This is a genomic window from Marivita sp. (assembly GCF_020055675.1).
Lineage (GTDB): Bacteria > Pseudomonadota > Alphaproteobacteria > Rhodobacterales > Rhodobacteraceae > Marivita.
Genome location: NZ_JAIPUS010000002.1, coordinates 111,415 through 169,085, shown reverse-complemented (window position 1 = coordinate 169,085; position 57,671 = coordinate 111,415). Strand labels below are relative to the sequence as shown.

The 57,671-nt window shown below is 59.5% G+C and carries 49 protein-coding genes and 1 pseudogene (1 of these 50 running past the window's edge); 27 read left to right on the top strand and 23 right to left on the bottom strand.

Annotated elements, in window-relative coordinates:
- Positions 1-5 precede the first annotated feature (5 nt).
- From LCF59_RS02665 to LCF59_RS02650, 4 genes are read left to right on the top strand one after another with little or no spacing between them, the layout of a single operon-like run.
- Positions 6-1,337 (top strand): TRAP transporter large permease, encoded by a 1,332-nt coding sequence (locus LCF59_RS02665; protein WP_292285310.1) that lies wholly within the window; start codon positions 6-8, stop codon positions 1,335-1,337.
- A gap of 13 nt (positions 1,338-1,350) precedes the next feature.
- Entirely contained in the window at positions 1,351-2,658 is a 1,308-nt protein-coding gene (gene hisD / locus LCF59_RS02660) for a histidinol dehydrogenase (RefSeq protein ID WP_292285308.1), read from the top strand.
- 3 nt (positions 2,659-2,661) lie between these two features.
- Positions 2,662-3,420, top strand: coding sequence for an SDR family oxidoreductase (locus tag LCF59_RS02655; protein ID WP_292285306.1), 759 nt, complete (start codon positions 2,662-2,664; stop codon positions 3,418-3,420).
- Positions 3,417-4,403, top strand: a complete 987-nt coding sequence (locus LCF59_RS02650) for an alcohol dehydrogenase catalytic domain-containing protein (protein ID WP_292285304.1) — start codon at positions 3,417-3,419, stop codon at positions 4,401-4,403. The genes LCF59_RS02655 and LCF59_RS02650 overlap by 4 nt, the downstream gene beginning before the upstream one ends.
- A 463-nt stretch (positions 4,404-4,866) precedes the next feature.
- Here the strand turns inward: LCF59_RS02650 and LCF59_RS02645 are convergent, their stop codons facing one another.
- Complete coding sequence (locus LCF59_RS02645; RefSeq protein WP_292285468.1) at positions 4,867-5,148, bottom strand: hypothetical protein; 282 nt, start codon at positions 5,146-5,148, stop codon at positions 4,867-4,869.
- On the opposite strand from LCF59_RS02645, the gene LCF59_RS02640 reads away from it, so the two are divergent.
- From LCF59_RS02640 to LCF59_RS02630, 3 genes and pseudogenes are all read left to right on the top strand, one after another.
- Positions 5,132-5,371 carry a CDGSH iron-sulfur domain-containing protein gene (locus tag LCF59_RS02640; protein WP_292285458.1) on the top strand — a complete coding sequence of 80 codons (240 nt, stop codon included), beginning with the start codon at positions 5,132-5,134 and terminating at the stop codon, positions 5,369-5,371. The genes LCF59_RS02645 and LCF59_RS02640 overlap by 17 nt on opposite strands.
- 517 nt (positions 5,372-5,888) lie before the next feature.
- Positions 5,889-6,908 (top strand): rod shape-determining protein, encoded by a 1,020-nt coding sequence (locus tag LCF59_RS02635; protein WP_292285302.1) that lies wholly within the window; start codon positions 5,889-5,891, stop codon positions 6,906-6,908.
- Positions 6,909-7,105: 197 nt separating this feature from the next.
- A pseudogene (locus tag LCF59_RS02630) lies at positions 7,106-7,763 on the top strand (DDE-type integrase/transposase/recombinase); the annotation flags it as partial.
- A gap of 137 nt (positions 7,764-7,900) precedes the next feature.
- Here LCF59_RS02630 and LCF59_RS02625 read toward each other — a convergent pair.
- Entirely contained in the window at positions 7,901-8,566 is a 666-nt protein-coding gene (locus LCF59_RS02625) for a DUF2306 domain-containing protein (RefSeq protein ID WP_292285300.1), read from the bottom strand.
- Between the two features lie 164 nt (positions 8,567-8,730).
- Here LCF59_RS02625 and LCF59_RS02620 point away from each other — a divergent pair, with 164 nt between their 5' ends.
- From LCF59_RS02620 to LCF59_RS02600, 5 genes are all read left to right on the top strand, one after another.
- Positions 8,731-10,728, top strand: a complete 1,998-nt coding sequence (locus LCF59_RS02620; RefSeq protein ID WP_292285298.1) for a CocE/NonD family hydrolase — start codon at positions 8,731-8,733, stop codon at positions 10,726-10,728.
- A gap of 130 nt (positions 10,729-10,858) precedes the next feature.
- On the top strand, positions 10,859-12,448 hold the full coding sequence (locus tag LCF59_RS02615) for an ABC transporter substrate-binding protein (protein ID WP_292285296.1): 1,590 nt from the start codon (positions 10,859-10,861) through the stop codon (positions 12,446-12,448).
- A gap of 2 nt (positions 12,449-12,450) precedes the next feature.
- Positions 12,451-13,407, top strand: a complete 957-nt coding sequence (locus LCF59_RS02610; protein ID WP_292285294.1) for an ABC transporter permease — start codon at positions 12,451-12,453, stop codon at positions 13,405-13,407.
- On the top strand, positions 13,407-14,222 hold the full coding sequence (locus LCF59_RS02605; RefSeq protein ID WP_292285457.1) for an ABC transporter permease: 816 nt from the start codon (positions 13,407-13,409) through the stop codon (positions 14,220-14,222). The genes LCF59_RS02610 and LCF59_RS02605 overlap by 1 nt, the downstream gene beginning before the upstream one ends.
- Positions 14,219-15,856, top strand: coding sequence for an ABC transporter ATP-binding protein (locus tag LCF59_RS02600; RefSeq protein WP_292285292.1), 1,638 nt, complete (start codon positions 14,219-14,221; stop codon positions 15,854-15,856). Before LCF59_RS02605 ends, LCF59_RS02600 begins: the two co-directional genes overlap by 4 nt.
- A 164-nt stretch (positions 15,857-16,020) precedes the next feature.
- Here LCF59_RS02600 and LCF59_RS02595 read toward each other — a convergent pair whose 3' ends face one another.
- A complete protein-coding gene (locus LCF59_RS02595) occupies positions 16,021-16,878 on the bottom strand; it encodes a universal stress protein (protein WP_292285290.1) in 858 nt (285 codons plus the stop codon).
- A 12-nt stretch (positions 16,879-16,890) separates the two neighbouring features.
- Positions 16,891-18,381 carry a SulP family inorganic anion transporter gene (locus LCF59_RS02590; protein ID WP_292285288.1) on the bottom strand — a complete coding sequence of 497 codons (1,491 nt, stop codon included), beginning with the start codon at positions 18,379-18,381 and terminating at the stop codon, positions 16,891-16,893.
- 277 nt (positions 18,382-18,658) lie between these two features.
- Here LCF59_RS02590 and LCF59_RS02585 point away from each other — a divergent pair, with 277 nt between their 5' ends.
- Positions 18,659-19,642 (top strand): glutathione S-transferase family protein, encoded by a 984-nt coding sequence (locus LCF59_RS02585; RefSeq protein WP_292285286.1) that lies wholly within the window; start codon positions 18,659-18,661, stop codon positions 19,640-19,642.
- Positions 19,643-19,666: 24 nt separating this feature from the next.
- Here the strand turns inward: LCF59_RS02585 and LCF59_RS02580 are convergent, their stop codons facing one another.
- Entirely contained in the window at positions 19,667-20,029 is a 363-nt protein-coding gene (locus LCF59_RS02580; RefSeq protein ID WP_292285285.1) for a hypothetical protein, read from the bottom strand.
- A gap of 343 nt (positions 20,030-20,372) precedes the next feature.
- Between LCF59_RS02580 and LCF59_RS02575 the strand changes: the two genes are divergently transcribed.
- Both LCF59_RS02575 and LCF59_RS02570 read left to right on the top strand, forming a co-directional pair.
- Positions 20,373-21,176, top strand: a complete 804-nt coding sequence (locus LCF59_RS02575; protein ID WP_367273335.1) for an HAD-IIB family hydrolase — start codon at positions 20,373-20,375, stop codon at positions 21,174-21,176.
- Between the two features lie 12 nt (positions 21,177-21,188).
- Positions 21,189-22,409, top strand: coding sequence for a glycosyl transferase (locus LCF59_RS02570; protein ID WP_292285283.1), 1,221 nt, complete (start codon positions 21,189-21,191; stop codon positions 22,407-22,409).
- Positions 22,410-22,438: 29 nt separating this feature from the next.
- Here the strand turns inward: LCF59_RS02570 and LCF59_RS02565 are convergent, their stop codons facing one another.
- Positions 22,439-24,190, bottom strand: a complete 1,752-nt coding sequence (locus tag LCF59_RS02565; protein ID WP_292285281.1) for an alpha-amylase family glycosyl hydrolase — start codon at positions 24,188-24,190, stop codon at positions 22,439-22,441.
- A gap of 645 nt (positions 24,191-24,835) precedes the next feature.
- On the opposite strand from LCF59_RS02565, the gene LCF59_RS02560 reads away from it, so the two are divergent.
- Together LCF59_RS02560 and LCF59_RS02555 are read left to right on the top strand one after the other, a co-directional pair.
- A complete protein-coding gene (locus LCF59_RS02560; protein WP_292285279.1) occupies positions 24,836-26,005 on the top strand; it encodes a type III PLP-dependent enzyme in 1,170 nt (389 codons plus the stop codon).
- Between the two features lie 130 nt (positions 26,006-26,135).
- Positions 26,136-26,981, top strand: coding sequence for a DUF1989 domain-containing protein (locus LCF59_RS02555; RefSeq protein ID WP_292285277.1), 846 nt, complete (start codon positions 26,136-26,138; stop codon positions 26,979-26,981).
- Between the two features lie 13 nt (positions 26,982-26,994).
- Here the strand turns inward: LCF59_RS02555 and LCF59_RS02550 are convergent, their stop codons facing one another.
- The 5 genes from LCF59_RS02550 to LCF59_RS02530 all read right to left on the bottom strand — a co-directional run bounded on the left by LCF59_RS02550 (position 26,995) and on the right by LCF59_RS02530 (position 31,442).
- Entirely contained in the window at positions 26,995-27,573 is a 579-nt protein-coding gene (locus tag LCF59_RS02550) for a hypothetical protein (protein ID WP_292285275.1), read from the bottom strand.
- Positions 27,574-27,701: 128 nt separating this feature from the next.
- Positions 27,702-28,406, bottom strand: coding sequence for a purine-nucleoside phosphorylase (gene deoD, locus LCF59_RS02545; protein WP_292285274.1), 705 nt, complete (start codon positions 28,404-28,406; stop codon positions 27,702-27,704).
- Between the two features lies 1 nt (position 28,407).
- The gene (locus LCF59_RS02540) at positions 28,408-28,719 is read right to left on the bottom strand and encodes an H-NS histone family protein (RefSeq protein WP_292285272.1); all 312 of its coding nucleotides are present in this window, start codon (positions 28,717-28,719) and stop codon (positions 28,408-28,410) included.
- A gap of 156 nt (positions 28,720-28,875) precedes the next feature.
- Positions 28,876-29,355 carry a hypothetical protein gene (locus LCF59_RS02535; protein ID WP_292285270.1) on the bottom strand — a complete coding sequence of 160 codons (480 nt, stop codon included), beginning with the start codon at positions 29,353-29,355 and terminating at the stop codon, positions 28,876-28,878.
- A gap of 110 nt (positions 29,356-29,465) precedes the next feature.
- Positions 29,466-31,442 (bottom strand): protein meaA, encoded by a 1,977-nt coding sequence (locus LCF59_RS02530; protein WP_292285268.1) that lies wholly within the window; start codon positions 31,440-31,442, stop codon positions 29,466-29,468.
- Between the two features lie 268 nt (positions 31,443-31,710).
- Here LCF59_RS02530 and LCF59_RS02525 point away from each other — a divergent pair, with 268 nt between their 5' ends.
- The 5 genes from LCF59_RS02525 (at position 31,711) to LCF59_RS02505 (ending at position 37,916) form a co-directional block, all read left to right on the top strand.
- Positions 31,711-33,057 carry a 1-acyl-sn-glycerol-3-phosphate acyltransferase gene (locus tag LCF59_RS02525; RefSeq protein ID WP_292285267.1) on the top strand — a complete coding sequence of 449 codons (1,347 nt, stop codon included), beginning with the start codon at positions 31,711-31,713 and terminating at the stop codon, positions 33,055-33,057.
- A gap of 159 nt (positions 33,058-33,216) precedes the next feature.
- Positions 33,217-34,503: a crotonyl-CoA carboxylase/reductase gene (gene ccrA, locus LCF59_RS02520; protein ID WP_292285265.1), complete on the top strand. Its 1,287-nt coding sequence runs from the start codon at positions 33,217-33,219 to the stop codon at positions 34,501-34,503.
- A 354-nt stretch (positions 34,504-34,857) separates the two neighbouring features.
- The gene (locus LCF59_RS02515; protein ID WP_292285263.1) at positions 34,858-35,586 is read left to right on the top strand and encodes a LuxR family transcriptional regulator; all 729 of its coding nucleotides are present in this window, start codon (positions 34,858-34,860) and stop codon (positions 35,584-35,586) included.
- Positions 35,587-35,706: 120 nt separating this feature from the next.
- Complete coding sequence (locus LCF59_RS02510) at positions 35,707-36,345, top strand: acyl-homoserine-lactone synthase (protein ID WP_292285261.1); 639 nt, start codon at positions 35,707-35,709, stop codon at positions 36,343-36,345.
- Positions 36,346-36,383: 38 nt separating this feature from the next.
- Entirely contained in the window at positions 36,384-37,916 is a 1,533-nt protein-coding gene (locus tag LCF59_RS02505; protein ID WP_292285259.1) for an ATP-dependent RecD-like DNA helicase, read from the top strand.
- A 2-nt stretch (positions 37,917-37,918) separates the two neighbouring features.
- Here LCF59_RS02505 and LCF59_RS02500 read toward each other — a convergent pair whose 3' ends face one another.
- Positions 37,919-38,938: an NADP-dependent oxidoreductase gene (locus LCF59_RS02500; protein WP_292285257.1), complete on the bottom strand. Its 1,020-nt coding sequence runs from the start codon at positions 38,936-38,938 to the stop codon at positions 37,919-37,921.
- Positions 38,939-39,028: 90 nt separating this feature from the next.
- Between LCF59_RS02500 and LCF59_RS02495 the strand changes: the two genes are divergently transcribed.
- Positions 39,029-40,660 (top strand): long-chain-fatty-acid--CoA ligase, encoded by a 1,632-nt coding sequence (locus LCF59_RS02495; protein ID WP_292285255.1) that lies wholly within the window; start codon positions 39,029-39,031, stop codon positions 40,658-40,660.
- Here the strand turns inward: LCF59_RS02495 and rpe are convergent.
- From rpe to LCF59_RS02460, 7 genes are read right to left on the bottom strand one after another with little or no spacing between them, the layout of a single operon-like run.
- Positions 40,636-41,364: a ribulose-phosphate 3-epimerase gene (gene rpe / locus LCF59_RS02490; protein ID WP_292285254.1), complete on the bottom strand. Its 729-nt coding sequence runs from the start codon at positions 41,362-41,364 to the stop codon at positions 40,636-40,638. The two genes, LCF59_RS02495 and rpe, sit on opposite strands and share 25 nt — an antisense overlap.
- Positions 41,365-41,388: 24 nt before the next feature.
- Positions 41,389-42,324: a glyoxylate/hydroxypyruvate reductase A gene (locus tag LCF59_RS02485; RefSeq protein WP_292285252.1), complete on the bottom strand. Its 936-nt coding sequence runs from the start codon at positions 42,322-42,324 to the stop codon at positions 41,389-41,391.
- A 3-nt stretch (positions 42,325-42,327) separates the two neighbouring features.
- Positions 42,328-43,467, bottom strand: coding sequence for a rod shape-determining protein RodA (gene rodA, locus LCF59_RS02480; RefSeq protein ID WP_292285250.1), 1,140 nt, complete (start codon positions 43,465-43,467; stop codon positions 42,328-42,330).
- On the bottom strand, positions 43,464-45,407 hold the full coding sequence (gene mrdA / locus LCF59_RS02475) for a penicillin-binding protein 2 (RefSeq protein WP_292285248.1): 1,944 nt from the start codon (positions 45,405-45,407) through the stop codon (positions 43,464-43,466). The genes rodA and mrdA overlap by 4 nt, the downstream gene beginning before the upstream one ends.
- Positions 45,404-45,910: a rod shape-determining protein MreD gene (locus LCF59_RS02470; protein WP_292285246.1), complete on the bottom strand. Its 507-nt coding sequence runs from the start codon at positions 45,908-45,910 to the stop codon at positions 45,404-45,406. Before LCF59_RS02470 ends, mrdA begins: the two co-directional genes overlap by 4 nt.
- Before the next feature lie 29 nt (positions 45,911-45,939).
- On the bottom strand, positions 45,940-46,866 hold the full coding sequence (mreC, locus tag LCF59_RS02465; protein ID WP_292285244.1) for a rod shape-determining protein MreC: 927 nt from the start codon (positions 46,864-46,866) through the stop codon (positions 45,940-45,942).
- 29 nt (positions 46,867-46,895) lie between these two features.
- Entirely contained in the window at positions 46,896-47,942 is a 1,047-nt protein-coding gene (locus LCF59_RS02460; protein WP_292285242.1) for a rod shape-determining protein, read from the bottom strand.
- 333 nt (positions 47,943-48,275) lie between these two features.
- Between LCF59_RS02460 and LCF59_RS02455 the strand changes: the two genes are divergently transcribed.
- Together LCF59_RS02455 and LCF59_RS02450 are read left to right on the top strand one after the other, a co-directional pair.
- Positions 48,276-48,734 (top strand): hypothetical protein, encoded by a 459-nt coding sequence (locus LCF59_RS02455; RefSeq protein ID WP_292285240.1) that lies wholly within the window; start codon positions 48,276-48,278, stop codon positions 48,732-48,734.
- A 110-nt stretch (positions 48,735-48,844) separates the two neighbouring features.
- The gene (locus tag LCF59_RS02450; protein ID WP_292285238.1) at positions 48,845-51,349 is read left to right on the top strand and encodes an FAD-dependent oxidoreductase; all 2,505 of its coding nucleotides are present in this window, start codon (positions 48,845-48,847) and stop codon (positions 51,347-51,349) included.
- Between the two features lie 74 nt (positions 51,350-51,423).
- Here LCF59_RS02450 and LCF59_RS02445 read toward each other — a convergent pair whose 3' ends face one another.
- The 4 genes from LCF59_RS02445 to LCF59_RS02430 all read right to left on the bottom strand — a co-directional run bounded on the left by LCF59_RS02445 (position 51,424) and on the right by LCF59_RS02430 (position 55,913).
- Entirely contained in the window at positions 51,424-51,855 is a 432-nt protein-coding gene (locus LCF59_RS02445; RefSeq protein WP_292285237.1) for an EF-hand domain-containing protein, read from the bottom strand.
- Positions 51,856-51,933: 78 nt separating this feature from the next.
- A complete protein-coding gene (locus tag LCF59_RS02440; protein WP_292285234.1) occupies positions 51,934-52,269 on the bottom strand; it encodes a carboxymuconolactone decarboxylase family protein in 336 nt (111 codons plus the stop codon).
- Between the two features lie 141 nt (positions 52,270-52,410).
- Positions 52,411-54,099, bottom strand: a complete 1,689-nt coding sequence (locus LCF59_RS02435) for an acyl-CoA dehydrogenase family protein (RefSeq protein WP_292285232.1) — start codon at positions 54,097-54,099, stop codon at positions 52,411-52,413.
- Positions 54,100-54,314: 215 nt separating this feature from the next.
- The gene (locus tag LCF59_RS02430) at positions 54,315-55,913 is read right to left on the bottom strand and encodes a phosphoenolpyruvate carboxykinase (RefSeq protein WP_292285230.1); all 1,599 of its coding nucleotides are present in this window, start codon (positions 55,911-55,913) and stop codon (positions 54,315-54,317) included.
- A 340-nt stretch (positions 55,914-56,253) separates the two neighbouring features.
- On the opposite strand from LCF59_RS02430, the gene LCF59_RS02425 reads away from it, so the two are divergent.
- Positions 56,254-56,958 carry a response regulator transcription factor gene (locus LCF59_RS02425; RefSeq protein WP_292285228.1) on the top strand — a complete coding sequence of 235 codons (705 nt, stop codon included), beginning with the start codon at positions 56,254-56,256 and terminating at the stop codon, positions 56,956-56,958.
- 2 nt (positions 56,959-56,960) lie between these two features.
- On the top strand, positions 56,961-57,671 hold the beginning of the coding sequence (locus tag LCF59_RS02420; RefSeq protein ID WP_292285226.1) for a sensor histidine kinase. 1,002 nt of this gene lie beyond the right edge of the window; only the first 711 of its 1,713 coding nucleotides appear in the window; its start codon is at positions 56,961-56,963; its stop codon lies beyond the right edge, outside the window.

Here is a 57,671-nt window from a genome sequence, read left to right as displayed (position 1 = left end):
GGCTCATGCTGTGGCAACAGGTTGGCGCACCGGTACTGGAACTGGGCTGGGATTTCTACGCCTCCGTCATCCTCTTCGTGGTGCTCGTGGCATTGGCCGTGCCTGTCTGGGCCGCCATCGGCGCGGCCACGGTCCTCATGCTCGTCTGGTCTGGGGCGCTGCCGCTCAGCCTTCTGGGTGAAAAGCTCTTCTCCGGGATCGACGCTTTCGCACTGACCGCCGTTCCGCTCTTCATCCTGACAGGCGACGTGCTCGTGCGAACGGGGCTCTCGCGCAAGTTTCTCGATGTGGCCGAGGCGCTGACCTGCTGGGCCAGGGGCGGCTTCGGGGCGGCCACGGTACTGGTGTGCGGCATGTTCGCGGCAATCTCCGGCTCGGATGCGGCTGGGGCCGCCGCCGTGGGCCGCATGACGATCGACCGCCTTGTGGAATCCGGCTATCCGCGCCCCTACGCCTGCGCGCTCGTGGCTGCGGGTGCCTGTACCGGTATCCTCATCCCGCCGTCCATCGCCTACATCATCATCGGCCTCGTGCTGGGTATCGCGGTTTCCACGCTGTTTCTCGCCGCCGTGATCCCGGGCATTCTGATCCTCGTGTCGATCCTTGTGACCAACGTGGTCATGAACCGGCTCAACGCCTGGGAAGGCGGCGGTATCATGACGCCGGCGGAATGGCGGGCCAACCTTTGGCGGACGATCGCATCCGGCTGGTATGCGTTTCTCGTGCCCGGTATCATCTTCTACGGGATTTTCTCGGGCCGGCTGACGCCGACCGAAGCAGGGGCCGTGGCCGTCGTCGTGACCATCGCCATCGGCTTCATCATCGGCACGCTGAAGCTCTCCGACTTCCCTGCCATGCTGGTGGGTTCGGCCAAGGTCAACGGGGTGATCCTGCCGATCATCGCCTTCTCGATCCCGCTGGCCGAGGCGCTGGCCATCATCGGTGTGCCGCAGGGGTTTGTCGGCGTGATGACCTCGATGACCAGCAACGAATACATGCTCATTGCGATCATGGTTCTTATCCTTGTGGCGGCGGGCTGCGTGATGGAGACGACACCGAACATCGTGATCCTCGCGCCGATCCTCTACCCGCTGGCGCAGGAGATCGAGATGAACCAGATTCAGTTCTGCGTCATGATGATCACGGCCCTGGGTGTGGGATTCATCACGCCGCCTCTGGGTCTCAACCTCTTCGTTGTATCGGGCATAACCGGTGAGTCGATCCTCAAGATCGCCTACCGCGCGATCCCGTTCGTCTTCTTCATGTTGATCGTGACGCTGATGATCGCCTATATCCCGGTCTTTTCTACGTCCCTCCTTCCCGATATCTACCGATAGGACGCATAATTCCATGACACGCGAATATCTCAAGAGAGCCTCCCTGACTGCGACAAGCGGTGCCTCCGATGTGAGTGAAACGGTAAAGGGTATACTGGACGACATCGAAGCCGGTGGTGATGCCAAGGCGCTCGAATATGCTGCCAAGTTCGACCAGTACGCGGGCAATGTCATTCTGACACCCGAGGAAATCGCGCATGCCGCCGCGCTGGTGCCCGAGAAGATCAAGCGCGACATCGAATTCAGCCATGCCAATGTCAAGCGGTTTGCCGAGGCACAGAAGGCGACCTTGGCCAATGTGGAGGTCGAAGTCGTGCCCGGGCTGATTGCCGGACAGAAGACAATCCCCGTGGATGCGGCGGGCTGCTACGTGCCCGGCGGGCGCTACAGCCATATCGCGTCGGCCATCATGACAGTGACCACGGCCAAGGTGGCAGGTTGCAGGCACATCGTGGCGTGTTCGCCGCCCCGTCCAGGCGTGGGTATCGCACCGGCGATCGTCTATGCCGCGCATGTCTGCGGCGCCGACAAGATCATGGCGATGGGCGGGGTTCAGGGCGTGGCCGCCATGACCTTCGGCCTGTTCGGCCTGCCAGCCGCCAACATCCTGGTCGGCCCCGGCAACCAGTTCGTGGCCGAGGCCAAGCGCATCCTTTTCGGACGTGTCGGTATCGACATGATCGCGGGACCGACCGACAGCCTGATCCTTGCGGACAAGACGGCCGATCCGATGGTCGTGGCCACGGACCTCGTCGGACAAGCCGAGCATGGCTACAACTCGCCTGTCTGGGTCGTCACGGACCATCGGCCGCTCGCAGAAGAAGTTATGCGTCTTGTTCCCCAGCTCATCGATGACTTGCCCGAGGTGAACCGCGAGAACGCGACAGCCGCGTGGCGTGACTATGCCGAGGTGATCCTGTGCGGCGACCGTGAGGAGATGGCCGCAACCTCCGACGACTACGCGCCCGAGCACCTGACTGTCATGGCCGAGGAACTCGATTGGTGGCTCGATTGCCTGACTTGCTACGGATCGCTCTTTCTGGGCGAGGAGACGACGGTGGCCTTTGGGGACAAGGCGTCGGGTACCAACCACGTGCTGCCCACGTCGCGCGCCGCAACATATACTGGTGGCCTGTCTGTCCACAAGTACATGAAGATCGTGACCTGGCAGCGGTCCACGCCTGATGCGATGAAGCCAGTGGCGCAGGCGACAGCGCGGATTTCGCGGCTGGAGGGCATGGAGGCCCATGCCCGCACGGCAGATATCCGGCTGGCGAAGTACTTCCCCGGCGAGAATTTCGACCTGACGGCGGAAGAATAACCCATGCAGGCCAGCGCGTTGACAGATCTGAGCGGGCATGTCGCCTGTGTCACAGGTGCCAGCTCCGGGCTTGGCCGGCGCGCGGCGCAGGTGCTCAGTCAGGCAGGTGCCTCTGTCGTGGCCGTTGCGCGCCGGCCCGACGCGCTAGCCTCTTTGCGGGATGAGGCGTCGGGTCCCCTCGCGGCGCTCCCCTTCGATCTGGCGGACCGTGCGGGATTGGCTGATCTGGCCGCGCGTGCGGCCGACCCCTTCGGCGCGCCTGACATTCTGGTTCATGCTGCCGGCCTCAACACCCGCGAGACGGCGGATGCTGTCACGCCCGAGGGGTGGGACAGCACGATGAACCTCAACCTTGCCGTGCCCTTCTTCCTGTCTCAGCACATGGTGCCGGCGATGAAGGCCAAGGGGTGGGGGCGGATCGTCAATTTCGCCTCCCTGCAAAGCCACCGCGCCTTTCCTGGAGGGCTGAGTTACGGTGCCTCGAAGGGCGGGATCAGCCAACTCACCCGCGCCATGGCAGAGGCGTGGTCGCGCGACGGGATAAATGTGAACGCCATCGGTCCGGGCTTTTTCCGCACCGAGTTGACCGCCGCCGTGTTCAGCGACCCGGAGCGCGCTGCTCGCAATGCCGCGCAGACCTGCATCGGACGCAATGGAGAGCCCGAGGATATCGACGGGCCGCTGCTGTTTCTCTGTTCCGAGGCCTCTGGCTATGTCACCGGGCAGGTTCTCATGGTCGATGGGGGGTTCACGGCAAAATGAAGGCGCTGATCTATACAGGACCCCAAAAGCTGACCTACCGGGAGGTGCCCGGTCCCGCCGCGTCGGGCGATCACCACTTGATCCGCATCGACAGCGTCGGGATCTGCGGTTCGGACATGCACGCCTATCTGGGCCATGACGACCGGCGGCCTGCGCCGCTGATCCTGGGCCATGAGGGGGCGGGCACGATCGTGGGTGGGCCCCGGGATGGTATGCGCGTGACCATCAACCCGCTGGTGACCTGCGGCGCGTGCCGGTCTTGCCGCGCGGGGCGCGACAATCTCTGCACCACGCGCCAGATCATTTCCATGCCGCCCCGCGAAGGGGCCTTCGCGCAATACGTGGCCATGCCCGAGCGCAACCTGGTGGCCGTCCCCGACGGGATTTCACTGGAACAAGCAGCGCTTGCCGAACCCATCGCAGTGAGCTGGCACGCCGTGCGGCTGGGGCTCGAGGCCGCGCCAGCCGATATGCGGCAGACCGCATTGGTCATCGGGGGCGGTGCCATCGGCGTCGCCGCTGCGATCAGTCTCATCGCGCAGGACGTGGATGACGTGACGCTGGTGGAGCCCAACCCGCTGCGCCGGAGTTATCTCACGATGCACAGTCGCTACCGTGTCTGTGCGCCAGAGGATGTGGAGGGCCAGCTCTTCGACCTTGTGGTTGATGCGGTCGGCCACGATGCGACCCGTGCGGCAGCCTCCGCAGCGGCCGCTCCGGGCGGCGTGATTCTGCACATCGGTCTTGCAGGCGGTTCCGCGGGCTTTGATATCCGGCGCATCACGCTGCAGGAAATCACTGTGATCGGGACCTATACCTACACGGCACAGGATTTTCGCGACGCTGTCGCGGCCATGTTCGATGGCCGTCTGGGCCAACTCGACTGGACCGAGGCGAGGCCCCTGTCCGAGGGCGCACAGGCCTTCGCGGACATCCGCTCAGGGGCGATTGCCGCTCCCAAGATCCTTCTCAAACCAGACTGAACCGGAAAGATTCATGTCGAAACCCGTCCGTCGTCGGATCATTTCCGACGCGTGAGCGATTTTCGGATTGGAGGCTCTGGCCCATGCTCGATCAGGTTCACGCGGTTTCATTCTCCTGGCCCACGCGCCCCGTGAGCATGGCTTTAGGTTTTGTTCAACCCCTTGCCCTGTCGAGGTTTGGTCCCTCTCCGTTGATAGCATAATGCGCAGGAAAGGAGCCGAACGATCGGTACAGGAAGAATAGGAGAATTCCGCAAGGATGCTGTTCGGATCACACAGACCAAGGTCCGAATGCATCAAGTGAAGAAGGCGCTCAGCTAAACGCTAAGGCTGCTTCGTGTCGAATGTCCCGGAAAAAATGAAGGCGACGGACAAAGGGAGGAGATGAGCGCCGCCTTGCAAGTTCTGACAACTTCAGGGGGGAGGAAAGAAGCTGCCGTACCCACTAGATAGGTACGGTTATTTACCGCCACAATAGCCCTTGCTGCAGGACAGCGATGCAGCTGCGGTATTTCTCAGCGCCCAGATGTTTGCGCATCTTGTGTCCGAAGCCATCCAGAAAATATTTCCCTTGTTGATTGCCAAACCCTGTGCAAGCTTGCCGCTTATTCACGACGGCTAACCCGTCGTGCAGCTCCGCTGTCTCCGCGATTTGGGAGGAGAGCGTTGCAGACAGCGGAGCAAACTCTACCTTGTCCAACATAAATCCAGCAAACGAGGGCAGAAACATTACAGCACCGATCATCGTTCAAAAATCACCATACCCTGTCGAGGTTGAAGAGGGCAAAAATTACTTCTGGTGCGCTTGTGGCAAAAGCAGCAAGCAGCCGTTCTGCGACGGGAGCCACAAGGACAGTGGCATTGCTCCTGTCAAGTACACAGCAGATGCCAGCAAGCGCGTGTTCTTCTGCGGATGTAAACACAGCAGCAAGCAGCCGCTATGTGACGGTGCACACAGCAAATTGTAAGCTGCAACTTCCGCGTGGAAATTCATTTGCTGCGCGGCAGCGCTCAAATGATGCAGCCGGTCTATCCTTGAGCGATCCAAACAGACCCCTGTCTGAAAGACAGAAGGGCAGGCACTTATTACGCCAATACCATGTGCCAGTTGTTTCTGGACATAAACAAAGCAGTGGGTTGAAAGACGCGTCGCGCCATCCAGGTCAACACTCTTACATCACCAGACCGGCCAATAAGAGTGTAGGTGCGCGCTTGCTGACTGCAATTGCCGGGCAGCCATATCTCGACCATTCAGCGCTACATCGACGTGAATTCAGAGCAGCCGAGCGAGGTGGTCGGGCTGTTTCCCAATAGAGGCCGTCACAAGGCCAAGTCATTGACAAACTTCAACAGCCGCTTGCCGTTACCGCACGTCAAAGATCGCGCCTCGTGGCAAAGGTGCTCTTTTGTAATTTAGACGTATACTTAAGATAGTTTGCGCAATACTTAAACTGCGGGCACGCTGATGGAAAATAAGGCATTTTCATGTTTTCATATAACATTGGCATTGATCTGGGCACGGCCAATACAGTTATCGTTACAGCAAAAAAGGGTATCATTCTAGATGAGCCGTCTGTTGTTGCTTTTCACGTGTCCAAAGGGGTAAAAACTTTCTTGGCCGTGGGTGAGCATGCAAAGTCGATGCTTGGCAAGGCACCCGAAAGCATTGTTGCAAGCCAGCCATTAAGTGATGGTGTGATCGCAGACTTTGATCACGCTGAAACTATGATTAAAGAATTTTTCAAAAAGGCAATACCACGCAGCAAACACTTCAAACTAAAGGCTGTCGTCTGTGTGCCTTTCGGCGCAACGCCTGTGGAAAAAAGAGCAATACAGCAGGCCGTAAAAGCCGCCGGTGCAAGCTCCGCCGGACTGCTGGAGGAGCCAATGGCCGCAGCTTTAGGCGCGAAACTTCCAGTCTTGGAACCGAAAGGATCAATGATTGTTGATATTGGTGGCGGTACTACAGAGGTTGCAGTTGTAGCTCTTGGTGGAATAGTTGAAGCAAGCTCGATAAAGATTGGTGGCAATCATTTTGACTCTGCCCTGATTCAAAGCGTAAAGAAGAATCTTAGCCTCAAAATAGGTGGAGCAACAGCGGAGAAAATTAAGCTTCAAATTGGCTCCGCCACAGTTCACGATAAAGTCGATTGCGCAGAGCCACTTGTAATTTCCGGCGTTGGAAGCATGGATAGAGTCCCTAGATCAGCGAGCACGAAACAGCAAGACTACTGCACGGCTGTGAGGCCGTTGATCAATAGGATTGAAAGTGGCATCAGGAGCGTCCTGGAAAGAACGCCTCCGGATTTGGCATCTGATGTCTATCAAGATGGCATAACACTCACTGGCGGCGGCAGTCTTTTAAAAGAGTTGGATACGGAACTCACAAGACGTTTGAACATCCAGGTTGTTGTGGCAGAAAATCCAAAATATTGTGTTGCCTACGGTGCTGCTTGCGCCGTCGCAATGGGTAAAAAGTTCACTCACGCCATTGAGTATGACTGACCACCTTGTTCAAGGTCGACTATCTATCAGTCTATCGGATGCAAGCCGGACCCAAATTGCCGAGTCTTTTCATGCAGTCCGTATTCGCGTTGGATTTGAGTATCGTGCGCCTGGTTCCACTCGGTTGGCAAATTGGTCGTTCTTGAGAGGTGGCTCCGGAAATCTGCAAAGCCGGGATAGGTGGATTTTCCGCACAACTGGGGCATCATGCTGCCAGCGAGGAGAAGTCTCTGGTAAGACGACCACGCCGGCATCACAGCCCGGCATTTCAGACGAAAGTAGCGGTAACCGTGATCAAGGGCGAGAGCACGCTGATCGAACTGGCGCAGGATTTTGACGTTCAACAGAACCAGATCAAGCAGTGGCAGGCGAAGCTGCGAAGGGCGAGCCGGAACCGGTGGTCGACGTGAAGACCTTGCAAGCAAAGCTCGGAATTCTGACGCTGGAGAGCGATTTTTTGTCTGCTGCGTTCGACAAGGCGGGGAGGGGCGACGGGTATCACCTGCATCTTATGGCACGCGGGTTTACCTATCTTGCCGCCGTGTTGGACTGGTTCAAACGGCGGGTCCTGGGATGGCGGGTATCGATCACGCTGGAGGCTGACTTTTGCATAGAAGCGATGGAGGAAGCGCTGCCAAACCACCGCAGGCCCGAGGTCTTCAATACGGATCAGGACAGTTCACCTCGACCGACGTCATCAAGGTGTTGGCCGCTCGTGAGATCAGGAACCGCATGGACGGAAAAGACGCTGGGCGCGACAAGGTCTTCATTGAGCGCCTCTGGCGGAGCATCAAACACGCGGAAGTCTACCTGCGGGCCCATGCCAGCGTGTCCAATACCCGAAGCGGTCGCGGCGCAACAAAGGCGGAAAACCACTTGAGAAAAGACCGGCAACCGTTCAGGCACCGCGAACCACCTCCATGGAGAGCCAGCCATTCCCGAGGTGACGCCGTTACCGTTCGGCTCCCGCTCGGGACCGCGCGAACAGGGCATCACGCTGATGAGGGGCGTCGCCGTGCGGACTGCCATCGCAGTACGATCTCGGCGATCAGCAAATAGGGCACGAAAAACGCGACGACCTGGATCTGGTCGAACACCCCGGTGAACGCCTTGTTCGAGGCAATACCGCCGGTTGTCGCGTACCAAATTGCGTAATGCATGCGATAAATCCATGATCCGACCGCCAGCACGACCAAGCGCACGGCCCAGGCGAAATGACGACGCATGTCCTTGGCCAAGGCGTAATAGATTGTGTTGATCGCCGTCCAGATCATGGCGGCCCCGTAAATGGCGAACCACAGGCTCATCCACCAGCCGCCAATGGTGCCGTTCAGCGTGATATAAACGAGCCCGCCAAGCCCTGTCGCAACGGCCAGCACGAAAAGAACATAACCGAATCGCCGGTGTAGCCCTGGCCAGCGGCGACGGACAATCGGCAAGGCCTGAAGCGGGGCGCCAAAGGTCACTACGGCGCCCGCCATCATATGCAATGCGATTCCGGCATTGGCCAGGATGGTATCGTCCTGAAAGACACGCGAAATCTCGCCAGGGGCTTGGGACATCAGGCCGCGCAGGCCAAGATCGCCAGAATAGACAACGAACCAACCCGTGTTCAGGGCCAACAGCAAAAGAAGCAAAGTCGGAAGGTAACGCCGCATGACGCCCTGATAGCGCGTAACCGGTTATCGGCTCAACATGGCAAGTGGAGATACAGAAGGGTCTGGACCAGGCCATAAGTCTCGTGCGGGGGCGGTTGCTGTGGTGATCCGCTTTGGCCAATTGTCCTGTTGACACTGGGGCGCCAGCCCCTGAACATTATGCCATGCGAAAAAATTCTGATCTTGAGGGCCACCTGCGCGAAGTAAGGGACATCGCCGATCTCGGGCTGGACATGTCCGACGGCTGCCGCCTTTCGATCCGCGCCTGGATCCCTGCGGATGCCGAGGCGCGTCCTGTTCCGGCCATTGTCGAGCACCTGCCGTACCGCAAACGCGACGGGACTACGGCCCGTGACGAGATCAGCCATCCGTGGATGGCCGCGCGGGGCTATGCGGTGTTGCGCGTGGACATGCGCGGCAACGGTGACAGTCATGGGCTGATGGAGGACGAATACACCCAGCAGGAACTGGACGATGCTGTCGAGATCATCAACTGGGCCGCAAGCCAGCCCTGGTGCACCGGCAATGTCGGCATGCAGGGGATCAGCTGGGGCGGGTTCAACGGCCTCCAGGTTGCAGCGATGGCCCCCGAGCCGCTCAAGGCGATCATCACGCTCTGCTCTACGGTCGATCGTTTTGCCGATGACATTCATTACAAGGGCGGGTGCCTGCTGAATGAAAATCTCGCTTGGTCCTCGACTATGTGGGCCTATTCCTCGCGGCCGCCAGACCCTGCGTTGAGAGACGATTGGCGCGACCTCTGGATGACACGGCTGGAACACGAGCCGTTTCTCATTTCCACGTGGCTGCGTCACCAGAAGCGGGACGCCTATTGGGAACATGGCTCGATCTGCGAAGACTATCGCGCGATTGAAGCGAAGGTTCTGGCCCTGAGCGGCTGGGCCGATGGCTACAAGAACACCGTTCCGGCGCTGGTCGACAATATCGAGGGTGCCAAAGGCATTCTCGGCCCCTGGGTGCACCTTTACCCGCATATCGCGGTGCCAGAGCCAAGGATCGGTTTCCTGCAGGAGGCCAAGCGCTGGTGGGACCGCTGGCTCAAAGGTGAAGAAACGGGCGTCGAGGAGGATCCGGCGATGCGCATGTACCTGATGGAAGGCCATGCACCGTCGCGGATCAATCAACCAAAGGAGGGCATCTGGATCGCCGACGCGCAAACCGGCGGCGCGATGCGCAGTCTGGCGCTGGGTGCGGGAGGCCGGCTTGGCGGCGCGGCGACCGAGATTTCGGTGCCGGTGGCCAGCGATGCGACCTGCGGGCTGGGCGGCTCGGAATACTATGCCATCGGGCGCGGTCCGGAGCTGAGCGGCGATCAGCGCGTCGATGACCTGCACTCCGCTGTGTGGACGGGTGACACGCTGGAAAGTGCCGTCGATATCGTCGGGCAGCCAAAGCTGACCCTCAGGCTGAGCGCCGATACACAGCAAGGGCAGATCGCTGTGCGGTTGAATCATGTGCACCCGGACGGCCAAAGCACGCGGATCACTTATGGCGTGCTCAACCTCGCGCATCGCGACAGCCACGCGGCCCCCGAGCCGATGGAGCCGGGCCGATTTTATGACGTGGAGGTGGTGCTGGACCAGATCGCCTATCGCGTGCCGCAGGGGCATCGCATCGCCGTCGCGGTCTCGACCGCTTACTGGCCGTTGATCTGGCCCGCACCCGAACGAACCGCACTGACGATCACGCAAGGCGCATTGGACCTGCCCGAGCGGGCTGCCGCGACAGCGGAGGAATGGCGCTTCGAGCCGCCCGATGGCGCAGAAGGCTGGCAGACCGAAGAGCTGCGCAGCCCCGAGAATATCCGCCGCGAGACGCATGATCTTGCGACGGGGGAGGTGACGCTCGTCATCGAGGATGATTTCGGCAAGCGCCGCGATCTGGTGCATGGGCTCGTGAGCGGTGGTGTCAGCCGGGAACGATGGACGATTCGTCCGGACGATCCGCTTTCGGCGCGGGCAGAGACGCATTGGACCCAAGAGACCGAACGGGAGGGGTTGATCCTGCGCACCGAGACATATGCGCAGATGTCGAGCGATGCGCAGGATTTCCATCTCAGTGCACGGATCGAGGCCTATGAGAACGACATATTGGTGTATGAAAGGGACGTCGCCGACAAGATCGCAAGAGACCATCAGTAGGAGCCAATCCCCGATCAGGGAGGAAAACCTTGCCCTGACCGAAGGCATGGGTTTTTATTGACTGGATAATCAAGAAAAATTCCACAGCGCATCCAATACGCTGGAAAAAAACATCAACATGGAGACAGTTATGAAAGATCAACTCGACTATTTGAAGGTCAACGCTGCGTTGGGCCGTATTTCGCGCCGAGAATTCTTCGGCCGCGCGGCAGCGTTGGGTGTAACCGCGGTGGCAGCCAACACGATGCTGGCAGGAGCCGTTCGCGCGGCAGGCCCGCAAAAGGGCGGGACAATCAAAGTCGGTATTCAAGGTGGCGGTTCGGGCGATAGCCTTGATCCGGCGCTGGCCGCCAACGCGACAATGTCGCAAATCGTGCGTATGTGGGGCGAGCCCCTGGTTGAACTGGCCGATGACGGCGGGCTGAATGGCAAAGTGGCCGAGAGCTATTCTTCCTCGCCGGATGCCAAGGTCTGGACCTTCAACATCCGCCCGGACATCACCTTCTCGAACGGCAAGACAGTAACGGCGGACGACGTTCTCGCCACGATTGAACGCCACTCTGGCGAAGACACAAAATCGGGCGCCCTTGGCCTCTTGCGCGGCATCAAGTCCATGAGCGCGCCGGATGCGTCGACATTCGTGCTGGAATTGGACGCTCCCAATGCCGACCTTCCGTACCTCATGTCCGATTATCACCTGATGATCCAACCGAACGGCGGCAAGGACGACCCGACCGCCTGCATTGGCAGCGGTCCTTACACGCTGGCCTCGGCGGATATGGGTGTGCGCCTCGTGTTCGAGAAGAACCCCAACCACTGGGACAGCGCGATCGGCCATGCCTCGACCGTGGAACTCATCATCATCAATGACGACACGGCCCGCGTCGCCGCGCTGCAATCGGGTCAGGTGCATATGGTCAACCGTGTTCCTCCGCGCACGGCGGGTCTGGTCGGTCGCGCCCCGAACATCACGATCAGAAGCAAGTCGGGCCCGGGACACTATGTGTTCATCGCTCATGTCGACACGGCGCCATTCGACAATCAAGACGTCATGATGGCGTTGAAATACGCGATGAACCGCGAGGAAATGGTCGAAAAGATCCTGTCCGGTTATGGAACGGTGGGCAACGATACGCCGATCAACGCGTCCTATCCGCTTTATACCGAACTGGAGCAGCGCGCCTACGATCCGGACAAGGCGGCCTTCCACTGGAAGAAGTCGGGCCAGACGGACCCTGTCCTCCTGCGCACCTCGGACAACGCCTTCCCGGGCGCGCCGGACGCCGCGGCGCTCTTCCAGCAGACCTGTGAAGCGGCCGGCATCCCCGTCGAGATCAAGCGAGAGCCGAACGACGGTTACTGGTCGGAGGTCTGGAACGTCCAGCCCTTCTGCACCAGCTACTGGGGCGGCCGCCCGACGCAGGATCAGATGTTCACCACCGCCTATCTGAGCACGGCGGACTGGAACGACACCCGCTTCAAGAACGAGCAATTCGACCAGCTTCTCTTGGCGGCACGCGCAGAGCTGGACGAGGCCAAGCGAACCCAGATGTATGCCGACATGGGGTCGATGGTGCGCGACGAAGGTGGCCTCATCTGCCCGATGTTCAACGACTTCATCGACGGAATGAGCGACGAGGTCGCCGGATTCCGCGAAGGCACCCCGGGCTTCGAGTTGATGAACTTCTACGCGCCGATCGAAATGTGGGTCACCGCATAATCATGGGTCCTGCACTGAGACTGGTGGTCCAACGCATCGCGTTGGGCCTCCTTTTGCTCTTTCTCGTGTCGATCCTCATCTTCTGGGGCACGCTCATTCTGCCCGGAGATGTGGCGCAAGCCATTCTCGGCCAGTCTGCCACGCCGGAGGCGCTCGCCAATCTGCGCGATGAGCTGGGCGTGAACGATCCACCGCTCACCCGTTATTTCGAATGGCTCGGCGGCGTCTTGACCGGCGATCTGGGCACCGCGCTGACCAACGGCAAGGATATCGCCGAAAGCATCGGCAGCCGTCTCGAGAACACGCTTTTCCTGGCGTTCTGGGCGGCCGTGATCGCCGTTCCACTGGCGATTCTGCTGGGGCTTCTTGCCGTGCGCTACCGCGACCGCTGGCCCGACAAACTGATTTCAGGGGTCACGCTTTCGACGATCTCCATTCCGGAATTTCTCATCGGTTACGTGCTTATGTATTTTGTCGGGGTGAAGCTTGGCTGGGCGCCGACCGTGTCGATGATCCATGACGGCATGAACCTCGGGCAAAAGCTCCACTCAATTGCGCTTCCGGTTGCTGTGCTCACTCTCGTTGTTCTGGCGCACATGATGCGGATGACACGCGCGGCGATCCTCAACGTGATGCAGTCGCCCTATATCGAGACGGCGGATCTCAAGGGGCTGACGAAATTCAACATTATCTGGAAGCACGCGTTTCCCAATTCCATCTCGCCGGTCGTGAATGTCGTTATGCTGAACCTCGCCTATCTCGTTGTGGGTGTCGTTGTCGTCGAGGTGGTCTTTACCTATCCGGGCATGGGCCAGTATCTCGTCGATCACGTCTCGAAACGCGACCTGCCCGTGGTGCAAGCCTGCGGCCTGATCTTTGCGGCGGTCTATATCACACTCAATATGATCGCCGATGTCGTTTCGATCCTGTCGAACCCGAAACTGAGGCACCCGAAATGATCAAGAACATGCCTCTTTCAGCCATGATCGGGCTGTTCTTCGTCTGTCTTTATTTCGCGATGGCGATCTTTGCGCCGTGGCTTGCGCCCTATGGCATGGCAGAAGTCGTGGGCGATGTCTGGGAGCCGTCGAGCGCGGCCCATTGGCTCGGCACCGACAATATCGGGCGCGACCTGCTCACCCGGATGATCTACGGCGGGCAGACCACGATCTATATCGCCACGGCGGCGACCATCCTGTCTTTCACCATGGGCTCCGTTCTGGGCTTCCTGGCGGCGGTTCTGGGCGGCTGGGCCGACCAGCTGCTGAGCCGGTCGGTTGACCTCGTCATGTCTATCCCTTCGCTTATCCTCGCACTGGTGATCCTGTCCGTCATGCCAGTGACCGTGCCGATCCTCATCGTGGTCATGGGGGTTTTGGACAGCACACGGGTCTTCCGCCTAGCCAGGGCGGTGGCCGTCGACATCAACGCGATGGAATTTGTCGAAGCGGCGACGCTTCGGGGGGAGGGACGCGGATGGGTCATCTTCCGCGAGATCCTGCCCAACGCACTCAGCCCGCTTGTTGCGGAAATGGGACTTCGGTTCATCTTTGCGGTGCTGTTCATCTCGACATTGTCGTTCCTGGGGCTGGGCGTGCAGCCGCCCTTGGCCGACTGGGGTGGGATCGTGAAGGAAAACAAGGACGGCATTGTCTACGGGATCGGCGCGGCGCTTTATCCGGCGGTGGCCATCGCCACGCTGGCGATCAGTGTCAATCTCGTTGCTGACTGGATCCTCAACCGGACCACAAGCCTGAAAGGAGGCCGCGGATGAGTGATCCATTTGTGAAAGTCCGCGATCTCAGGATCGGGGCGACCGTCTACCCGCCCGGCGAGAAGCCGCATGACATCGAGATCGTCCACGGGGTTTCGTTCGACCTGGAAAAGGGCAGGGTGCTCGGGCTTATCGGCGAGAGCGGTGCGGGCAAGTCCACGATCGGCCTGGCGACGATGGCCTATGGCCGCGGCGGCGTCAGGATTACCGGCGGCGAGGTCTGGGTCAACGGGCGCGACATAATGCAAAGCAGCCTGGGCGATCTGCGCCGGTTGCGCGGCGGGGAAGTGACCTATGTGAGCCAGTCGGCGGCGGCGAGCTTCAACCCGGCCAAGCGGATCATGGAGCAGGTCACCGAAGCGGCCATCAAGCAGGGCAAGTTTTCCCGGCACGAGGCCGAGCAGCGCGCGGTGTACCTGTTCAAGAAGCTGGGTCTGCCGGATCCCGAACACATCGGCCGGCGCTTTCCGCATCAGGTCTCTGGCGGGCAGCTGCAACGCTGCATGACCGCGCTGGCGCTCTGTCCCGAGCCGGACCTTGTCGTCTTCGACGAGCCGACGACGGCGCTCGATGTGACGACGCAGATCGAAGTGTTGATGGCGATCAAGGAGGCCATCGCGGCAACCGGCGTGGCCGCGCTCTATATCACCCATGACCTTGCCGTGGTGGCACAGGTCAGCGATGACATCATGGTGCTAAAGACGGGTGACATGGTGGAATACGGCACGACCGACCAGATCATCAACAATCCACAGGAAGAGTACACACAGGCGCTGGTCTCCGTGCGCTCGATCGACCACGAGGAAAAGCAGCCGTCGCCGTCGCCTGCGCTCAAGATCGAGAATGTCACGGCGCGCTATCGCGGCACGAATTTTGATGTGCTCAAGAACGTGAATGTGGAGCTGCATCCGGGCCAGACCCTGGCTCTCGTGGGCGAAAGCGGATCCGGAAAATCGACCCTTGCGCGGGTGATCACCGGGCTTTTGCCGCAGCGCGTGGGGCGGATCCATTTCGCTGGGCGCGACCTCGACCCGGTGATGAAGAACCGGTCCAAGGAGGATTTGCGCGAATTGCAGCTTATCTACCAGATGGCCGACACGGCGATGAACCCGCGCCAGACCGTGGGCACGATCATCGGGCGCCCCCTGGAGTTCTATTTCGGTCTGAAGGGCAAGGAAAAGCAAAAGCGCATTCAAGACCTTCTCGATCAGATCGAACTGGGCGAGGGGTTCCAGGACCGTTACCCCGCCGAGCTTTCGGGTGGTCAGAAACAACGTGTGTGCATTGCGCGCGCCCTGGCCGCCAAGCCGAAGATGATCATCTGCGACGAGGTAACGAGCGCGCTCGATCCGCTCGTGGCGGACGGTATTCTCAAGCTCTTGCTGGATCTGCAGAAAATTGAGGATGTCGCGTTTCTCTTCATCACCCATGACCTTGCGACGGTGAAGGCCATCGCCGACAGTGTCGCGGTGATGTACCGTGGCGAGGTCGTGCGCTACGGGACGAAATCGGATGTGCTCAGCCCGCCGTTCGACGACTACACCGATCTTCTGCTCAGCTCCGTGCCGGAGATGAAGCTCGGCTGGCTCGAAGAGGTGATTGCGCACCGCAAGATGGAGAGTGCCGGGAACTGACCGTCTGCCGCGTGCTTCGCAAGTCCGTGTGGGGAGGGCGACACTGCCTCCCCCGGAAAACCAGGGGGTGTCGCGCAAAAGTTGGTCGTGGTTTAACGCGTTCTTGGATGCCTTGTGTCAAGAGATGAGGGCAGGCCGCGTGAGTGGAATTGACTTCGACACCCCTAGCGCATGATCAGCACGGGCACCTTGCAGGAGCGGATCATCTCGGTCGTGGTTGAGCCGATGAGCAGGGAGCGGACGCGGCTGTGGCCATAGGCCCCCATGACCAGCAATTCGTGGGTCTCGTTGGCGGTAATGCGTGCCAGGACCTTCTCCGGCTCTCCAGTCTCGAGGATCGTGTTGGGGTCGAACCCGCCTGCTTTGAGAGTGGCGGCGGCGTTGTCCAGGGATTTGCGCATCTCCGGTGTGTCCTTGCCGGCATAGACAAGGGACACCTTGAGCCCGGAAAAGAGCGGGCTGCGGGCGATGTAGTCCACCGCCTTGAGTGCGGACGGGCCGCCGTCGAAGGCGACGAGTACCGTTTCGATCTGTGTGAAGGCGCGGTTGGCGATGAGCACCGGTTTATGGCTGGCGCGCAGGATGCGTTCGAGGTTGGAGCCCAGGTGGTCCATCGCGTGGCCCGCCGCCTCGCCGCGTTTGCCGATCACGATCATGTCGGCGGTGTCTTCCTTGGCGGTAATCGTTTCGACCAGATCACCCTGGCGCAAGCGCGTTTGAACTGGAATGTCGCCATCCTTCTGGATCAGGGATGTGGCGTCTTCGAGGATCGCCCGCCCGTGTTCATGTGCCAGCTTGGCGCGCGCGGCATCCAGATTGGAAAGCTTTTCAAGCAGCGCGCTGCGGGCGCCGAGGCGGATCGCTCCGGACAGGTCCTGCTGGTCGACGGCGTCGCGTCGGCCCATGACGTGGTAGATCTTGACCGTCCAGTCATTGCGTGCGGCGATCCATGCGGCGTGGTGGCAGACGCTTTCGGAATACGCCGAGCCATCGACGAGGGCGATAAGTGTATTGGTTGTCATGGTCTGCCCTTTCTAGTGGCCAAGAAGTTCATCCATCGCGCCCGGCTTGTCATGGATGGCAAGACGGTCGACGATGGTTTCGGACGCTTCGTTCAGCCCAATCAGTTCGACCTCTGCCCCTTCGCGGCGGAACTTGAGCACAGCCATGTCCAATGCGGCAACCGAGGAAATGTCCCAGATGTGGGCGCGGCTGAGGTCGATGGTTACTTTCTCTGGCGCCTCCTTGAAGTCGAAGGCTGTCATGAAGTCGTCCGAGGAAGCGAAGAAAAGCTGGCCTTCGATGTAGTAGGTGCGGTGGCTGCCCGATGGTGTCATCTCGGTCCGGACGCGGAACAGTTGCGAGATTTTCCAGGCAAAGAAGATACCCGACAGCAGCACGCCCACGAGCACCCCGATAGCGAGGTTATGCGTGTAGACCACGAAGAACACGGTGGCGAACATCACGATCGAGGAAGAGCGTGGATGTTCACGCAGGTTCTTGATCGACGACCACGAGAACGTGCCGATCGACACCATGATCATGATCGCGACGAGCGCCGCCATGGGCACCATCGCGACGATATCGCCGATGACCACCACCATGATCAGCAAGTAGACACCCGCGGCAAAGCTTGACAGCCGTCCGCGGCCGCCGGATTTCACGTTGATGATCGACTGGCCGATCATCGCACAGCCCGCCATGCCGCCGATGAAGCCGGTGGCGGTATTGGCAATGCCCTGGCCGATGCATTCCTGATTGCGGTCGGATGATGTGTCGGTAAGGTCATCAACGATCTGCTGGGTCATCAGACTTTCGAGCAGGCCGACAACGGCAACGGCGACCGCGTAGGGGAAAATGATCTGGAGCGTCTCGAAGGTCAGCGGGATGTCCGGGATCAGGAACACAGGCAGCGTGTCGGGCAAATCGCCCATGTCGCCCACCGTGCGCACATCCCAACCCATGGCGACGGTCAGCGCTGTCAGCACCAAAATCGTGACAAGTGGCGAGGGGATCGCAGTGGTGATCCGGGGAAACAGGTAGATGATCGCCAGCCCGCCCGCGACGAGGGCATAGGTGAGCGGCGGCACCTTTGACGGATCAAGTTCGGGCAGTTGCGCCATGAAAATCAGGATGGCGAGCGCGTTGACGAACCCGGTCATCACCGATTTCGAGACAAACCGCATCACATAGCCGAGCCGCAGGAACCCCGCGCCGATCTGCAAGAGTCCCGCCAGAACGGTGGTTGCCAGCAAGTATTCCAAACCGTGGTCCTTGACCAGCGTGACCATCAGTACCGCAGTCGCGGCCGTGGCCGCGGAGATCATCCCCGGGCGCCCCCCTGTGATCGCGATGATGACCGCGATGGAGAACGAGGCATAGAGCCCGACCTTCGGATCAACGCCGGCGATGATCGAAAATGCGATGGCTTCGGGAATCAGGGCCAAGGCCACGACGAGGCCGGAGAGCAGGTCGCCCCTGATGTTCTGGGTCCATTGGCGTCGGTATTGTGCAACAGAGATCATGAATACGTCTTGCCTATAAGCCGCGTGCGCAAGCCGCGGTCTTTGTGATATGGGTGAAAGGTGGTCGCCTTGTGGGGGCCGACCGTCACGACCGGCCTGTGGCCGCACCCCCTCGAATTTCTGCCGTCTCATAGCGTGCCGAGGTGCAGAAGCCAAGCAGGTCGCCAAGACAGGCCCATTGCATGTGCGCTGAGACGCACCCTCCTGCGCGCTGGGGGGCGTTTCGCGGATCGGCCTGGCAGACTAAATGGAGTTTAACAGGAACAGGGAGCACGAGATGGGATTGTTGGTAGATGGTGTCTGGCAGGACCGCTGGTATGACACCGATAGCACCGGCGGCGCGTTCAAGCGCAGCACATCGAAGTTTCGCAACTGGATCACGGCAGATGGCAGTGCCGGTCCTTTGGGCGAGGGCGGGTTTCCGGCCGAGGCAGGACGGTATCATCTTTACGTCAGCTATGCCTGCCCTTGGGCGCATCGCACTCTGGTGTTCCGCGCGCTCAAGCAATTGGACGATTTGATTGATGTTTCCGTCGTGCACCCCGACATGTTGGGCGATGGCTGGACCTTTGATGAAGATTTTCCCGGTGCCACAGGCGACGCGCTATATGGTTTGCCGTTTGCACGCGACATATACCTAAAGGCTGATCCGCAGATTTCGGGCCGGGTGACGGTGCCGATCCTGTGGGACAAAAAGCGCGAGACAATCGTGTCGAATGAAAGTTCCGAGATTATCCGCATGTTCAATTCGGCGTTCGACGGGCTGACGGGCAATACCGATGATTATTGGCCGGAAGAGCTGCGCGACGACATCGAGCCGGTGAACGACCGGATTTATGACACCGTCAACAACGGTGTCTACAAATCAGGGTTCGCCACGAGCCAAGAGGCGTATGATGTCGCCGTCGGGCCGCTTTTCGACAGCCTCGACTGGTTGGAGGATCGTCTTTCGAACCGGCGCTACCTCATGGGGGACCGGATCACCGAGGCAGATTGGCGGCTTTTTACCACGCTGGTGCGGTTCGATTCCGTGTATCACCTGCATTTCAAGTGCAACCGGCGGCGGATCGTGGATTACCCGAACCTTTGGGCCTACACGCGTGAGCTGTACCAATGGCCAGATGTGAGCGAGACGGTGCACATGGATCACATTGTGCGTCATTATCATTACAGCCATGACGGCATCAATCCGCATCGGATCATCCCGATCAACCCGATTCTGGACTTCACCGCGCCACATGGCCGTGAAACGATGGATTAGTGTCCGGGCCTTGTGGTCTGGCCCCTAATGCACCACCGCGTAATGTTCGATCATCGCGGTAAGGTCGTCGGGCTGCGTGGCGCGCGGCAAGAAGGCGCAGGCGTTTGAACAGAGCTGAAAAATCGATCCGTCCGAGAAAAAGCTGGTGTTGGTGACAAAGATGACCCGCGCATCGGGGTGGCGATAGCTTGCATAATCAGCCACCGCGATGGCGCTCCCCTCAGACAGTACGATGTCGAGGATGATGATCGGGTAATACTGCCGAGCCAGGTGCAATATCGCGGTTTCCTGGTCGAGCGCGATATCGGTCGCATGCCCGTGCCGCTGCAAGTGATCCTTCCAGAGCTGGCCGAGCTTTGTGTTATTCTGCACAATCAGCACATTCATGGGGCGCACACCGAAGCTTGAGAAAACGTATCAGGTAGAGTCGCCCCGGAGTTGATAATAAAAAGTTAACGTTTGTGTAAGCCTTTTTGTCAGGTCGTCAAGATCAGCGGATTCCAGCCACTATGTAGCGGTTTTCCACATGGAGTCGTGTATAGGTTGTGTTCTGCCGTTGTTTTGGTCTGGCCAACAGGTCAGCGCGTCGCTGTGCAAAATTTGCCGAAATAACCGTCCAAAGCCGGCAACACGGATGATCCGGGCTTCATATTCGGCAGATCAAGACCGCGCTCCCGGTCCAGACCCTCAGTCTTGTCATTTTCCCACCGTCTTGCGACGGATTGGAAGATTGCGCATAACGTTTTCCATGGTGAAAGAGTGCTTCCTTCTGGTTTTCTCCGATCTCGACGGAACCCTGATCGACCACGAGACATACACGTGGGATGACGCGCAAGAGGCTCTTGCGAGACTGCGGGACATGGATGCGGGTCTTGTGCTGGCCAGCAGCAAAACAGCGTCCGAGGTCGTTGCCATTCGCACCGCGCTTGCCCAGGAGGCGTGGCCTGCAATCGTCGAGAATGGTGCGGGGCTATTGCCGCCGTTTGCTGCTGACGCTCCGGCCTCGTCCGAGTACGAGCGCATCAGGTTGGTCTTGTCCGACATGCCCGCTGATCTGCGTCAGCATTTTCGCGGGTTCGGGGACCTCGGCACGGCAGAGCTTTGCCAGATCACCGGGCTCGACACGGTGGCGGCCCAACGCGCGCAGCAGCGGAGTTTTTCGGAGCCGGGTCTTTGGTTCGGGTCAAAGGACGCAAAAATCCGCTTTTTGGCAACGCTGCGCGAGCAAGGCATTTCTGCGCAACAGGGTGGCCGGTTTTTGACGCTGTCCTTTGGTCGCAACAAAGCCGACCAGATGCGGGACATCATAGGAACCTATCAACCCAGATACACTGTCGCCCTCGGTGATGCGCCCAATGACATTGCAATGCTCGAACACGCTGATTTCGGTATCATCGTCACCAATCCCCATGGCCCGCCGTTGCCCAGACTGATCCGCGAGGACCAAGGGCGGGTTACTCGAACACAGGTTGCAGGCCCGGTCGGTTGGAACCGTGCGCTCCTTGATCTGATCGACCGGCTCGACCTGAATTAGAAAGCGATTTTCATGGCTGACTTTCATCAGAACGGAAACATAACGACGCTGCACAACCTCCGCACGAGGACGGTTTCCGAAATGGAACGGGAACTGGAGATCTTTGCACGGACGCGTAAGATTTCCTTGATCCTTCCATGCCTGTATTCAGAGTTGGAAGGACCGGCGCTGCCCAAAATCCTGTCCGAATTATCCAAGGTGACCTATCTGCACCGGATCATAATCGGTCTTGATGCGGCGGACGAAGCACAGTTTCGAAAAGCCCGATCCTTTTTCAAGGGATTGCAACAGAATCACATCGTGATCTGGAACGACAGCCCCCGGATGCTGGCCCTTGGCGCGCGGCTCGAGGACTTGGGCTTGGCACCGCAAGAACCGGGGAAAGGAAAGAACGTTTGGTCGTCGCTCGGTTACTTGATGGGATGCGCCGACAGCGCAGTCATGGCGCTCCATGATTGTGATATCTTGACGTACGACAAGGAAATGCTGGCGCGGCTGGTTTATCCAGTGGCCAATCCATCCTTCCCGTACCAATTGGCAAAGGGGTACTACCCACGCATCGGCGATGGCAACGTCAATGGTCGCGTGACCCGCCTTCTGGTCAGCCCCTTGCTGATTGCCTTGAACAGGGTGATCGGACCGCGCGACTATCTCGATTATCTGCGCAGCTTTCGCTACCCGCTTTCGGGCGAATTCGCCATGCGAACCGCAGTCCTGCCTGATTTGCGGATCCCGTCCGACTGGGGATTGGAGATCGGTGTGTTGTCCGAGGCGTGGCGGAACCTCGCGCCAAAGGCGGTGTGCCAGGTCGAAATTTCGGATGCCTATGACCACAAGCATCAAAAGCTCAGTCCCGAAGAGGCAGGCGCAGGTCTTAACCGGATGTCGACCGATATCTGCAAAGCGATCTTCCGCAAACTGGCCGCGGATGGGACCGTGTTCACAAACAATGTCTTCCGCACACTCAAGGCCACATATTATCGCTGCGCCCTCGACCTGCTCGAGGCGTATTACAATGATGCAAAGATGAACGGCCTGAGCCTTGAACGGCACACCGAAGAAAACTCGATCGAGATGTTCGCCGACAATATCATGCGCGCGGGTGAACTCTTTATCAGCAATCCGCATGAAACACCGTTCATCCCAACCTGGAACCGGGTCCATTCGGCGGATTCAGCCTTCTTGAACGATATGATCACGGCAGCGAAAGCCGACGAACAAGACTACAGCTAGCGTCCAGCCCCAAGGGAAGTCCCTGACCGTCACGCCCGATTGGTGATCCAGCGGCACTGGTAGGGCGCGAGCGTGATCGTATCTTGCATCATGTCAACCTGTTCCCCGTTGAGCAGATCAACCCAAATCTCATCGTCGATCAGGTTCATCGACATATGCGGAAGATCAACCGGCTGGTCACTGACGTTGTGCAGCGCGAATATGGACTGAGACCGGTCCAGGCTTTGCCGCCAAACGCCGAAAATCTGGTCGGTCAAGGGAATAGTGAACTGGGTCGCATTGGGGTGAAACGCAGGTTGCGCGGTCCGGATGCGCAGCCTGTCGGACACGGCTCCGAGAACCCGCGCCTGCTCTGACTCCGGGTTGTCCAAAAGGGCGTTGAGCGTGGGATAGTCCCACCGGTGCCGGTTGATGGCACGATTCATGCCGCGATGTGCGACCTGCGCGTGATCGTTCGGCGTTCCCAGCATCGAGTGAATGTAGAAGGCCGGTATCCCCTCGAGTGACATCACGATCGTTTGCGAACACAGGAACCTGTCCAGGTGACGGTCATCCTGGCCTGCGAACGTCTGGCTTGTGGCCTCCCAATATGTCGTGTTGATTTCGTAGGGTGCTTCGCCCCCATCGGGAAGCGCCCGCATCGAGACAAGACCGCGAATATCGCGAATGGTCTCGATGATCTTGGCTTTTTCCGTGTCCGGCAGAATGCCCTCGACGGGGCGCATCCCTATCCCGTCATGGCTGGCGGTGAAATTGAGATAGGCGCAGCCCATCGGAGCAGGAGGCATGCCGCTTTGCCACCGCCGCAGATAATGCGCCGAGCCGGACATCACCGCATGCAGGATCAAGGGCGGCAACGGGAAATTATAGATCGCATGCGCCTCGTTCCCGGCGCCGAAATAACTCAGGTTTTCGGCCTTGGGCACATTGGTTTCGGTGAGCAGGATGATCGTTTCGGCGGCGTAGTCGCACAGCAACCGCATCAGTTTCACTATCGCATGGGTTTGCGGAAGGTGGATCGACGCCGTTCCCACGGCCTTCCAAAGAAAGGCAACCGCATCAAGCCGGATGATCCGCACGCCGTTATCCACATGCAGACGGATGATCCGCAGGAACTCGAGCAAGACCTCGGGGTTGCGAAAGTCCAAATCGATCTGGTCATGACTGAAGGTGCACCAGACGTGGCGCGGGCCGTTCGCCGTTTCAACCTGTTGCAAGAGCGGCGTTGTCCGGGGGCGCACCACTTGCGACAAGTCGTCCTCGGGCGAGGCTTCGAAGAAGAACGCGTTGTAAGGATCGTGGCCCTGTCGATACTCGTTGAACCATGCGCTCTGGCTGGACACATGATTGAGGACCAGATCCGACATCAGGGTGAATTCTGCACCGATGCGGCTGATATCCGACCAATCCCCAAGTTGCGGATTCACGGAACGAAAATCGGACACGGCAAAGCCATCGTCGGATGTGTAGGGAAAAAAAGGCAGGATATGGACGCTGTTGATGACACCGGACATGCGCCGCAGCAGGAAATCGTGCAACAAGTCCAAAGGTTTATGCACACCATCGACAATAGAATTGCCATAGGTGATCAAAAGCGCGTCTTTTTCGGTCCATAAATTGTTGCCGGGCACACGTCCGCGCTTTCGCCGCTGCGTGTCATCCGTCCAGAAGGCTTGGATGATCGACCGCGACAGGTCTTCGGCGTCCGCGTCGGGATAGATTTGACCGATAAGCGCTTTCAGCCGTGCAGTGAATGATCTCGCCGTGTCTTTTTTCCGCATACCGCATCTAGGCCTTCGAACCGTCTCTTCGCAATATGTGAACCAGGTTTTCGTCCAGACCCGCCACATAGCGCGTGCCAATTGGCAAAGTATACCTGTCAGGTGTCTGGAATTGCGGAATAAATAGGCAATTTTCGGGAGTGAGGCGTTGGGGGCCGGGTTCTCGCGGCAGGACGGCGCAGCGGCCCCACCTGGTTGCGTGTGCGGCCCGTTGGCCGTTAAACGAATGGCATGCCGATTTTTCTCATTCTTCTTCTGATCGGGGTGTTGGCCTATCTTTACTGGCAGCACAAGACGACGACGCTCACGCGGGACTGCCGCTGGCGGCGGGTGGCGCCGGGCGCATGGCGCTGTGCGTCTTGCGGGGCGGAGATGGCCTCTGACGAGGCCCCGAAACTCTGTCTTCGGCAACAGAATGGTCCGCCTGGAAAAAACTGACATGTGCGAAAGATTTTCTGTTGCGCCGACTCACTTTCGACTCCATATGCGCCAGAAGTGACGCCAACGCACGCGCCTCTGTCGAGGTGGGCAAGCAACGCAAAACGCAATGCACCCACGCGGTTACGTAGCGACGGTAACGTCTCTGAAAGAACTGAGCGGTCTGTGCCGGGAAACCGGAATGGCCGGGTCGATTGGAGATGACCAATGAACGCATACGTAACCGGGCTGGCGGCCCGCGAAGAAACATCTGTATCCCGTGCAGAAAATTTCATCCTGAACAACCGGTTCGAGCGGCCAACCCTCGTGATCGACACGCAGTCTGTGGCGCGGCGATATTCGGCGCTGGCACAAGGGTTGGGGCGGGCCCAAATCCATTACGCGGTGAAGGCTAATCCGGCGCCCGAGATTCTGAGCACGCTGGTCGAGGTCGGTAGCAATTTCGACGCGGCCTCGCGGCCCGAGATCGAGATGTGCCTGGCCGCCGGTGCCGATGCCTCGCGGATTTCCTTTGGCAACACGATCAAGCGTTCGTCGGATATCGCATGGGCCCATGATGCCGGGATCACGCATTTCGCGGCAGATTCCGAAGAAGAGCTGCACAAGCTGGCCCAGCACGCACCGGGCGCGCAGGTCTATATCCGCCTGATCGTGGGCTCGCTTCAGGCCGATTGGCCGCTTTCGCGGAAATTCGGTTGTGCGCCCGAGAAGGCGCCGGATCTCTTTGCGCTGGCGTCTCATTTGGGGCTTGTCCCGGTGGGCTTGTCTTTCCACGTCGGATCGCAGACGCGGGACCCCGAGATGTGGAGCGAGACGCTCGATCAGGTGGCTGAGGTCTGGCATGCCTTGAAGGCGAATGGATATGATCTGAGCTTGTTGAATATCGGTGGCGGGTTTCCGGCCTTCTATGGTCAAACGCTGGACGCTCCGCAGGATTACGCAAGCGCCGTGATGCACCAGATTCAGGGTCGTTTCGGCAATGTTCGCCAGATCATGGCGGAGCCGGGACGCGGCCTGGTGGCCGAGGCAGGGGCGATTGCCGCCGAGGTGCTTCTGGTGTCACGCAAGTCGGACAGTGACCTGCACCGCTGGGTATATCTGGATATCGGCAAGTTTTCCGGTCTGGCTGAGACGATGGACGAGGCGATCCGTTACCAGTTCATGACCGATCGGGACCACGAGCCGACCGGCGCCTGTATCTTGGCTGGCCCGTCTTGTGACAGCGTGGATGTGCTTTATGAAAAGCAGCCGGTGCAGTTGCCTCTGGGCCTTCAGGCTGGCGACCGGATCGTGATCCGAAGCTGTGGCGCTTACACGTCAACCTATGCATCGATCGGTTTCAACGGCTTTCCGCCGCTGGATGTGATTGCGATCTGAAGGTGGCTTCTCGGCGCGCGGGAGGAAACGCGCGCCGGATTTTGCATATTTCGAAAGAAAAGAAGAGCTTGGGGTTGCGCACGCAGTTGCGCTGCTGTCCTTTCATCGCGTCTTGAAGAGGAGCCTGCGCATGGCGAATGACCCGAAGGATGCGGATGCACGCCGTGCTGTCGCGCCGGTGATCTGTTATCCGACCGAAACGTTGCCGCAGCCGGATCTTGACCGTTACTTGCACGGCTTCGCCGGCGCAAGGGTCACCGGCATGGCAGAAGCGGCGCCGCGCGAAGCGTGTTCCTTTCGCGTGCCCGCGGGTTCGTTTTTTCGCATCGTCAGCATTAAGGGACCGCAGGTGGGAGATCTGAACCTGTGGAACGCTGACGACCTGACCGAACGATTTTATTCCGGCAAGACGCGCGCCTTGCACGGCGCCCATGTTACGACCGGCGCGCGGCTGTGGTCGTCCTTCCCGACGCTGCGCCCCATGGCGACGATCGTGGAGGACAGTCTGGGTTGGTACGGGATCGACCCCTTTGGCGGGGCAGTCCATGATGTGATCGGCACACGCTGCGACCCGTATACAGGGAACCTGTTGTCCGGGGTGCAGTACCATCATTGCTGCCACTCGAATCTGACGCGGGCTCTGGCCGATGCGACGAGATTGAGTCTGCCCGAAGCAGAGCCGCATGTGCATGACGTGCTAAACGTGTTCATGTGCACCGGTTTCACGCGCGATACGGGGCAGTATTTCATGAAGGCCAGCCCGGTACGGCCCGGAGATCACCTCACCTTTTTTGCAGAGATTGACTTGCTGGGTGCCTTGTCGGCCTGTCCCGGGGGCGATTGCTCTTCCGAGCATTCAAGCGATGCCGCGGTGTGTTACCCTTTGCGGGTCGAGGTTTTAACGCCTGCACACGGTGCGATGGACGGATGGCAGCCACCTGAAGTCAATGGCTATAACCGTAGCCACGGACGCTAGGGCCCAAACTCTACTAGTCTGGCCAGCCTGCCTTATCATGCGGGTGGGTGGCATAGATCGTCCAGTACATCAGGTAATGCAGGGAAATCGATCCGAGTGTTATGGCGATGATCCAGTCGAACGGCGTGCCATGTTTTGCAACGATTTCGTTCAGCAGGATCACGGAAACCAGGCGGATCACATGCCAGTTGGCGGCGTTGCGTTTTCCATCGTCCCAGTCACATGCGAACCAACTGATCTTGCTTCCGTCACCCATGAGATAGAACACCACCATGAACAGGCACAGATATAGCAAGACGCCAATACTGAGCGCGGATTGCGCCATCGATAATGTCGGCAGAGCCATCAGCCCCGCATAGGTTGCGATCAGGATCAGAACCAGCTTGCCGCCAGGATTGGCCATGCCGATCCGTTCAAGCGAATCGATGGTCGATGGCAAACGTACGCTGATCACCGCGAGTTGTCCGAAAAGGGCACACATGACTGGCAGGATCAAACCGACCTGCGCCAACGTGGCAGCGTGATGTGCCGAAAGGGTAAAGAGCGACAGCGTGACGACGCTGAAAAGAAACAGCATGCGTGGAATGGGCACGCGGCTTGTCAGAAGGACATGAATATCATTCAACCATTGCGGCATGGTTTTGATTGTGCAGCGAAAATGTGGCGGGAGTTGGAAACCGGCTTGGCGGTTTCCAATCTTTTGCGCGGTTTTATGCCGAATCAAGCAAAGGCGGCTGTGAGGGCGATGTCGATCATATCGCCAAAGCTGCTCTCTCGATCTTTCGAGGGCAAGGCGGCGCCGGTTTGCAAGTGGTCGGACACTGTCAGCACGGCAAGGGCACGGACAGAATGGCGCGCGGCGAGATTGTAAAGCTCGGCGGCCTCCATCTCGACCCCGAGGATGCCGTGGCGGGTCATCTGTTCATTCAGGTCCGGTCGTTCATCGTAGAACACGTCCGATGAATAAATGCCGCCGATATGGGTTCTTGTGCTCTTGGCCTCTGCTGCATCCGCAGCCGCGCGCAAGAGACCCCAATCCGCACAGGGTGCGAAGTTCAACTCGCGAAAGATGCCACTCGACGGCGTTGACAGGCTGCTGGCGGTCATGGCCAGAATCACATCGCGCAGTCCAACATGTTCCTGCATCGCGCCGCATGATCCAATCCGGATCAAGGTCTTGGCCCCATGGTCGCGGATCAGTTCGTTGGCATAGATTGACAGCGAAGGCATTCCCATACCCGAACCGTGAATGGTAACGGCATGCCCGCACCAGGTCCCGGTGAAGCCGAGCATACCACGCACGTCATTCACACATTTCGGGTTATCAAGGAATGTCTCCGCGGCCCATTTCGCGCGATACGGATCGCCGGGCATCAAGATCGTTTCTGCAATTTCACCCGGCGTCGCACCGATATGGAGTGTCATCTCAAATCTTCAGATCTTCCATAGTCTTGCCGGACTCAAGAGCGTCGTTCACCCAATTCGGTTTGCGACCCTTTCCCGTCCAGGTTTGTTCGGGATTGTCTGGATTTTTGTATTTCGGAGCGCTTTTGGAGCCTTGCTTGGGCGCGCGCCCAAGCAATTCATCCAGCGAAAACCCGTATTCCTTCGCAGCCGATTCCGCGGCTTGTTTGGCTTCATTCAGCCGACGGGTTTCAAGTGTCTTGAGTGCTTTCTCGGCGTCCTTGATCAGTTTTTTCAGCTCATCCTTGGACATATTATTCAGATCGATGCTCATGAGTGTCTCCCAACTAACTCGAATTATTTGATCGGGATGGGCATACGCGACTATTTTGCGAAGTCAATTCGCAAATCGCTTTCCGCTTCTGGCAAAAAGTTTGCTCAATTGAAAATTGTTGCACAGCTCCGAGCTGTTGGCCGACGCTGTTGCGCGTCAATTTCCTCTCATGGCCTGCATCATTGCGGCAGAAAAGCCGGACTCCTGCATGCGCTGCATCATGATTTCCGGCAAACCGCATTCGGAATTTACCTGAATGGAATAGTCTTCCGAAATGCCTGCCGGAAGAAAGTTCATGTCCTCGTCGGCGTTTTCGAGATCCATCGTGGCAACTTCCGGGAGAAAGGCTTCCATCTCGTCCAGCATTTGTGTCACCGCCTCTGGACTGGATTTATCGGTGAATCTGTCGAGCATGCATGCTCCTGCCGCGCGAAAGTCCTTGTCCCATGTGCTGGCGGGCATCGCACCGCGCAATGGCGCGGGATCGCCTCCCTGGCGTTCCACCATGCTGATCATGGCCTCGTACATCGCGTCGGTCATCTCTTCGGAGATGCGCTCAAGGCGTTCAAGCTGGGTCTCGGCGATGGCGCTGACGGGCAACGTGGCAAATACGAACGCGGTAGAAAGCTGTTTCATTGGATCAATCAGGCCTTCTTCGTTAAGATTTATCGATATCCGGATTTCGAAGTCTGATACCAGATCTCGCAGGCAGGTCCAGCAACACGACCCAATGACATGACGTGAGGCTACTCCGCCGCCACCGCCTTGGGATCCACGAGCGCCACGATATCCTTCATGATGGTGTTCAGCTCGAAATCCTTTGGCGTATAGACCCGTGCCACACCCATGCCCAGGAGGCGTTTGGCATCGTCTTCGGGAATGATACCGCCAACGATGACAGGAATCTGCGCGAGGCCAGCCTCCTGCATCTTCTTCATCATATCCTCGACAAGTGGCGTGTGACTTCCCGACAGGATCGAGAGGCCGACGACATGCACGTCATTGTCGCGCGCGGCCGCCACGATTTCATCGGGCGTGAGCCGGATACCTTCATAGTCGATATCCATGCCGCAATCCCGGGCGCGGAAGGCGATCTGCTCGGCGCCGTTGCTGTGCCCGTCAAGGCCCGGCTTGCCGACAAGGAACTTGAGGCGACGGCCCAGCTTGTCACTGACGGCTTCCACCGCGTTTCGAATGTCGTCGAGCCCCTCGGTCTTGTTGCTTGCGGCCTTTGAGACGCCGGTCGGGCCGCGATATTCGCCGTGCGCTCTCCGCATCTCGCCCGCCCATTCGCCGGTGGTGACGCCGGCGCGCGCAGCGGCAATGGAGGCTGGCATGATGTTTTCGCCGTCCTTGGCAGAGGCGCGCAGATCGGCTAGGGCCCTTTCGACGGCTTCGGCATCCCGATCCGCGCGCCATGCATTCAGGCGGTCGATCTGGTCCTGCTCCACCGCAGGGTCCACGACCATGATGCCCCCGTCTTCGGTCTGGAGCGGGGAGGGTTCGCATTCCGTCCATTTGTTCACGCCGACGACAATGGTTTCGTTGCGTTCAATCCTGTTCAGGCGGTCGGCATTGGAATCGACCAGGCGGCCTTTCATGTAGTCGATGGCCCCGATCGCCCCGCCCATGCTGTCAAGATTTGCCAATTCGGCGCGGGCGCCCTCCTTGAGTTGTTCGACCTTGGCGTCGACCGCAGGGTTGCCATCGAACAGGTCGTCGAATTCCAGAAGATCGGTTTCATAGGCGAGGATCTGTTGCATCCGCATGGACCATTGCTGATCCCAAGGGCGCGGCAGGCCAAGCGCTTCGTTCCAGGCCGGGAGCTGCACCGCGCGGGCGCGGGCGTTTTTCGAGAGTGTGACGGCCAGCATTTCGATCAGGATGCGGTAGACGTTGTTTTCAGGCTGCTGTTCGGTAAGGCCAAGAGAGTTCACCTGAACACCATAGCGGAAGCGGCGGAATTTCGGGTCTTCGACGCCATAGCGATCCTCAAGGATTTCGTCCCAGAGATCAACGAAGGCACGCATCTTGCACATTTCGGTGACGAAACGGATACCTGCATTTACGAAAAAGGAAATCCGGCCGGCGAGCGCCGGGAAATCCTCGTCGGGAACGCGGGGCTTCAATTCATCCAGAACAGCGACGGCAGTGGCAAGCGCGAAGGACAATTCCTGTTCCGGCGTCGCGCCGGCCTCTTGCAGGTGGTAGGAACAGACGTTCATCGGGTTCCATTTGGGGATATGCGTGTAGCAATATTCGGCCACGTCGCCGATCATCTTGAGCGAGGGTTTTGGCGGGCAGATATAAGTGCCGCGTGAAAGATACTCCTTGATGAGATCGTTCTGCACGGTGCCTTGCAAATTCGACACGTCCGCGCCCTGCTCCTCGGCCACGGCGATATAGAGCGCGAGAAGCCATGGGGCGGTCGCGTTGATCGTCATGGAGGTATTCATCTGGTCCAGCGGGATCTGGTCAAAAAGCGTGCGCATGTCTCCCAGATGGCTGATCGGGACGCCGACCTTGCCGACTTCGCCGCGCGCGAGCACGTGATCGCTGTCATACCCGGTTTGGGTTGGCAGGTCGAAGGCAACCGAGAGGCCGGTTTGCCCCTTTGCGAGATTGGAGCGATACAGCGCGTTCGAGGCGTGCGCCGTGGAGTGACCCGCATAAGTGCGGATGAGCCAAGGGCGGTCGCGGAGCGGGGTCTGTGCGTCGGTCATGTCGTCCTCGTCAGGCGGGTTAGGATGTGTAATCTTGTTGCGTCGTGTTTTGATTAAATGAAACATTATGTCCCTGTCAATTCGCTGCGCCGCGGCGTCCGGTTTTCCGCTGCAAAACAGCATAGGTCCTCTTTTTGTCAAAGGGCGCTGGACTTGGAACTGTGCCGCAGGATCGGGCATTTGTATATTGTGTGATGCCATGCTGCGGTAGCTTTGTGGTGGACTGCTTTGCCATTTACCATTCGCTGAACCGCTGCAAGGGTGGGTTATGACATCTCAGGTCACCTTGCCCTTCTGGGCGTTTCTACTGATTTTGCTGTTTGCGGCAGTAACATTTGCGTCGCATTTCCTGTTTCCATCGGTGCGCTGGTTCTTTCGCCGCAGAATGGAGCGCGCGGTCACACGGTTGAATGCGCGGCTCGAGCGGCCGATCCAGCCGTTCAAACTGCTTCGGCGCCAAGACATGATCCAGCGGCTGGTTTATGATCCCGATGTGACACGGGCTATCGTCCGACACGCCGAAACGCATGGCGTGCGCGAAGACGTGGCGTTCGAACGCGCAAAACGCTACGCGCGCGAGATCGTGCCATCTTTTTCGGCCTGGGCCTATTTCGGCTTTGCAATCCGGGCGGCCAAGTTGCTGAGCACATCGCTTTACCGCGTGCGGATGGTGCATCAGGATCCGACCCTGTCAGAGGTGGACCCAGAGGCAACCGTTGTGTTCGTCATGAACCATCGGTCGAATATGGATTATGTTCTCGTCACCTATCTAGCGGCAGACAGGTCCGCGCTGTCCTATGCCGTTGGAGAGTGGGCGCGGGTCTGGCCGTTGTCGCGGCTGATCCGGGCGATGGGGGCGTATTTCATCCGCCGCCGGTCGCGTGATGCGCTGTATCGCAGCATCCTCGCGAAATATGTGCAGCAGGCGACGGGGGCCGGTGTGACGCAAGCGGTTTTCCCCGAAGGCGGATTGAGCCTTGATGGCAGTCTTGCGAAACCCAAGGTGGGCATCCTGAAATACATGCTGGACGGCGCGGCTGCGGCACAGCGCGATGTCGTGTTTGTGCCGGTGGCGCTGAATTACGACCGCGTTCTGGAGGATACGATCCTTCTGCGGGCACGAGACAGTGGGGAGCGCAAGTTCCGGGCGCGGATCAGCGTCGTTTTCCGAGCGATCCTGAAACAGGTATGGTTGCGTGTCACCGGCCGGTTTCAGCGCTTTGGCGATGCCGCTGTCAGTTTCGGGAAACCCTTGGTTCTGAGTGATCTGGAAGGCGTGCCGGGTGATGCGGATGCGCTGTCGGATAAGATCATGACGCGGATATCCGAGGCGGTTCCGGTGTTGCCGGTGCCGTTGATTGCCTTCCTGTTGCTGCGTCATGGAACGATGACATGCGCCGCGTTGGAGGTTGCTTTTGAAAAGACCATGAAGCAGGTCGCGGAGGTGAAAGGACATCTGCCCCGCACCAACTGCGATTCTGCGGTCGAGGTCGGCCTGCGAAGCCTGATCGAGAGGGGCGTCGTTGTGAAAGAAGGCGATGTCTTGCGACTCCCGGAAAGTCAGGTGGCCCTGGCAGAATTCTATGCCAATTCGATCAAACACTTGATTGACTAGGGCGCTGCGACTGGACCGAGTTTCTGCAACTGCTCGGTTATAAAGTTTCAAAAAATACGCTAATCTTGTTGCATAATTTCAATATTGCTCATATCTCATTCTGAGACGTCGCGATTCTGCATTGCGGCATAGTAACGACTCTACCTTATGGAGGCACCGATGGCTCTTGATCAGCAAACCGGCATCGCAGATTACAATGCGCCGGAGAAGGACTTGTACGAAATCGGTGAGATGCCGCCGATGGGCTATGTTCCCGACCAGATGTACGCGTGGACGATCCGCCGAGAACGTCACGGTGAGCCAGAGCAAGCCTTCGAAGTTGAAGTTGTCGACACGTGGGAAATCGACAGCAACGAGGTGCTGGTTCTCGTGATGGCTGCGGGGGTTAATTACAATGGCGTCTGGGCCGGTCTTGGACAGCCGATCAGCCCGTTCGACGGTCACAAACAGCCGTATCACATTGCCGGTTCGGACGCGTCGGGCATCGTCTGGAAAGTCGGGGACAAGGTGAAGCGCTGGAAAGTCGGCGATGAGGTTGTCATCCATTGCAATCAGGACGATGGCGACGACGAACACTGCAACGGTGGCGACCCGATGTATTCACCGACGCAGCGCATCTGGGGCTATGAAACGCATGACGGGTCGTTTTCGCAATTCACACGCGTGCAAGCACAGCAGTTGATGCCGCGCCCCAAGCACCTGAGCTGGGAGGAGTCAGCGTGTTATACGCTGACACTGGCGACCGCGTACCGGATGCTTTTCGGTCATGAGCCGCATGATCTGAAGCCCGGTCAGAACGTGCTGGTCTGGGGCGCGTCGGGGGGGCTTGGATCCTATGCTATCCAGTTGGCCAACACGGCCGGCGCTAACGCCATCGGCGTGATATCGGACGAAGACAAGCGCGATTTCGTGATGTCGATGGGCGCCAAGGGCGTCATCAACCGCAAGGATTTCAAGTGCTGGGGTCAGCTGCCGACGGTCGGCACCCCCGAATACAATGACTGGCTCAAGGAAGCGCGCAAGTTTGGCAAGGCGATCTGGGACATCACCGGCAAGGGCGTGAATGTCGATATGGTGTTCGAGCATCCGGGGGAATCAACCTTTCCGGTCTCGACGCTTGTCTGTAAGAAGGGTGGTATGGTCGTGATCTGCGCGGGCACCACCGGGTTCAACTGCACGTTCGACGTGCGGTACATGTGGATGCACCAGAAGCGCCTTCAGGGCTCGCATTTCGCGCATCTCAAGCAGGCGGCCTCGGCCAACCAGCTTATGGTGGAGCGCCGTCTGGACCCGTGCATGTCCGAAGTGTTCCCCTGGAACGAGATTCCGCAAGCCCATACCAAGATGCTGCGCAACGAACACAAGCCGGGCAACATGGCGGTGCTGGTGCAATCCCCGAAAACCGGGTTGCGTACCTTCGAAGACGCGTTGGCGGCCAAGTCGTAACGACTTGATTACTTCTGTCAGCTAATCGGGACCCGTGGGCCAGACAGGCCTGCGGGTTTCGTGATTCTGGCGCCGGGCACTGAAGATCAAGACACTAGAATTTACGCCCTCACCAGATGTGGGGAGTTGGAATCAGGGAATTTGTTGAAAAAAGAATACATGCTAGAGTTGAATTAACCTATCATTAACTAACTGGAGGTGACGGTGAGATGGGACATGACTGGATCATAGACGTGTTGACCGACCTCAAGACGTTTGCAATCGCAAACGATCTGGATGCTCTCGCTGCGAAGCTGGACGATACCCAGTTGGTGGCGCGGGCAGAGATTGGGTCGCACGGCAAGGGGATGGGCCGTGGGCTTTTTGAAGAAAGTACCTCAACTGGACGATGTGATCGCACGATTGGAGTGCGCAGACCAACTTGAGGAATTGCAAAACGTCATCGAATGGCTGCGGCACCACTACGCCGTCGACCACATGGTGTATCACTGGGTCGCCAGCAGCGGCACGCAATACGGCTGTGGCACCTATGATCCGCAATGGGTCGCACGGTATGTTGAAAAGGGATACCTTCGGATCGATCCGGTTGTTCTGGGGTGTTATCAGCGCTTCCACCCGGTAGATTGGAAACGGCTGGATTGGTCCGGCAAAGCGGCCCGCGCCTTTCATAACGATGCGATGGCGCATGGTATCGGCAACCAGGGCTATTCGATTCCGATCCGGGGGCCGAACGGCCAGTTTGCGCTTTTCACGGTCAGCCATAGTTGCAGTGATGCGGAATGGGCCTGCTTTACCGAGCTGAACCGCCGGGACCTGATCTTGCTGTCACATTACTTCAACCAGACCGCGCTCAAGCTCGAACCGGGCCGCGCGCCAGAGCCGACACAACCCCTGTCGCCCCGCGAGGTCGAGACTATGTCTCTCTTGGCGGTGGGGTATAGCCGCGCACAGGTCGCCGATACGTTGTCGATCTCGGAACACACGTTGCGCGTCTATATCGAAAGCGCACGCTTCAAGCTCGGGGCGATGAATACGACGCATGCAGTGGCGCGCGCAATGGCCAGAGGTCAGATCGTGGTCTGAGGCGCCGCGAGGCCGTTCGAAAATACACATTACGCCGCAGCGCAACACCCAACGGTCGCGGCGACAAGAAACAATTCACCTTTGGTCTCCAGCCTTCCTCCACCAATGGAGGGCAAGCTGATGATTCGGTATCTGTACGGCGATCAATTAAACTCGCATCGATTGCTGGAGCGCACGATGTTCGAGGATCGCGCGGACCAGTTCAAGACACGATTGGGATGGGAGGTCAGCGTCGATGCGACTGGACAGGAACGCGATGAATACGATGACCTTAATCCGCTCTACGTGATTTGGGAACGATCCGACGGGACACATGGCGGGTCGATGCGGTTCCTGCCCACCACGGGCCGCACAATGGTCAACGATCATTTTCTGGCCCTGACAGATGGTGTGGCGATCCAAAGCCCGGCAATTTGGGAATGCACCCGCTTTTGCCTGTCGCGCCAACCCGATTCCGGCACTGCGGCGGCGCTGATGCTTGCGGGGGGCGAGATCATGCAGGGATTCGGCGTGGAGCATTTTGTTGGAGTGTTCGATGCGCGAATGGTCCGGATTTACAACCGCATCGGGGCCGCGCCAGAGATGCTGGGCACGCAGGGAACCGGGCGGCAATCGATCAGTGTCGGGCTTTGGGAATTCACCCACGCGTCCCAGAAGCAGGTCGCGCGCGTCGCCGGTCTGCCGCTGGACGCGTCGCGGCAATGGTTCGAAGAGTCTTTCGGCGATGTTGCGATGCAACCTTTTAACAACGCCGCCTGACTCTGGTGCCTGCGGACGCAGAACGATAGAGTCTCACCATGAATGTTCCTGCGCCCATATACTCAGATGATCAGGCCGTCGCGCATGATGCCGTGACAGAGATGCTGCGCGATGCGGGCGTTGATCTGGATGACGGCGTCCTGTTGCCGCCACGCGACGGCACGCCAAATATCATGGCGATCACCGGAAAGGCCGGTTCGGGCAAGACACTGCTTCTGGCCGAACTGTGCAAGAGTTTGCAAAGCGCCGGTGTCGATATCGTGTCCGGCGATTACGAAGGACGGCGGCGCAAGGATCGTCGCACGCTGGCGGTTCTTGCCCCGACGAACAAGGCGGCGTTTGTGCTGCGCATGCGGGGGGTTCCCGCGACGACGATCCATCGGATCCTCTACACTCCGGTTTACGATCCCGAATACGAACGCATCGCCGAATGGTTGATGGGCAATGGCGAAAAGCCGGACATCGAGGACCTGACCGACGACGCGCTGGTCCGTGCGCAGGCGTCTTACGAATCGCACAAGTCGATTCCCGCGGCGCTGGCTGCCGCGGGGTTGCGCGGATCGGATTTCATCACCGGCTGGAAGCGGCGGGATGATCCTCTGGACATCGGTTTCGTCGACGAAGCGTCGATGCTGGATGAAAAGCAGGTCAAGGATCTGCGCGAGATCTTTCCCAATCTCCTTCTTTTTGGCGACCCGGCGCAGCTCGCGCCGGTCAACCAATCCGGCAAGATGGTGTTTGAAACCCTTCAGCCCGAGCAAGTCTTGAACCTGAGCCGGATTCACCGACAGGACGCCGACAACCCGATCCTCGATCTGGCGCATGCGCTGGCGGATCCGTCGCTGGATTTCGACGGTTTCGAGAAAATGGTCGAAGACATCTCCCGCACCGATGACCGGGTCGTCCTCGGTCAGCGTGTCGAGGTGGACCTGATGGCGCGGTCGCCGGTGCTGGTCTGGCGCAACGCGACGCGAATTCGACTGATCAATGCGTTCCGCGCGGTGCATGGTGCGCCCGAAGATTCACTCCTGGAAGGAGAGCCGCTGGTTTGTGACGGGCTCGAATTGCCGCTGAAACACAGGAAAAAGCGGTTGGATCTGGAGGCGCGTGGACTGATCAAGGGGGCGCAGGTGGTTTATCTGGGGCCGGGGCGCAAGCCGGGGTTTTCCCGCTTGCACGTGATTGGCGCCGAAGAGCCGCAAGTCTCGGCAGCGTCGATCGTCAAGATCGAAAAACCCGACCTTGAGGAGCCGTTCATTCCGTTTGCGGCGCGGATGGGCGCCACCTTTCTGCATGGCGCGGCGGTGACGATCCACAAGGCACAAGGCTCGCAATGGGATGCGGTACAGGTGTTCGCGCCCGATCTTTACGCCGCCGCCCGGATGGGGCGGACCGAGGCAGGGCAACCGCTGTGGAAACGGCTCGCTTACGTCGCGATCACACGCGCATCGACGCGGCTGCACTGGGTTGTGCGAAACAGATTGTCGAAACCGACCGGACCATTGCGGATAGATGATCTGAAAGCAGCGCCGGCCGCGCCGCTGGAACTGGCGGCGCAGGCGGAGGCCTGAGATCAGAGTTTGACGATCTGTTTGCCCGTGTTGCCGCCGTTCAGCATGGCAATGAATGCAGCAGGTGCGGCCTCCAACCCGTCGGCCACGTCCTCCAGGTAGGCGATGTCTCCCTTGGCGACTTTCGGACCCATGTCGGAAAGGAAAGCCGGGTATTCGTCCCAGTGGTCGAAGATGATGAAGCCCGACACCCTTAGCCGCTTCACGAGGATGCTGCGCCACATTGCGGGCAATTGGTTGTCTTCGGCGATATTCGCGCCGCCATACCAAGCAATCATGCCGCAGACCGGAATGCGGCCATGCACGTTCATCAGTGGCATTACGGCTTCGAGCGGTTTGCCACCCACGTTCTCCCAGTAGATGTCGACACCGTCCGGTGCAGCCTCGGCAATCGCGGTGCGAAGGGATTTGGCGGTGTCATGCGCACGGTGGTCGATTGCGGCGTCAAACCCGAAGGTGTCCGTGGCGAGGCGGCATTTTTCAGGCCCGCCGGCGATCGCGATGGTGCGCAGGCCCATGCCTTTTGCAATTTGTCCCACCATCGACCCCACCGGGCCGGTCGCTGCGCCGACGACCAGCGTTTCGCCTGCCTTTGGTTTTCCGAATCTGTGCAGCCCGACCCAACCGGTCAGGCCCGGCATGCCAAGAACGCCCAAGGCAGTCGTTGGCGGAAGCGTTGGATCGAGCTTGCGCAGCTCCGATCCGGGCAGGCAGGCGTGGCTGGCCCAGCCTGTCATGCCCGTCACCATATCACCGGGGTTGAACCCGTCGGTCTTGCTTTCCAGGACACGGCCTACGCCCTGTCCTGTCATGGTGCCGCCGATATCGACCGAGGGCGCATAGCTTTTCACATCGTCCATCCGCCCGCGCATGTAAGGATCAAGCGACAGATGCGTGACTTCTAGCAGGACATCTCCGGTGTCCGGTATCGGCAGCGGTTCACTGACAAGCTTGAAATCCTCCGGCACCGGGGCACCGGCGGGGCGACGGGCGAGGGTGATGCGGGTCAGAGTGCCTGACATGAAGATCTCTCCTGATGATTTGTATTGCGCCGAATGGGCCGCAGACCCAGTGTATCCGGAACCATGGCGCGGAAGGCAAGGGAGGGCTTGATGCACGCAATGATGATGAACCGGCCATTGTCGGTGATCGAAGTGCTGCGCTACGCGGCAGAGATTCATGGCAGCGGTGAAATCGTTTCAGTGCGGACCGAGGGTGATCTGCACCGCCAAAGCTATGCCAAGACATTTGCCCGCACCGGGCAATTGGCGCATGGACTGGACGCGCTGGGCGTCGGGCAGGGCGACCGCGTGGCGACGCTGGCATGGAACGGATACCGCCATTTCGAGCTGTACTACGCGATTTCAGGCATGGGGGCAGTGTGCCATACGATCAATCCACGTCTGTCGGCGGAACAGATGCTCTATATCATTGGCCATGCCGGGGATCGGATCCTGTTCGTCGATGTGACGTTTATCCCGATCCTCGAAGCGCTGGCCGATCAATTGCCCAAGGGTCTTGAACTCGTCGCGATGACGGATGCCGCGCACATGCCGGACAGCAAGCTGGACCTGATATGCTACGAGGACCTGTTGGGTGATCACCCGGCCGAGTACGACTGGCCGGATCTGCCAGAGAATACGGCGGCGGGATTGTGTTACACGTCCGGGACAACCGGGAATCCCAAGGGCTCGCTCTATTCGCATCGATCTACGGTGTTGCACGCGCTGTTCGTCGCAGTGACGCTGCCGCGGTCTCTTCACGAGGGCGCGCGCCTCTTGCCGGTTGTGCCGATGTTCCATGTCAATTCCTGGGGCATGCCCTATGCCGCGCCGCTTGTCGGCGCGTCCTTGATCATGCCGGGGGCCAAGCTCGATGGGGCATCGCTTTTTGACCTGATGCAGAGCGAAAAGGTCACGGCAAGCTGGGGCGTTCCGACTGTCTGGCTGGGCCTGCGGGCTGAGATCGAGGCGCGGAGCGTGCCGCCATCCACGCTTGATCAACTGGTGATCGGTGGCTCTGCCGCGCCGCGCAGCATGATCGCGTTTTTCGAAGATCAAGGCATAGACGTCTGCCATGCCTGGGGCATGACAGAGATGAGTCCTATTGGCACCACCGGGCAATTGTCCATCGACATGCAGGATGCGCCGTTCGATGACCGCATGGCGCGCAAGGCGCTGCAGGGTCGGCGCATGTTCGGAGTCGACCTCAAGCTCGTTGGCCAAGACAGTCAACGCCTGCCGCATGACGGCGTGGCGGTCGGAGAGCTTTTCGTACGCGGCAACGCCGTGATCTCGGGCTATTTCAACGATGAGGCGGCAACCGCAGCGGTGATGGACAGCGACGGCTGGTTCGGTACCGGAGACGTGGCAAGCATAACGCCGGACGGGTATTTGGGCATCCAGGATCGGTCCAAGGACCTTATCAAATCGGGCGGTGAGTGGATCAGCTCGATCGATCTGGAAAACGTGGCAATGTCCCATCCGGACGTTGCCAATTGTGCCGTGATCGCGATCAGCCATCCGAAATGGGACGAACGACCGGTCCTCGTGGTGCAAGGGAAGGAGGGCGCACAGCCGGAGTTAGAGTCCTTTCACGCCCTGATGGCGCCGCATTTCGCCAAGTGGCAGTTGCCGGACGATGTGCTTTACGTCGATACCCTGCCGCTGACTGCTACGGGAAAGGTCTCCAAACTGATGTTGCGCAAACAGTTTGCCGACTACGTGCTGCCGGAGGCCCGTTGAGGGTGGCTCGGACGGACCTGTCGATCCTGGACCGCTGTCCGGATCGCCCGGATGTTTTCGCCATAGGGCTGAGGGTCGGACACGGAGCCGCCTTTGAACACCGACGATCCAGCGACCAGCACATCCGCCCCTGCGGCGGCAACCAGTGGCGCGGTGGAGGGATCGACGCCCCCGTCGACTTCGATATGCACGTCCCGGTCTCCGATCATCTTGCGCAGCTCGGTTACTTTATGCACGCAGGAATGGATGAACTTCTGTCCGCCGAAACCGGGATTGACCGTCATCACGCAGATCAGATCCACCATATCCAGCAGCGGTGCAGCCGCGTCTGCGGGGGTGCCGGGATTGAGCGCTAGGCCCGCCTTGGCACCTGTGGCGCGGATTGCCTGGAGCGTGCGGTGGATATGCGGTCCGGCCTCGACATGGGCGGTGATGATGTCTGCCCCTGCCTGGGCGAAAGCGTCGATATAAGGGGCGACAGGGTCGATCATCAGATGCACGTCCATCACGGTCTTGATATGCGGCCGGATGGCGGCGCACATGGCCGGACCGAATGTGATATTGGGCACGAAATGCCCATCCATGACATCGACATGAACCCAGTCAGCACCCTGTGCTTCGACCGCGCCGATTTCGGCACCGAAATTGGCGAAGTCGGCGGCAAGGATCGAGGGGGCGATTTTCACCGAACGGTCAATTGGCATGTGTTGGCTCCTTTGCGCGCGGACTTAGTACCCGGCGTCGCGATCCACAAGGTGCAAGAACGGCTCACCGGCCTCGCCGCGCCGGATGTTTTCGGCAATCACGCGTGCCGCGCTGGGCGGGCGGGTTTCCGACGCGACATGCGGGGTGACCGTGACATTCGGGTGTGTCCAATAGGGATCATCCGCCGGAAGCGGCTCCGTGCGGAAAACGTCCAGCGTTGCATGGCCGATCCGGCCATTGTCGAGCGCCGCGAGAAGCGCGGCATCTTCGATCAATGTGCCACGACCCGGATTTATGAGGATCGCGCCCTTGGGCATCAGGGCCAGCGTCTCGGCATTGATCGTGTTCTCGGTCTCGGGTGTGCTGGGCAAGAGCAGGATCAGGATCTGGGAGGTTTCCAGGACCGATTGTAGCCCGTCCTTTCCGTGATACGCGGTGATCCCGTCGATGGATTTCGGGGTCCGCGCCCAGCCGGACACGGGAAACCCCAGATCGCTCAAGGCCTGACCGCAGGCAGTGCCCAAGGCACCAAGACCAAGGAGGCCCACCGGGCGATCGGCAGCGATCGGGGGGGCCTTTGCAGCCCATTCGCAATCCGGGTTCACGATATGCGCATCCATCCCGAGGTGATGGCGCAACGTATGGCCGACGACCCATTCAACCATCCCCTGCGTCAGCCCCTCGTCATCGACCATGCGCGCAAACGGCACTGTGAGCGTGGGGTTTTTCACCGCGCTTTCCACACCTGCCCAGAGGTTCAGAACGGCCTTGAGTCGTTTGTAGGGTGTAAAATCCTGCACGTCGGAATTGGGCGCATAGACGATGTAATCGACCCCGCCAGGCTCCATGTCGGTGGACAGCGCATAGTCGATTCCGATCGCGTCCAGAGCGCGGCGCAGGGGCGTTTCGTATTGCGCCCAGCGGTCCTTGTGGGCGGCGAAAAGAATATTGACGGACATGGGTTACCTCGGACGGTGAATATGTGCGCTTTGTACAAGGCCGAACGCGATCATCAAGACCAGCATCGCCGATCCACCATAGCTGACCAGCGGCAAGGGCACGCCGACCACCGGCGCCAGACCCATCACCATCGACATGTTGACGGCAAAGAACAAAAAGAACGTGACGCCAATCCCTAGGATCAGCAGAGATGAATACCGGTCACGGTTTTTCAGTGCCGATATGATGCAGAACACCAGGATCAGCACATACAGGAACAGCAAGGATATGCCCCCGACGAAGCCGAATTCCTCGGCCAGCGTGTTGAAGATGAAGTCTGTGTGTTTTTCCGGCAGGAAGTTGAGCCGCGATTGCGTGCCCTGCATGAAACCGCGCCCGGTCCAGCCGCCGGACCCCATAGCGATCTTGGCCTGCGTGATGTGATAGCCCGCGCCCAGTGGATCCGTGCTTGGGTCGAGAAACGTATCGATCCGGCGGAACTGGTAGTCCTTGAGCAATTGCCACTCCGTCCCTCGGCTGAGAAAGATCGTGTACAGGCCGGCCAAACCAGCGGCAATGACGCTGCCGAAATAGGCCCAATGCACACCGGCCAGGAACATCATGAGACCACCGCCCATGATCAGCAGGATGGCGGTGCCGAGATCCGGTTGGGTCAGGACCAGGAAGGTGGGCAAAAGAATGATGAAGATCGGGATCAGCACCCAGAAGGGGTGCGACGTTTTCTTCATTGGCAGCCAATCGTAATAGGCGGCGAGGACCATCACCATCGCGATCTTCATCAGCTCCGAGGGTTGCAGCCGCATGAAGCCAAGGTCGATCCAGCGCTGGGCGCCCATGCCGACAGATCCGATGAATTCCACCGCCACCAGCAAGGCCAGCGCGATCAGATAGGCCATGACGGACATATTGCGCCAGAACCAGATCGGCACCATCGCCACGACGAACATGACCGCCAGACCCAGCGCGTAGCGTTTCATCTGCGGCTCGGCCCAAGGGCTCATGGACCCGCCTGCAACCGAGTACAGCATCAAAAGGCCGACACCCGCGACGGCCGTGAGAAGAAGCACGAGCGGCCAGTTGATGAACAGCATCTTGCGCCAGCCTGCCGGGACGCTCTTGACGGTGTATTCAAGATAACTCATGCCCGGCTCCACCCCTCCGGATCGTTGGCGCGAAGGACCTGCTGCAGGCGGTCCTGCTGGGTGCGGATGCGTTCGCGATCCTTGGCAGGGTAGGCCTCGAGCGGTGGGCTGTCGCCGTAGAGTGCCTGCAAAGTCACATCGCGCGCAATCGGTGCGGCTGCGGCGGACCCGCCGCCACCATGTTCGACAACCACCGAAACGGCGATCCTGGGATTATCGTAAGGCGCATAGTTCACGAAGAGCGCGTGGTCCCGGCGATTCCATGGCAGATCCTCGTTGCGGGTCACGCCGCGCGCACGTTCGGCGGCGGTGATGTTGCGCACTTGGCTGGTGCCGGTCTTGCCCGCCATCCGGTATGCTTCATCGATGATACGGGAACTATAGGCCGTGCCCCGGCGGTTGTTGCTCACAGAGAACATCGCACGCCTGATCTGGCGCAGGTGGTTTTCGTTGAACCCCAACGCCTCGCCTTCCTGTGCTGGCGGCGTGACGCCATCGACACTGCGCACCAGGCGCGGAACAACCGCCTTGCCATTGGACAGGCGCGCGGCCATCACCGCAAGCTGCAGCGGCGAGGTCAGGACAAAGCCCTGTCCAATGGCGGCATTCACCGTATCGCCGATCACCCAGCCAGCCCCGCGCTCGCGCTTTTTCCAGTCCTTGTCGGGCATCAGGCCATTGGTCACAGCGGACATGCCGATGCCAAAGGCCTGGCCCAGCCCGAGCCGCCGCGCGGTCTGCGATATCCGTTCGATCCCGACTTTCAGGGCGAGGTCGTAAAAATAGACATCGCAACTTTCCCGCAGCGATTCTTCAAGGTCCATGTGCCCGTGGCCTGCCCGTTTCCAGCAATGGAACCGGCGACCACCGACCTCCATGTGACCGGGGCACCAAACGGTTTCATCGGGGGCGACCACGCCGGCATCCATTGCGGCCAGTGCCGTGACCATCTTGAAGGTCGATCCGGGCGGATAGGCATCCTGAACCGTCTTCGAGGCCAGCGGACGGTGATCATTGTCGCGCAATTCGCCGTAGTCCGAAACCGAGATCCCGCGCACGAACTCGTTCGGATCGTAGGAGGGCGAAGAGGCAATCCCGAGCAGATCGCCATTGGTGACATCCATCACCACGACCGAGGCGCTTTCGTCGCCCAGCCGGGCTTGAATATAGGCTTGCAGCCTGCTGTCGACGGTCAGCTGAAGGTCTGCGCCGGGCGCGCCTTCGCGGCGACCAAGTTCGCGCATGACACGGCCAACGGCGTTTACCTCGACATGCTTGGCCCCGGCACGACCCCGCAATACCTCTTCGTGGCGCGCCTCTATCCCGACTTTGCCAATTTGGAACCGGGGAATGCGCAGCACCGGATCAGGGGCTTCATATCGTGCAAGGTCACGGTCGCTGACCGGGCCGACATAGCCGACGACGTGGGCAAAATCCCGGCGGCGGGGATAGACCCGAGACAGGCCGACCTCCGGTGTCACACCGGGCAGGGCCGGGGCATTCACCGCGACACGGCTGATATCCTCCCATGTCACACGCTCGGCCACGGTGACCGGCAGGAACGGCGCGCTGCGCTGCATCTCCGTCAGCGCGCGGTTCAGCTCGCCCTCGTCCAGTTCCACCAGCGACGACAGCCGCGCGATCACGTCGTCGACATTGCCGGCGTCCTCCTTGACCATGGTGATCCGGTAGGACAGTTCGTTTGCGGCAAGGATCATGCCATTGCGGTCGAAGATCTGGCCACGGGTGGGAGGGATCAGGCGGATGTTGATGCGGTTCTCTTCGGCGAGAAGGCGGAATTCATCCGCCTGATCGACCTGAAGATGCTGCATCCGCAGACCGAGGGCCGCCGAAAAGGCAAGCTGTACCCCGCCAAGGATGACACCGCGGCGGGAAATCCGGCGGACGCTTTCGGCTGAATCCTTTGGTGATCGTCTCATATCGGTTTGCCAAATCTGTCCACGTCACCTGGCGCGGCGCGCCTTACGCCCAAAAGCGCATAGGATACCGCGACGACCACCGGGTAAATCGCAATGGTCATGAGCAGCTGCACAAGGCTCAGACCTAATACACCTGGCGAAGGCATCAGGAGCATTGTCACTGCGCGATAGATCATGGTGATCACCACCAAGGTACTTGCGAAGGTGAGCCATTCAAGGACAAAAGTCGATTCGCGCTGTCGCCGCTCGCGAGATTTGAGCCATTCCGCCGCACAAACCACCAGGACGGCCCACAGGCCGGGAGGGCGTTGCAGCATCATGTCCGCCATCAGCATCACCAAGGCGACCAACAGCATCGGCACGTAATCGGGCCGCCGGACGGACCATGCAAAGATGATGGCCACCAGAACATCCGGTCCGGCCCATTGGCTGGGTGCCGGGTTCAGCGGCAACAAATGGAAAAACTGGATGATCAGGGCCAGAAACACGAACAGCAGACGCATGCCCCAGGTCTTCAGCAGGCCGGGATCCATCAGTTTTCACGCTCTGACGTTGTTGCGTCGACATCGGGTTCTGTGGTGGGGGCCGCAGTCGGAGGCGTTTCCGGCAGGATCAGGGCGGACGGGTTGGACACCCGGCGCGCGCCGTGATCCCGCAGAACGCGCAGGAATTCGAGCCGTTCGAAATCAGCCGCAGGACGCGTGCGCAGGCGTCCGCCGGGGTCTTGTGCCACCTGACCGATCAACAAGCCGGGAGGGAATACGTCGCCATCGCCCGAGGTTACGATGCGGTCACCGGGGCGCACCTGGTCGGGGTTTTCCAGAAAGTCGATGGGCGGCGCCGGGCTGTTGTCGCCGACGATCAATGCGCGCTGACCCGACGGCTGGATCGTCGCGGGAATACGGCTGGTGGCATCGGTGAGCATGATCACACGGCTGGTGTTCGCCCCGACGCCCGACACACGCCCGACAAGCCCCGTCCCATCCATCGTGGCCCATCCGTCAACGATTCCGTCTCGCGATCCGACATTTATCAGCAATGACTGGCGAAATGGTGAGCCACTGTCAGCCAGAACAACGCCGGTGATATAGGTCAGGCGCGGATCGAGCCGAACGTTGTTCAGATCGCGCAGCTTGGCGTTTTCCTGTTCCAGTTGCAGCGCCGCTTCCTTCCAGGACGACATCTGGCGCAGCTCGCGGCGCAGCTCCTGGTTTTGTTCGTAAATCCGTTGGTAACTGCGAAAATCACGGGCCAGGTTGACCGTTGCCGTCACCGGCGCCATCGCCCAGTCAAAGCTGGGCAACACCCTGTCGATCACTGCCGCACGGAAGCGTTCAACGCGTGGGCTGTCGATGCGCCAGATGAAAAAGAGGCCCAGAAGGCACAGGATCACTGCCGCCAGCAGCAATCGCCGCAGCGGGGTTGTGTAGGCTTCGCTGTTCGTGCCGTTCTTTGCCACGATTCCCCTTTCCCGAAAGGGTGGTCAGATCAGCTATCGTAGTCAATCGCGTGGCGCAGCTGCTTTTCGTATTCAAGTGCCTTGCCGGTGCCCAAGGCCACGCAATTCAGGCTTTCGTCGGCAATCGAAACGGCCAGCCCGGTCTGCTCGCGCAGGGCAAGGTCCAAGTCTCCCAGCAGGGCGCCGCCCCCGGTGAGCATGACACCGCGATCCACAATGTCGGCGGCAAGGTCTGGCGGGGTGGCTTCGAGGGCCGTCATCACCGCTTCGCAAATTGCCTGGACCGGCTCGCTCAGCGCTTCGGCCACCTGGGCCTGGCTGATCTCGGTTTCCTTGGGCACGCCGTTGAGCAAATCGCGCCCCCGGATCTGGATCGACGATCCACGTCCGTCATCGGGCATCCGCGCCGTCCCGATGGAGGTCTTTATCCGTTCGGCGGTCGATTCGCCGATCAACAGGTTCTGCTGGCGGCGCAGATAGTTGATGATCGCCTCGTCCATCCGATCCCCACCCACGCGGACCGAGCGGGCGTAAACGATATCGCCAAGCGACAGAACGGCGACTTCAGTGGTGCCGCCCCCGACATCGACAACCATGTTGCCCGTCGGGTCCGTGATCGGCATGCCCGCGCCAATGGCCGCCGCGATGGGCTCTGCGATCAGCCCCGCCTTGCGCGCGCCAGCCGACAGCACCGACTGTCGGATTGCCCGCTTTTCCACCGGGGTCGCGCCATGCGGCACGCAGACGATGATCTTGGGTTTGGAAAAGGTCGACCGTTTGTGAACCTTGCGAATGAAATGCTTGATCATCTCTTCGGCCACGTCGAAATCCGCGATTACACCTTCGCGCATCGGACGGATCGCCTCGATACTGCCGGGAGTTCGGCCCAGCATCAGCTTGGCATCCTCGCCGACGGCCAGAACCTTTTTCTGTCCATCCTTGATGTGGTAGGCCACCACAGACGGTTCCGACATGACGACCCCGCGTCCCTTGACGTAGACAAGCGTATTCGCTGTCCCGAGGTCGATGGCCATGTCCGATGAAAACATGCCCAGCAATTTGTCCAGTCCAAACATCTGTGATTTGCCTCAAGCCAATACGCCTTAGGTCTCCGACTCCATGAGGCCGCAAACCGTGGGTCTTATAGGTGTGGTTTCGGAGGTGCGAAAGGGGCGGGATGCAGTTTACGGCGTGAATCTGCCATACCGTGCCAATGGCTGTTTGCGCAGGACGCACATCGGGGCATCTGCCTGCAATTTTTATCGCATTCGAAACGGTCTGACGAATTCAGCCGCGTCTTTGCGTGACGGGCATCACGCATTGACGTTTTGCCTTGGAAACACCGTGATGCAACCGCTTTTGGACCGTGAAGCAAACCCAGAATAACCTCAAACGGCCAGAGGACTTGTATGGTAGTCAAATTTTTAAAAGGTATTCTCAAACTTGGGTTCTACGCAGCCGGTCTGGCCGCAATCGTCGGCATTTGGGACTATACCCGGCAAGCCAAGATGGCCAACTACGACTATTCGACGGCACAATACTCAGTGTCGGTTCTCGACCGCTATGGCGCCGAGGCGGAATTTGTCCTCTCCAGGCTGGAGGTTGCGCGGAACGGGCTGCAAACTGGCGCCGAATGGGCCGGTGCGTCTGACATGCTCGACACGCTCCCCCTGCCTTCCGCCGTGCCTTCCGGTGTCGCCGCCGAAGCCAACCAGGGCGAAACCGGGTCCGAAGGCACCATCGAACCCGTGGCAGGCGCCGAGGGCGTGGTGCACGTCAATGCAACAGCCGAGGTCGAACTGGCCTTGGCGGAAAGCGCGCTTGCGCCGGAAACATCCCTTTTCCCGCGGGCGCGAGCCGCGCGCTAAGGGTCTGAATCGACGACGCGTCGTTTTCCTGCCGCAACGTGTCGGAGCGGTTTCGCGGCGGTGCTGAACGAACGGTATTCACGGGGTCAAACGCCCTGGAGTGAACACCCATGAAAACGCATGTCAAAGCCCTGGTAGTAGGTGGTGGCGCCATCGGCACATCGATTGCCTATCATCTCGCCCGCGCCGGTTGGCAGGATGTGATGCTGATCGAACGCGATGAGCTGACCGCTGGTTCAACCTGGCATTCGGCGGGTCTTCTGCCGTATTTCAACATGTCCTATGCCACGACTCATATCCACGACTACTCGATCAAGTTCTACAAGACACTCGAGGAAGAGACAGGGCTCAACGCCGGGTTTTCCGTTGTTGGCAACCTGCGCATGGCCCAGACCAAGGCGCGGATGGACGAGTACATGGTTTACGCCACAACCGCCGAGACCTGCGATGTGCCCTACGAGTGGATGACACCGGCGCAGATCAAGGAACGCTGGCCCTTGGTGCGCACTGACGATCTCGAAGGCGCGATCTATCACCCGACGGATGGCTATATCAACCCGGCCGATGTGACCATCGCGATGGCCAAGGGCGCCCGGCAGCGGGGCGTCACGATCGAGCGCAAGTGGCAGGCCGACGCCTTTACCTGGACCGGGGACCATTGGGACGTCACGCTGACCAGGATGGTGGAAAAAGGTGGCAACCTCGTGCCCTCTGATGAGCAGACCGTGGTCAGCGCCGAGCATGTCGTGACCGCATCCGGCAACCATTCGCAGCGCATCGCGCAGCTTTTGGGGATCAAGATGCCGGCGATCCCGGTGGAGCATCAATATATCATCACGGAACCCGATCCCGAGCTGCTCAAGTACCGCGAGGCGGGCAATATCGAACATCCCGTGCTGCGCGACGCCGATGCCAAGTGGTATGTCCGGGAAGAGCGGGGTGGCTGGATGCTGGGACCCTACGAGTTCAATGCGCCGGCGCGCTTTGAATACGGCTGCCCCGACAGTTTCCGCGCTGACCTCTTCCCGCTCGATCTTGAGCGGATCGAGGAAGAATACATGTCGATGATACACCGCATTCCGACGACCGAAACGGCCGGTCTCAAGGCCGATTTCAATGGCCCGATCTGCTATACGCCGGACGGCAATCCACTGATGGGACCGGCGCCGGGGCTGCGAAACATGTGGCTGGCCGAGGGGTTCAGCTTTGGCATCACCGCCGCGGGCGGCGCGGGCAAGTATCTGGCCGATCTGATGGTCGAAGGCGAAGCAGAGATCGACATGGCCAGCCTGGACCCGCGCCGCTTTGGTCAGGACTGGATGACGACCGAATATGCAGCCCGCAAGAACGAGGAAGCTTACGAACACGTCTACATCCTGCACCATCCGGACGAAGAGCGCCCGGCCTGTCGTCCGCTTCGTACGGCCCCGGCGTACGACCGGCAAAAGGCGCTGGGGGCGCAATTCGGCTGCGTGAATGGCTGGGAGCGTCCGAACTATTACGGACCGCTGGATGCGCCCGAGACCTTCGATCACGATGCGCGCAGTTTCCGTCGCGGTGGCTGGTGGGACTACGCCAAGGTCGAAGCCGAAGCGATCCGCTCCGGCGTCGGCTTGATCGACGGCAGCGCCTTCGCCAAGCACCGTCTGACCGGGCCGGGGGCGACGGCCTTTCTCGATTGGTTCACCTGCAACAAGCTGCCCAAGGTCGGCCGCATCAACCTGACGTATGCATTGACCAGTCACGGCACGACGCGCACGGAGTACACCATCGTGCGCGAAGGCGAGGAGGACTACTACCTTGTCTCTTCGGGCGGTCTGCATGCCTATGACGAAGATTTCCTCTACAAGGCCATCGCTGACAAAGAGGCCGAGTTCGGTCGCATCAAAGAAGAGGACGTTACCACAAGATGGGGCGTCTTCGCCATCGCCGGGCCCGGATCGCGCGACGTTCTGCGGGAGATCATCAAGGATGTCAACCCGGATACTGTATTGTCGAACAAGCGCTTTCCGTGGCTGTCTGTGCGCAACATCGAGTTGGGCATGTGTCCGGTCAAGGCGATCCGCGTCGCCTACACCGGGGAGTTGGGCTGGGAGCTGCACCATCCGATCGAAATGCAGAATTACCTGTGGGATTTGCTGATGATGGCCGGGGCCAAGCATGGCATGAAGCTTGTTGGCGCGCGGGCACAGAACTGGCTGCGGCAGGAAAAAAGCTACCGGGCTTTCGGCCATGAGCTAGGCCGGGATGGGACGCCCTTGGAAGCCGATCTGCCGAGGTTCGTTGATCTGTCGAAAGACTTCCACGGCAAGGCCGCGCTACAGGAAACCGGTGTGCGGTCCAAGTGCTGCACGGTGCTGATCGATGGGCCTGCGGATGCCGACCCCTGGGGCCGCGAGGCGCTCTACAATGGCGACGCCCGCGTCGGGCGCCTGACATCTGGCGGATATTCCGTGACCTTCGGGAAATCCATCGGCATGGGCTATGTGGCGCCGGACCTGGCGGTGCCGGGGACGAAGTTGCAGGTCAAGATGTTCGATCAGCTTTGGGATGCGGAGGTTGTCGAGGACAGCCCCTATGATCCCAAAAACGAGGCCATCCGCAAGGACGGATGACCCAGGCGCAACCGGACGCGTCAACGCGTCCGGTTTTCCGTAGACGGAAAAACGCCCCTGCCGCGCGTTGTGCGTCAGCCCCGGCCGAAATCGGCTGTGGTCACCACGTTGTCGCCGTTGCGATCCATGCCTGCAAACCAGGCAGGCACAGCATTCAGGAATTCGTCGCGGGTGACGTTGCCATCGCCATCGGCATCCGTGACCTCGCGCAACATGCCATTGGCCGGGTTGCGATTGCCCGCTCCTTTGCCCATCCCGTTTTCGGCCATGTCCAGTGCGCGGGCCTCGTCGAAGAGGTCATACTCTTCGGCTGTCAGCACACCGTCTTCATCGGCATCGAATGTCAGGAACACGTCGCCACGCCGTTCGGTGGCTTCGGCCAGCGTCACCTGGCCATCCGAGTCAATGTCCCAGTTTTCGACGAAATGCCCGCCGGGGTTGCCCTGTTGGGCCATTGCGCTTGTCGAGACCAGAACCAGCGCGAGGACAAGAGGTGATTTGGACATGATTGTCACTTTCATATATTGCACTTGGAATATGTATGGGGGAGGCCAGTAATCTGCATCCCCCAAAGTGTCGCAGGATCATGCCACCAGTTCGTCGTAGACCTCGAGCGCCTTGCCCGCATACATCAGGCCCGGGCCGCCCCCCATCTGGACGCAGGTTGCCAGAATCTCGCCGATCTCTTCGCGGGTCGCACCGAGGCGCACAAGCGCTTCGACATGGAACAGGATACAGGGTTCGCAGCGTGTCGCCACCGCGATGCCAAGCGCGACGTATTCCTTTTCCTTGAATTTCAGTGCCGCATCTGTCTTGACCGTTTTGCCTAGCGCCGCAAAGGCGGCAGAGGTGTTCGGGATGAGACCGTTGAGGGATTTCAACTGTGTCTTGGTGTCGTTCAGTTTGGCTTTCCAGTTCATATCATGCTCCTGCGATGTGTTTGGTTCGCAAGAGCATTCCATCGTGCGCCGGTCCTTGATGCAGATCAGGCGACCGCGCCGCAGACGAAAAAGAAGGCCGGACTGGTTACCGGCCTTCAAGAGGTGGTGCTTCGAGGCGTTCTAGCCGAGCAAGCGTCGCGCGATCACCTGCGCCTGAATCTCGGCCGCACCTTCAAAGATGTTCAGGATGCGCGCGTCACACAGGATGCGGCTGATCTTGTATTCTAGGGCAAAGCCGTTGCCACCGTGGATCTGCAGTGAATTGTCGGCGGCAGCCCAGGCCACACGTGCGCCAAGCAGTTTGGCCATGCCAGCCTCAAGGTCGCAGCGGCGCCCCTCGTCTTTTTCGCGGGCTGAAAAATAGGTGAGCTGCCGCGCGACCATGATCTCCACCGCCATCATCGCCAGTTTCGACGCGACGCGCGGGAAGTTGATGAGCGACTTTCCGAACTGCTTGCGATCCCGCGCATAGTCCATGCCTTCGTCCAGCGCGGATTGCGCCACGCCGATGGCCCGCGCGGCGGTCTGGATGCGGGCGCTCTCGAAGGTTTCCATCAATTGCTTGAAGCCCTGGCCCTGTTCCAGGCCAAGAAGGTTCTCGCCCTTGACCTTGAAGTCATCGAAATTGAGCGTGTATTCCTTCATCCCGCGATAGCCGAGGACCTCGATCTCGCCGCCCGAAATCCCCGGATCCTGCCACGGGGCTTCGTCGGTGCCGGGAGTCTTTTCCGCCAGGAACATCGACAGGCCCTTGTAATTGTCGGTGTCCGGCAAGGTCCGGGCCAGCACTGTCATCACATGGGTTCGAGCGGCATGGGTGATCCACGTCTTGTTTCCGTTCAGGATCCAGTCGCCATTCTCGTCCTGAACGGCCTTCGTCCGCAGGCTGCCAAGATCAGAGCCGGTATTGGGCTCGGTGAAAACGGCCGTCGGAAGAATTTCTCCCGACGCAAGGCCTGGTAGCCATTTCGCCTTCTGATCCTCGGTGCCGCCGGCGATCACCAGTTCGGCGGCAATTTCGGACCGGGTGCCGAGTGAGCCGACACCGATATAACCACGCGACAGTTCTTCGGAGACGACACACATGGAATTCTTGCTCATCCCGAGGCCGCCATGGTCTTCGGGGATGGTCAGCCCGAACACACCCATTTCAGCCAGGTCGTCGATGATTTCCATCGGGATCAGCTCATCCTTGAGGTGCCATTCCTGGGCGTATGGCGCGACCTTGTCGACGGAGAAGCGGCGGAATTGCTCGCGGATCATCTCAAGCTCTTCATCGAGGCCGCAAGCCCCCACCGTCAACTCTGCGCTACGCTCCTGCATGAGATTCACAAGGCGCAGGCGCGCGGCCTGTGTGTTGCCGGCCTTGGTGAGTTGCATGACTTCGGGGGTCATCAGGGCGCGCATGTCGTCCTGGCTCAGGCCGATATCCTGAAGCCGGACGATTTCGCCCTGGTTCATCTGGATGCCGCCGTAGATCTGCCACAGGTATTCGCCAAAGGCGATCTGGTGGATCAGCTTTTCAACCTCTCCAAACGTGCCATCGGCGTCAAGCCGTTCGGCCCAATCCTGCATCTGGCGCAGCGATTCCACGTAGGTGGCGAGCCATGCCAGCCCGTGCGCCGCGGTCTGGTTTTCCTCGATCAGGGTACCCGAGATGCGACCATCCGTTTCGACCATGTCGCGCACGCGGGTGTTGGCCAGATCAAGGATGGCGTTTGCGGGGTCGAGCGCCGCAGCGGTCAGCATCAGCAGGTCGGGCAGGATCGTTTCGGTGGTCAGGGTCAGGTCTTGTCCGTCATGGGCCATGAATCGTGTCCTTTTCAGCTTTACTGCTGGATATCTATTTTGCAGGTGCAGCGCAACAAAAATACCAAATATACCTAATATTTGTTCCAATCTTTCGCATTGAAGTGCTGCCTTGCGGCGCTAATCCGATGCAGGTGCAGAAAACACTTGGGGCGGACACCCGGTAAAATGGTATGCCCGCCCTGACTTTCCCAGCACTTTTCGACGCAGGCCGCTTAGCCGATTGCGGCGGCTTTCACGTCATCGTCGATATAGGGCACATACTGCGCAAAGTTGTCAGCAAACATCTGTACGAGCTTGTCGGCCTGCGCATCATAGGCATCCTTGTCGTTCCACGTCCGGCGCGGATCAAGCAGCATGTCCGGCACGCCCTCGACCTTCTCCGGAACCTCGAATCCGAAATTCGGATCCTTGCGGAAATCGGCTTCGGCTAGGCGACCGTCCAGCGCCGCGGTCAGCAGGGCGCGCGTTGCCTTGATGGGCATCCGTTCCCCGGCCCCGTAAGCTCCACCGGTCCAGCCTGTATTGACCAACCAGCAGGTCGCGCCGTGCGACGCGATCTTTTCGCGCAGCAGGTTTCCGTACACTTCGGGGCGACGTGGCATGAAAGGCGCGCCGAAACAGGTCGAGAAAGTCGGCTCTGGTTCGGTCACGCCGCGTTCTGTCCCGGCGACCTTGGAGGTGAAGCCCGACAGGAAATGATACATCGCCTGCGCAGGTGTGAGCCGCGAGATCGGGGGCAGGACGCCAAAGGCATCGCAGGTCAGCATGATGATGTTCTTGGGATGCCCGCCAAGCGCGGTTTCCGACGCGTTCGAGATATAGTCCAGCGGGTAGGCGCAGCGCATGTTGGCGGTCAGGCTGTCATCCTTGAAATCAAGCTCAAACGTGTCGGGATCGAAGACCATGTTTTCGATAACGGTGCCGAACTTGTTCGTGGTGTCGTAAATCTCGGGTTCCGCTTCGCGCGAAAGATTGATCGTCTTGGCATAACATCCGCCTTCGAAATTGAAGGTTCCGCGATCGGACCAGCCATGTTCGTCATCTCCGATCAGGACACGGTTCGGATCGGCCGACAGCGTCGTCTTGCCGGTGCCGGACAGACCGAAAAAGATCGCCGTATCCACCGGGTTGCCAACCGCATGATTGGCTGAACAATGCATCGGCATGATGCCTTTTTCCGGCAAAAGGTAATTGAGAAGCGAGAAGATGGATTTCTTGTTTTCACCGGCGTATTCGGTGCCTCCGATCAGGATCAGCTTGCGATCGAAGTTCATCGCGATCACGGTTTCGGACCGGCAATCGTGTTTCTTGGGATCCGCCTGGAAAGACGGGCAGTTGATCACCGTGAAATCGGCCACAAAGCTGTCCAGGTCTTCGCGGTCGGGCCGGCGCATCATGTGGCGAATGAAAAGATTGTGCCACGCCAATTCCTGGATGAACCGCACGTCGATTGCGGTCTTGGGATCCGCGCCGCCGGTCAGGTCCTGCACGAAATACTCGCGCCCTTTCATATGCTCGAGCATATCGGAATAGAGCGCGTCGAACCCTTGGGGCGACATCGGCGCGTTATTGTCCCACCAGATCGTGTCGGCGACGCCGTCTGTCTTGACCACATGCTTGTCCTTGGGCGACCGGCCGGTGAATTTGCCGGTGGTGACAAGGAATGCCCCGCCATTGCCCAGCGTGCCTTCATCACGCTTCAATGCCGCTTCGATCAGAGCGGGCTCCGTGAGGTTGTAATAGACATTGCCAAGCCCGTTGATCTGTTGATCTTCCAGCCGGAATTTCGGGTTAACCCGTCCAAATGTCATTTGCCAAGCTCCTGTAGCTACGCTCTTGCGACGATTTTGTAGAAGGCCGCACACATGCGGTCTGCTCCCGACGGAACATCGAAAGCCTTCGCGTCTTAACATGGGCATTCCAGAGCTGAACAGGACGCAAACGCTCCGTTAGCGCAACCAAAAGCGGTTTAGCGCAACCATCACAGCCTCACGTCGGGCTTGGTGATGCATATTAGCCATCCGTAAGGATTTTTCCGTCTCAATATCAGCGCGGATGCGATGTGATTCGCAAAATTACATTGGCGCAAAGGAAAAAAGCACGCATAATGCCCAAAAAATACAATCAAGAGCAGTACAAGGAACACACTCCATGTCGAAAATCGCCCTTGTGGACGATGACAGGAATATCCTGACATCGGTCGCGATCACCCTCGAGGCCGAAGGTTTCGAGGTCGAAACCTACAACGACGGACAGGCTGCATTGGATGCATTCAACAAGAAAATGCCCGATATGGCCGTATTCGATATCAAGATGCCGCGCATGGATGGCATGGATCTGCTTCAGCGGGTCCGCCAGAAAACCAAGATGCCCGTGATCTTCCTGACGTCCAAGGATGACGAGATTGACGAGGTGCTGGGCTTACGCATGGGCGCAGATGACTATGTCAAAAAGCCGTTTTCGCAGCGCCTGTTGGTCGAACGTATCCGTGCGCTGCTGCGCCGTCAGGATGCCATTGCCGGCGACGCGGCCGGAACCGAGGTCGAAGAGACAAAGCTCATGGTGCGGGGCAATCTGTCCATGGATCCGTTGCGTCACGCGGTGTCTTGGAAAAATCGGGATGTATCGCTCACTGTCACCGAATTTCTGCTTTTGCAGGCCCTTGCCCAGCGTCCGGGGTTCGTCAAATCTCGCGATCAGCTGATGGATGTGGCGTATGATGATCAGGTATATGTCGATGATCGCACAATCGATAGTCATATCAAGCGCTTGCGCAAGAAAATGCGCATGGTTGACGATGAATTCTCGGCGATCGAAACGCTTTACGGAATCGGATATCGGTACAACGAAGAGTGACCATGGCACTGGTTGAGGGCGTCGCCGCTGATAAGACCGGGGGGCGGAAAGATGCGGACGTTGTGCTCGGGGACGATTGGATCGCCCCCGACAAGAATGTTGAGTCCGAGGTCCGCAACAGCCAGGAAAAGCGTGGCATCTTTTCTCTCAACCGCTCTCCGCTGACGCGCAAGATCATCACGTTCAACCTCGTTGCCCTCAACTTCCTTGTTGCAGGCATTCTCTTCCTCAATTCCTCTCGCGACACGCTGGCCGAACAAAAGGCCGAATACGTCCGGATCGAGGCGGAGCTCATCGCCGATGTGTTCGAGGCCCGAACGATCGATGCGCCCAGCGTCAATCTTGCCACAGGCGAAGGCGTGGATGTGTCTCGCACTCTGGACAACCTGGAAATGCGTCCGGGCCTGCATGTGTTCATCTTCGACGCGGCCCGCTTCCTCGTCGGCGAGGTCGATGAGGATGCTGGGGTCCAGGACGCTGCATCAACTGAAAAGCCAACGGTCATTTCGGATTTCCTGCTGACAGTCTGGAGCAGCGTATCTTCGGTCTTTGGCGCGCCCACTGTGTCGCCCTCGCTCAGCCTCGAAGACATCCTGCGCCGCCAGATCGAAGCAACGGAACCGTCTCAGACGCGCGTTGAACGGTCCGAAGGCCCGAATGGCGCCACGATCTTCACCGCCTTCTCCCCGATCGAGGTTCAAAGCGGCGTGGCG

Bases quoted from the DNA above. Each gene is read 5' to 3' on its own strand.
- rpe (WP_292285254.1), bottom strand. From the start codon at position 41,364: ATGCCAATTGACCGTTCGGTGAAAATCGCCCCCTCGATCCTTGCCGCC.
- LCF59_RS02665 (WP_292285310.1), top strand. From the start codon at position 6: ATGCTGTGGCAACAGGTTGGCGCACCGGTACTGGAACTGGGCTGGGAT.
- LCF59_RS02435 (WP_292285232.1), bottom strand. From the start codon at position 54,099: ATGGCCCATGACGGACAAGACCTGACCCTGACCACCGAAACGATCCTG.
- LCF59_RS02450 (WP_292285238.1), top strand. From the start codon at position 48,845: ATGAAAACGCATGTCAAAGCCCTGGTAGTAGGTGGTGGCGCCATCGGC.
- LCF59_RS02570 (WP_292285283.1), top strand. From the start codon at position 21,189: ATGGCTGACTTTCATCAGAACGGAAACATAACGACGCTGCACAACCTC.
- LCF59_RS02525 (WP_292285267.1), top strand. From the start codon at position 31,711: ATGACATCTCAGGTCACCTTGCCCTTCTGGGCGTTTCTACTGATTTTG.
- LCF59_RS02560 (WP_292285279.1), top strand. From the start codon at position 24,836: ATGAACGCATACGTAACCGGGCTGGCGGCCCGCGAAGAAACATCTGTA.
- LCF59_RS02500 (WP_292285257.1), bottom strand. From the start codon at position 38,938: ATGTCAGGCACTCTGACCCGCATCACCCTCGCCCGTCGCCCCGCCGGT.
- LCF59_RS02610 (WP_292285294.1), top strand. From the start codon at position 12,451: ATGGGTCCTGCACTGAGACTGGTGGTCCAACGCATCGCGTTGGGCCTC.
- LCF59_RS02625 (WP_292285300.1), bottom strand. From the start codon at position 8,566: ATGCGGCGTTACCTTCCGACTTTGCTTCTTTTGCTGTTGGCCCTGAAC.
- LCF59_RS02620 (WP_292285298.1), top strand. From the start codon at position 8,731: ATGCGAAAAAATTCTGATCTTGAGGGCCACCTGCGCGAAGTAAGGGAC.
- LCF59_RS02645 (WP_292285468.1), bottom strand. From the start codon at position 5,148: ATGATCGGTGCTGTAATGTTTCTGCCCTCGTTTGCTGGATTTATGTTG.
- LCF59_RS02555 (WP_292285277.1), top strand. From the start codon at position 26,136: ATGGCGAATGACCCGAAGGATGCGGATGCACGCCGTGCTGTCGCGCCG.
- mrdA (WP_292285248.1), bottom strand. From the start codon at position 45,407: ATGAGACGATCACCAAAGGATTCAGCCGAAAGCGTCCGCCGGATTTCC.
- ccrA (WP_292285265.1), top strand. From the start codon at position 33,217: ATGGCTCTTGATCAGCAAACCGGCATCGCAGATTACAATGCGCCGGAG.
- LCF59_RS02445 (WP_292285237.1), bottom strand. From the start codon at position 51,855: ATGTCCAAATCACCTCTTGTCCTCGCGCTGGTTCTGGTCTCGACAAGC.
- LCF59_RS02580 (WP_292285285.1), bottom strand. From the start codon at position 20,029: ATGAATGTGCTGATTGTGCAGAATAACACAAAGCTCGGCCAGCTCTGG.
- LCF59_RS02565 (WP_292285281.1), bottom strand. From the start codon at position 24,190: ATGCGGAAAAAAGACACGGCGAGATCATTCACTGCACGGCTGAAAGCG.
- LCF59_RS02615 (WP_292285296.1), top strand. From the start codon at position 10,859: ATGAAAGATCAACTCGACTATTTGAAGGTCAACGCTGCGTTGGGCCGT.
- rodA (WP_292285250.1), bottom strand. From the start codon at position 43,467: ATGAGTTATCTTGAATACACCGTCAAGAGCGTCCCGGCAGGCTGGCGC.
- deoD (WP_292285274.1), bottom strand. From the start codon at position 28,406: ATGACACTCCATATCGGTGCGACGCCGGGTGAAATTGCAGAAACGATC.
- hisD (WP_292285308.1), top strand. From the start codon at position 1,351: ATGACACGCGAATATCTCAAGAGAGCCTCCCTGACTGCGACAAGCGGT.
- LCF59_RS02535 (WP_292285270.1), bottom strand. From the start codon at position 29,355: ATGAAACAGCTTTCTACCGCGTTCGTATTTGCCACGTTGCCCGTCAGC.
- LCF59_RS02460 (WP_292285242.1), bottom strand. From the start codon at position 47,942: ATGTTTGGACTGGACAAATTGCTGGGCATGTTTTCATCGGACATGGCC.
- LCF59_RS02510 (WP_292285261.1), top strand. From the start codon at position 35,707: ATGATTCGGTATCTGTACGGCGATCAATTAAACTCGCATCGATTGCTG.
- LCF59_RS02440 (WP_292285234.1), bottom strand. From the start codon at position 52,269: ATGAACTGGAAAGCCAAACTGAACGACACCAAGACACAGTTGAAATCC.
- LCF59_RS02530 (WP_292285268.1), bottom strand. From the start codon at position 31,442: ATGACCGACGCACAGACCCCGCTCCGCGACCGCCCTTGGCTCATCCGC.
- LCF59_RS02430 (WP_292285230.1), bottom strand. From the start codon at position 55,913: ATGACATTTGGACGGGTTAACCCGAAATTCCGGCTGGAAGATCAACAG.
- LCF59_RS02590 (WP_292285288.1), bottom strand. From the start codon at position 18,381: ATGATCTCTGTTGCACAATACCGACGCCAATGGACCCAGAACATCAGG.
- LCF59_RS02505 (WP_292285259.1), top strand. From the start codon at position 36,384: ATGAATGTTCCTGCGCCCATATACTCAGATGATCAGGCCGTCGCGCAT.
- LCF59_RS02585 (WP_292285286.1), top strand. From the start codon at position 18,659: ATGGGATTGTTGGTAGATGGTGTCTGGCAGGACCGCTGGTATGACACC.
- LCF59_RS02600 (WP_292285292.1), top strand. From the start codon at position 14,219: ATGAGTGATCCATTTGTGAAAGTCCGCGATCTCAGGATCGGGGCGACC.
- LCF59_RS02455 (WP_292285240.1), top strand. From the start codon at position 48,276: ATGGTAGTCAAATTTTTAAAAGGTATTCTCAAACTTGGGTTCTACGCA.
- LCF59_RS02655 (WP_292285306.1), top strand. From the start codon at position 2,662: ATGCAGGCCAGCGCGTTGACAGATCTGAGCGGGCATGTCGCCTGTGTC.
- LCF59_RS02595 (WP_292285290.1), bottom strand. From the start codon at position 16,878: ATGACAACCAATACACTTATCGCCCTCGTCGATGGCTCGGCGTATTCC.
- LCF59_RS02485 (WP_292285252.1), bottom strand. From the start codon at position 42,324: ATGTCCGTCAATATTCTTTTCGCCGCCCACAAGGACCGCTGGGCGCAA.
- LCF59_RS02635 (WP_292285302.1), top strand. From the start codon at position 5,889: ATGTTTTCATATAACATTGGCATTGATCTGGGCACGGCCAATACAGTT.
- LCF59_RS02540 (WP_292285272.1), bottom strand. From the start codon at position 28,719: ATGAGCATCGATCTGAATAATATGTCCAAGGATGAGCTGAAAAAACTG.
- LCF59_RS02470 (WP_292285246.1), bottom strand. From the start codon at position 45,910: ATGCGTCTGCTGTTCGTGTTTCTGGCCCTGATCATCCAGTTTTTCCAT.
- LCF59_RS02425 (WP_292285228.1), top strand. From the start codon at position 56,254: ATGTCGAAAATCGCCCTTGTGGACGATGACAGGAATATCCTGACATCG.
- LCF59_RS02495 (WP_292285255.1), top strand. From the start codon at position 39,029: ATGCACGCAATGATGATGAACCGGCCATTGTCGGTGATCGAAGTGCTG.
- LCF59_RS02650 (WP_292285304.1), top strand. From the start codon at position 3,417: ATGAAGGCGCTGATCTATACAGGACCCCAAAAGCTGACCTACCGGGAG.